This is a genomic window from uncultured Clostridium sp., assembly GCF_963527835.1.
In the GTDB taxonomy this organism is placed as follows: Bacteria; Bacillota; Clostridia; order Clostridiales; family Clostridiaceae; genus Clostridium.
On record NZ_CAURTC010000033.1, the window covers coordinates 1 to 45,259 of the forward strand.

General features: G+C 26.0%; 50 protein-coding genes, 2 pseudogenes and 1 riboswitch. Of the genes and pseudogenes, 15 read left to right on the forward strand and 37 right to left on the reverse strand.

The features are described 5' to 3' along the window. The first annotated feature begins 364 nt into the window (after positions 1-364). Positions 365-844, forward strand: coding sequence for a Cys-tRNA(Pro) deacylase (ybaK, locus tag RYM86_RS14130; RefSeq protein WP_315081275.1), 480 nt, complete (start codon positions 365-367; stop codon positions 842-844). A 359-nt stretch (positions 845-1,203) separates the two neighbouring features. On the opposite strand, the gene miaB is transcribed toward ybaK, so the two are convergent. The 17 genes from miaB to RYM86_RS14215 all read right to left on the reverse strand — a co-directional run bounded on the left by miaB (position 1,204) and on the right by RYM86_RS14215 (position 20,185). Continuing rightward, positions 1,204-2,574: a tRNA (N6-isopentenyl adenosine(37)-C2)-methylthiotransferase MiaB gene (gene miaB / locus RYM86_RS14135; RefSeq protein ID WP_315081276.1), complete on the reverse strand. Its 1,371-nt coding sequence runs from the start codon at positions 2,572-2,574 to the stop codon at positions 1,204-1,206. A gap of 535 nt (positions 2,575-3,109) precedes the next feature. Next, on the reverse strand, positions 3,110-3,349 hold the full coding sequence (locus RYM86_RS14140; RefSeq protein ID WP_315081340.1) for a winged helix-turn-helix transcriptional regulator: 240 nt from the start codon (positions 3,347-3,349) through the stop codon (positions 3,110-3,112). A 267-nt stretch (positions 3,350-3,616) separates the two neighbouring features. Continuing rightward, positions 3,617-3,907 carry a hypothetical protein gene (locus RYM86_RS14145; RefSeq protein ID WP_315081277.1) on the reverse strand — a complete coding sequence of 97 codons (291 nt, stop codon included), beginning with the start codon at positions 3,905-3,907 and terminating at the stop codon, positions 3,617-3,619. Positions 3,908-3,951: 44 nt separating this feature from the next. Continuing rightward, positions 3,952-4,809, reverse strand: a complete 858-nt coding sequence (locus tag RYM86_RS14150) for a GNAT family N-acetyltransferase (RefSeq protein WP_315081278.1) — start codon at positions 4,807-4,809, stop codon at positions 3,952-3,954. A gap of 145 nt (positions 4,810-4,954) precedes the next feature. Beyond that, positions 4,955-6,859 carry a bifunctional 4-hydroxy-3-methylbut-2-enyl diphosphate reductase/30S ribosomal protein S1 gene (locus RYM86_RS14155; protein ID WP_315081279.1) on the reverse strand — a complete coding sequence of 635 codons (1,905 nt, stop codon included), beginning with the start codon at positions 6,857-6,859 and terminating at the stop codon, positions 4,955-4,957. Between the two features lie 29 nt (positions 6,860-6,888). After that, positions 6,889-7,539, reverse strand: coding sequence for a (d)CMP kinase (cmk, locus tag RYM86_RS14160; protein ID WP_315081280.1), 651 nt, complete (start codon positions 7,537-7,539; stop codon positions 6,889-6,891). Between the two features lie 97 nt (positions 7,540-7,636). Next, positions 7,637-8,857 (reverse strand): NAD(P)/FAD-dependent oxidoreductase, encoded by a 1,221-nt coding sequence (locus RYM86_RS14165; protein ID WP_315081282.1) that lies wholly within the window; start codon positions 8,855-8,857, stop codon positions 7,637-7,639. Positions 8,858-8,998: 141 nt separating this feature from the next. Beyond that, a complete protein-coding gene (locus RYM86_RS14170; RefSeq protein WP_315081283.1) occupies positions 8,999-9,226 on the reverse strand; it encodes a DUF1653 domain-containing protein in 228 nt (75 codons plus the stop codon). A gap of 66 nt (positions 9,227-9,292) precedes the next feature. Further along, positions 9,293-9,937 (reverse strand): pentapeptide repeat-containing protein, encoded by a 645-nt coding sequence (locus RYM86_RS14175; protein WP_315081284.1) that lies wholly within the window; start codon positions 9,935-9,937, stop codon positions 9,293-9,295. A 222-nt stretch (positions 9,938-10,159) separates the two neighbouring features. Continuing rightward, positions 10,160-11,350 carry a putative hydroxymethylpyrimidine transporter CytX gene (gene cytX / locus RYM86_RS14180; protein WP_315081285.1) on the reverse strand — a complete coding sequence of 397 codons (1,191 nt, stop codon included), beginning with the start codon at positions 11,348-11,350 and terminating at the stop codon, positions 10,160-10,162. Positions 11,351-11,408: 58 nt separating this feature from the next. Further along, a riboswitch (TPP riboswitch) is annotated at positions 11,409-11,518 on the reverse strand. Positions 11,519-11,546: 28 nt separating this feature from the next. Further along, the gene (locus tag RYM86_RS14185; protein WP_315081287.1) at positions 11,547-12,908 is read right to left on the reverse strand and encodes a DUF3829 domain-containing protein; all 1,362 of its coding nucleotides are present in this window, start codon (positions 12,906-12,908) and stop codon (positions 11,547-11,549) included. A 145-nt stretch (positions 12,909-13,053) separates the two neighbouring features. After that, on the reverse strand, positions 13,054-14,250 hold the full coding sequence (locus RYM86_RS14190; RefSeq protein WP_315081288.1) for an Mbeg1-like protein: 1,197 nt from the start codon (positions 14,248-14,250) through the stop codon (positions 13,054-13,056). Positions 14,251-14,493: 243 nt separating this feature from the next. Beyond that, on the reverse strand, positions 14,494-15,549 hold the full coding sequence (locus RYM86_RS14195; protein WP_315081289.1) for an NAD(P)-dependent alcohol dehydrogenase: 1,056 nt from the start codon (positions 15,547-15,549) through the stop codon (positions 14,494-14,496). A gap of 356 nt (positions 15,550-15,905) precedes the next feature. Further along, on the reverse strand, positions 15,906-17,804 hold the full coding sequence (locus RYM86_RS14200) for a sigma 54-interacting transcriptional regulator (protein ID WP_315081290.1): 1,899 nt from the start codon (positions 17,802-17,804) through the stop codon (positions 15,906-15,908). A 531-nt stretch (positions 17,805-18,335) separates the two neighbouring features. After that, positions 18,336-18,539, reverse strand: a complete 204-nt coding sequence (locus tag RYM86_RS14205; protein WP_315081291.1) for a heavy metal transporter — start codon at positions 18,537-18,539, stop codon at positions 18,336-18,338. Between the two features lie 297 nt (positions 18,540-18,836). After that, on the reverse strand, positions 18,837-19,442 hold the full coding sequence (locus tag RYM86_RS14210; RefSeq protein ID WP_315081293.1) for a CoA pyrophosphatase: 606 nt from the start codon (positions 19,440-19,442) through the stop codon (positions 18,837-18,839). A 251-nt stretch (positions 19,443-19,693) separates the two neighbouring features. Beyond that, positions 19,694-20,185 (reverse strand): L,D-transpeptidase, encoded by a 492-nt coding sequence (locus tag RYM86_RS14215; RefSeq protein WP_315081295.1) that lies wholly within the window; start codon positions 20,183-20,185, stop codon positions 19,694-19,696. 154 nt (positions 20,186-20,339) lie between these two features. Between RYM86_RS14215 and ytaF the strand changes: the two genes are divergently transcribed. Then, positions 20,340-20,945, forward strand: a complete 606-nt coding sequence (gene ytaF, locus RYM86_RS14220; protein ID WP_315081296.1) for a sporulation membrane protein YtaF — start codon at positions 20,340-20,342, stop codon at positions 20,943-20,945. 146 nt (positions 20,946-21,091) lie between these two features. On the opposite strand, the gene RYM86_RS14225 is transcribed toward ytaF, so the two are convergent. Then, complete coding sequence (locus tag RYM86_RS14225) at positions 21,092-21,877, reverse strand: PHP-associated domain-containing protein (protein ID WP_315081298.1); 786 nt, start codon at positions 21,875-21,877, stop codon at positions 21,092-21,094. Between the two features lie 172 nt (positions 21,878-22,049). Between RYM86_RS14225 and RYM86_RS14230 the strand changes: the two genes are divergently transcribed. Further along, on the forward strand, positions 22,050-22,583 hold the full coding sequence (locus RYM86_RS14230; RefSeq protein WP_315081300.1) for an SdrD B-like domain-containing protein: 534 nt from the start codon (positions 22,050-22,052) through the stop codon (positions 22,581-22,583). 74 nt (positions 22,584-22,657) lie between these two features. Here RYM86_RS14230 and RYM86_RS14235 read toward each other — a convergent pair whose 3' ends face one another. After that, positions 22,658-23,293, reverse strand: coding sequence for a DUF488 domain-containing protein (locus tag RYM86_RS14235; protein ID WP_315081302.1), 636 nt, complete (start codon positions 23,291-23,293; stop codon positions 22,658-22,660). Between the two features lie 464 nt (positions 23,294-23,757). On the opposite strand from RYM86_RS14235, the gene RYM86_RS14240 reads away from it, so the two are divergent. Continuing rightward, the gene (locus tag RYM86_RS14240) at positions 23,758-24,369 is read left to right on the forward strand and encodes a DUF5105 domain-containing protein (RefSeq protein WP_315081303.1); all 612 of its coding nucleotides are present in this window, start codon (positions 23,758-23,760) and stop codon (positions 24,367-24,369) included. A gap of 89 nt (positions 24,370-24,458) precedes the next feature. Here RYM86_RS14240 and RYM86_RS14245 read toward each other — a convergent pair whose 3' ends face one another. Together RYM86_RS14245 and fliB are read right to left on the reverse strand one after the other, a co-directional pair. After that, positions 24,459-26,105, reverse strand: coding sequence for a family 14 glycosylhydrolase (locus RYM86_RS14245; RefSeq protein ID WP_315081306.1), 1,647 nt, complete (start codon positions 26,103-26,105; stop codon positions 24,459-24,461). 584 nt (positions 26,106-26,689) lie between these two features. Then, positions 26,690-27,832: a flagellin lysine-N-methylase gene (fliB, locus tag RYM86_RS14250; RefSeq protein WP_315081308.1), complete on the reverse strand. Its 1,143-nt coding sequence runs from the start codon at positions 27,830-27,832 to the stop codon at positions 26,690-26,692. 290 nt (positions 27,833-28,122) lie between these two features. Here fliB and RYM86_RS14255 point away from each other — a divergent pair, with 290 nt between their 5' ends. Next, positions 28,123-28,299: a hypothetical protein gene (locus tag RYM86_RS14255; protein WP_315081310.1), complete on the forward strand. Its 177-nt coding sequence runs from the start codon at positions 28,123-28,125 to the stop codon at positions 28,297-28,299. Between the two features lie 159 nt (positions 28,300-28,458). On the opposite strand, the pseudogene RYM86_RS14260 reads toward RYM86_RS14255, so the two are convergent. The 5 genes and pseudogenes from RYM86_RS14260 to RYM86_RS14275 form a co-directional block, all read right to left on the reverse strand. Then, positions 28,459-28,632 (reverse strand): annotated as a pseudogene (locus RYM86_RS14260) (GntR family transcriptional regulator); the annotation flags it as partial. A gap of 45 nt (positions 28,633-28,677) precedes the next feature. Then, a complete protein-coding gene (locus tag RYM86_RS14265; RefSeq protein WP_315081312.1) occupies positions 28,678-28,998 on the reverse strand; it encodes a DUF5661 family protein in 321 nt (106 codons plus the stop codon). Positions 28,999-29,059: 61 nt separating this feature from the next. Beyond that, entirely contained in the window at positions 29,060-29,446 is a 387-nt protein-coding gene (locus RYM86_RS14270) for a zinc ribbon domain-containing protein (protein ID WP_315081314.1), read from the reverse strand. 78 nt (positions 29,447-29,524) lie between these two features. Next, positions 29,525-29,623, reverse strand: a pseudogene (locus tag RYM86_RS18525) (hypothetical protein); the annotation flags it as partial. Positions 29,624-29,990: 367 nt separating this feature from the next. Then, complete coding sequence (locus tag RYM86_RS14275) at positions 29,991-30,470, reverse strand: iron dependent repressor, metal binding and dimerization domain protein (protein WP_315081316.1); 480 nt, start codon at positions 30,468-30,470, stop codon at positions 29,991-29,993. Between the two features lie 152 nt (positions 30,471-30,622). Here RYM86_RS14275 and RYM86_RS14280 point away from each other — a divergent pair, with 152 nt between their 5' ends. The 3 genes from RYM86_RS14280 to RYM86_RS14290 all read left to right on the forward strand — a co-directional run bounded on the left by RYM86_RS14280 (position 30,623) and on the right by RYM86_RS14290 (position 33,320). Further along, a complete protein-coding gene (locus tag RYM86_RS14280) occupies positions 30,623-30,874 on the forward strand; it encodes a FeoA family protein (protein WP_315081317.1) in 252 nt (83 codons plus the stop codon). A gap of 62 nt (positions 30,875-30,936) precedes the next feature. Next, positions 30,937-32,895, forward strand: coding sequence for a ferrous iron transport protein B (feoB, locus tag RYM86_RS14285; RefSeq protein ID WP_315081319.1), 1,959 nt, complete (start codon positions 30,937-30,939; stop codon positions 32,893-32,895). 5 nt (positions 32,896-32,900) lie between these two features. Further along, positions 32,901-33,320, forward strand: coding sequence for a helix-turn-helix transcriptional regulator (locus RYM86_RS14290; protein ID WP_315081320.1), 420 nt, complete (start codon positions 32,901-32,903; stop codon positions 33,318-33,320). Positions 33,321-33,362: 42 nt separating this feature from the next. Here the strand turns inward: RYM86_RS14290 and RYM86_RS14295 are convergent, their stop codons facing one another. Then, the gene (locus RYM86_RS14295) at positions 33,363-33,530 is read right to left on the reverse strand and encodes a hypothetical protein (protein ID WP_315081321.1); all 168 of its coding nucleotides are present in this window, start codon (positions 33,528-33,530) and stop codon (positions 33,363-33,365) included. A 446-nt stretch (positions 33,531-33,976) separates the two neighbouring features. Between RYM86_RS14295 and RYM86_RS14300 the strand changes: the two genes are divergently transcribed. The 6 genes from RYM86_RS14300 (at position 33,977) to RYM86_RS14325 (ending at position 36,137) form a co-directional block, all read left to right on the forward strand. Beyond that, positions 33,977-34,183 (forward strand): helix-turn-helix transcriptional regulator, encoded by a 207-nt coding sequence (locus RYM86_RS14300; protein WP_315081323.1) that lies wholly within the window; start codon positions 33,977-33,979, stop codon positions 34,181-34,183. 119 nt (positions 34,184-34,302) lie between these two features. Further along, positions 34,303-34,455: a ribbon-helix-helix domain-containing protein gene (locus RYM86_RS14305; protein WP_315080017.1), complete on the forward strand. Its 153-nt coding sequence runs from the start codon at positions 34,303-34,305 to the stop codon at positions 34,453-34,455. Between the two features lie 24 nt (positions 34,456-34,479). Next, positions 34,480-34,686: a helix-turn-helix transcriptional regulator gene (locus RYM86_RS14310; RefSeq protein WP_315081324.1), complete on the forward strand. Its 207-nt coding sequence runs from the start codon at positions 34,480-34,482 to the stop codon at positions 34,684-34,686. A 28-nt stretch (positions 34,687-34,714) separates the two neighbouring features. Further along, positions 34,715-34,846, forward strand: a complete 132-nt coding sequence (locus RYM86_RS14315) for a hypothetical protein (RefSeq protein WP_260527791.1) — start codon at positions 34,715-34,717, stop codon at positions 34,844-34,846. Positions 34,847-34,964: 118 nt separating this feature from the next. Then, a complete protein-coding gene (locus tag RYM86_RS14320) occupies positions 34,965-35,096 on the forward strand; it encodes a hypothetical protein (protein ID WP_315081325.1) in 132 nt (43 codons plus the stop codon). A gap of 300 nt (positions 35,097-35,396) precedes the next feature. Beyond that, complete coding sequence (locus RYM86_RS14325) at positions 35,397-36,137, forward strand: OB-fold protein (RefSeq protein ID WP_315081326.1); 741 nt, start codon at positions 35,397-35,399, stop codon at positions 36,135-36,137. 38 nt (positions 36,138-36,175) lie between these two features. Here RYM86_RS14325 and RYM86_RS14330 read toward each other — a convergent pair whose 3' ends face one another. From RYM86_RS14330 to RYM86_RS14340, 3 genes are all read right to left on the reverse strand, one after another. After that, positions 36,176-37,252 (reverse strand): ComEC/Rec2 family competence protein, encoded by a 1,077-nt coding sequence (locus RYM86_RS14330; RefSeq protein WP_315081327.1) that lies wholly within the window; start codon positions 37,250-37,252, stop codon positions 36,176-36,178. Positions 37,253-37,406: 154 nt separating this feature from the next. Then, a complete protein-coding gene (locus RYM86_RS14335; RefSeq protein WP_315081328.1) occupies positions 37,407-38,207 on the reverse strand; it encodes an N-acetylmuramoyl-L-alanine amidase family protein in 801 nt (266 codons plus the stop codon). Between the two features lie 154 nt (positions 38,208-38,361). Continuing rightward, positions 38,362-38,580: a helix-turn-helix transcriptional regulator gene (locus RYM86_RS14340; RefSeq protein WP_315081329.1), complete on the reverse strand. Its 219-nt coding sequence runs from the start codon at positions 38,578-38,580 to the stop codon at positions 38,362-38,364. 199 nt (positions 38,581-38,779) lie between these two features. Here RYM86_RS14340 and RYM86_RS14345 point away from each other — a divergent pair, with 199 nt between their 5' ends. After that, positions 38,780-39,184 carry a hypothetical protein gene (locus RYM86_RS14345; RefSeq protein WP_315081330.1) on the forward strand — a complete coding sequence of 135 codons (405 nt, stop codon included), beginning with the start codon at positions 38,780-38,782 and terminating at the stop codon, positions 39,182-39,184. Between the two features lie 243 nt (positions 39,185-39,427). Here the strand turns inward: RYM86_RS14345 and RYM86_RS14350 are convergent, their stop codons facing one another. From RYM86_RS14350 to RYM86_RS14380, 7 genes are all read right to left on the reverse strand, one after another. Further along, positions 39,428-39,922, reverse strand: coding sequence for a hypothetical protein (locus RYM86_RS14350; RefSeq protein WP_315081331.1), 495 nt, complete (start codon positions 39,920-39,922; stop codon positions 39,428-39,430). A 23-nt stretch (positions 39,923-39,945) separates the two neighbouring features. Further along, positions 39,946-40,938, reverse strand: coding sequence for a hypothetical protein (locus RYM86_RS14355; RefSeq protein WP_315081332.1), 993 nt, complete (start codon positions 40,936-40,938; stop codon positions 39,946-39,948). A 269-nt stretch (positions 40,939-41,207) separates the two neighbouring features. Beyond that, a complete protein-coding gene (locus RYM86_RS14360; protein WP_315081334.1) occupies positions 41,208-42,008 on the reverse strand; it encodes a glycoside hydrolase family protein in 801 nt (266 codons plus the stop codon). 58 nt (positions 42,009-42,066) lie between these two features. Continuing rightward, the gene (locus tag RYM86_RS14365) at positions 42,067-42,327 is read right to left on the reverse strand and encodes a phage holin family protein (RefSeq protein WP_035793076.1); all 261 of its coding nucleotides are present in this window, start codon (positions 42,325-42,327) and stop codon (positions 42,067-42,069) included. A gap of 12 nt (positions 42,328-42,339) precedes the next feature. Next, a complete protein-coding gene (locus tag RYM86_RS14370) occupies positions 42,340-42,576 on the reverse strand; it encodes a hemolysin XhlA family protein (protein ID WP_315081336.1) in 237 nt (78 codons plus the stop codon). Positions 42,577-42,647: 71 nt separating this feature from the next. Next, on the reverse strand, positions 42,648-43,691 hold the full coding sequence (locus RYM86_RS14375; protein ID WP_315081337.1) for an Ig-like domain-containing protein: 1,044 nt from the start codon (positions 43,689-43,691) through the stop codon (positions 42,648-42,650). A 45-nt stretch (positions 43,692-43,736) separates the two neighbouring features. Further along, on the reverse strand, positions 43,737-44,978 hold the full coding sequence (locus RYM86_RS14380) for an Ig-like domain-containing protein (protein ID WP_315081338.1): 1,242 nt from the start codon (positions 44,976-44,978) through the stop codon (positions 43,737-43,739). Positions 44,979-45,259: the final 281 nt, after the last annotated feature.

Sequence of the window (45,259 nt, forward strand, 5' to 3'; positions counted from 1 at the left end):
TTTATAAAAAAATCATATCATATTGAATAAATTAATTTAACGACTGAATAGTTACAATTTTTGTTTGTTTTACTTAAAATATAAATTTTTACATATATTATCGCATTGCGTTTGTATAAAAATTTGAATTTAAATTCCTGTTCACTCTAGCAATTCTACTTTTTATTATTTTTCAAATTTTGTTTTTAAAACAGATGTAAAATGAAAAATTGGACAAAAATACATTATAATATATAATTAATATATATTTATCTACAATTTTTCACATGAAATTAACAAGTAGATAAATTTTAAAAATCGTTAGACTATATCTATAGATTTTTTATTCAGTAATATTTTATTTATATAACAGGAGGAAAAAATTATGGCAAAAGAAAATAAAACTAATGCTATGAGAATTTTAGATAGTAATAAAATAAATTACACTACTTATAGCTATCAAAATAAAGATGGAAAAATAGATGGCGTAGCTGTTGCCCATAAAATAAATAAGAATGAAAATGAAGTTTTTAAAACTTTGGTCACTCAGGGACACTCCAAAGAATTTTATGTATATGTTGTTCCAGTTGCACAAGAACTAGATATGAAAAAAGCTGCAAAAGCCGCGTCTGAAAAAAGCATTGAAATGATACATGTTAAAGACATAAATAAAATCACAGGATATATAAGAGGTGGATGCTCTCCTATTGGAATGAAGAAAGCATTTAAAACTTTTGTTCATAACACCGCTTTGAATTGTGAAACAATAGTATTTAGTGGTGGTAAAATTGGATCTCAAATCGAAATAAATCCAAGGCAATTAGAAAATATACTAGATTGTACATTTGTAGATTTAATCAAATAGATTACATTAGTAGAAATAATAAATAAGTTAATTATATTTTGATAATTATCTGTATTTAAGGCTGGTCATATTTATTTGATGTAAACAAACTTAGAAAGTGCCATTTTTGTGTATGCAGAACATATGTTCTATATACGCAAAAATGGCACTTTCATAAAAAAATTACTATCAAAATATATTTTTTACATCTCTATATTTTGATCTTATGTAGAAAAATCCCAATAAGCAATTATATACTTTTTTTATTGTTTCCTGAATGATTATAACATCCATTAAATTATTGTATTCCAAATAATAAACTGCATTAAGATTATTATTTATTAATCCTAATACAGTTTGTCTAATAATCCTATACTCTCCTACTCTACAACTTCTCCTACTAAAGAAAATGATTTAGCTTCAATTATTTTCACCTTAACAAGTTTTCCTATCATTTCTTTACAGCCATCAAAGTTTACAAGCTTAGCATTTCTTGTTCTACCAGTTAATTTATTTTCATTATTCTTACTAGTTCCTTCAACTAAAACTTCATATATCTTTCCTTCAGCAGCTTTATTTCCAACAACAATTCCTTCATTAACGGCTGCCACAAGCCTATTAAATCTATCATGTTTAACATCATCAGGAATTTGATTTTCCATTTTATCTGCTGGCGTGTGATTTCTTCTTGAATATATGAAAGTAAACGCAGCATCATATCTGACTTCTTTTACTAGGTTAATTGTTTCCTCAAAATCTTCTTCAGTTTCTCCAGGGAATCCAACTATTATATCTGTTGAAAATGTTACGTCTGGAATTTCTTCTCTTATTTTTTTAGCTAATTCTAAATATTGTTCTTTATTATAATGTCTATTCATTTTTTGTAATATTTCATTACTACCACTTTGTACAGGTAAATGTATTTGTTCACAAAGCTTATCACAATCTCTTATAGCATAAACTACATCTAAAGTTAAATCTTTAGGATGAGATGTCATAAATCTTAATCTTTCAAGTCCATCTATTTCATTAATTCTTCTTAAAAGTTGTGCAAAGTTAATTTCTTCTTCAAGACCTTTACCATAAGAATTTACGTTTTGCCCAAGTAAAGTAATTTCCTTATATCCATTAGAAACTAATTCTTTTATTTCCTTTTCTATGTCTTCTGGTTTTCTACTTCTTTCTCTTCCTCTAACATAAGGAACTACACAATATGTACAAAAATTATTACATCCATACATTATAGTAACAAAAGCTTTTACATCACTTTTTCTGTCTATTGGAACACCTTCTACAATTTCAGTTTCTTTATCAAAAATCTCTTTAACTTGAACTCCTTCAACTTGAACTCTATGCAAATATTCTGGGAACTTGTATGCATTATGAGTTCCAAATATTATGTCAACGTAAGGGAATCTGCTTAAAATTTCATCTGCCATCCCCTTTTGTTGCATCATACAACCGCATAAAGCTATTATTAAATTAGGATTCTTCTCTTTTTGCTTTTTTAGTCTGCCAAGATTTCCAAAAACTTTATTTTCTGCATTTTCTCTTACACAGCAAGTGTTAAAAATTACAATTGAAGCTTCATCTCTATTTTCTGTTTCTTCATATCCTTGAGACTTAAGCATTCCTGAAAGCTTCTCAGAATCTTCTTCATTCATTTGACAACCCCATGTTTCAATAAAGAAGTGTTTGTTTCCATCTTTCTCAACTATATTATTAAGCTGTTTATCATCAAATTTTATCATTAATATTAAACCTCCACTTTAAGTAAATTCATTTAATAATATTAAATAATCATATTCATCAATAGATATAATTCTTAATACTAAGACCTACAACTAAATATTATCACCATAATATTATATCAATCATAACAATGTATAGGCAACATCAAAATTGATTTTTCTGTTATCTATTAATAGTACGATATTAAAAAGACTATAATACTCTAGGTCTTTTATTATACACCATTTATTGTTTCTCTGTTTCTAATATAGATTTTACGATAATATAATTTAACTTATTTAATGATTGTCCTATTTCTCCAAACTCATTGTTGCTATTTATATTTATTGGTTCAGATAAATTATATTTATTTAAAATTATCCATCAACTATTAACATAAAAATAAAGAAGTGTATTCACTTCTTTATTGCTAAAACATAAGAATATATGACCTTTTAAATTTAAAAGTTTTCATACCTTTTTAATATCTGATTCCAAACCTCTATTTCATTTATATGTTTTACCATTTAAATTTTCTCTAAAATGTTACTTATGTTAACCACATGTGAGATTTCTATCTCCCCATGAAATCATTTGTTCTATAGTTGGTAATAATTTAATACCTTCATCTGTTAAGAAATAATAGGATCCTATAGTATTTCCTATAGCATTCTTTTGATTTTTAATTATATTAGTTTCTTGTAACAAGTCTAATTGCTGAATTAATACTTTCTTACTACATTTATTATCTAAATGACGTAATATTTCACTAAATCGCTTACTTCCATCTTTAATAAACTACATTATACTTGGTACCCATCTTCTTCCTAAAATATTGGATAATGCCTCTACTGGACATCCATATTCTACTTCATCAACCATGAATTTATTGGTACTCATTATCCACCTCCATATTAGTTTTATTTGTATTTAAACATCTATATAAAAATTCATTAGTATACTTCTAATTTTAAAGAATCTTAATTATATCTCTATGTTATAACAAATAATTATATTAATTAAAAGGCCATGATACAATTATGAGTCTATATAAACACAGGTCTATTGAAAATTACCGCTTAACCCTTCCATAGTATAAAAATTTCCACAATACATTGTTGTTATATCTATATCTATATCAGTATTTGAAATTGGAATAAAAGTATTTTTTTCTAATCCCTCTTCAGTGATAATATAAACTTTCAATGTTATATTATCTATATAGCAATCATATTTAGTCATTTGCTTATGTTCGTATTTAACTGCATTAATAAAATCTAATTTACTTTTAAAATCACTTTTTCTTCCATAGACTATTTTCTTATCATGATTCCAACTTAATTTGTTATCCATTTAAATCATCCCCCATAAATTCTAAAACTGTTTGTATTTCAAATTTATAACCTATTGCTCCAAGTAGTTATTTTTCCATATTCCTCAAACCCAATTTTTTTATATAAATTCAAAGCTTTATAATTATTTACATCAACATTTATTGTAACATGTGAAACATGTCTCTTATAACATAAGTATATTAAATATTTTATAAGTATTTCGCCATAACCTTTTTTTCTATAATCATCCAATATTCCTACATTAACGATTGTATAAAGATCTTTCTTCGAAATAACTTGTCCATATCCTATTGCAACATTTCCAATCATTATAAAAACACATAAATCATTTATATAATAGTCTTCCTCTTCTTCTAGCTTTATATCATAAGGAACTAGCGGAATTCTATCATTATCTCTAAACACAGAATTTTGAATAAAGCACCTTAAACTCTCATCTTCTCTTTGAGTGAAAATTTTAAAGTTTATGTTTTTCTTAAAATCAAACTTACAATTAGATGTCCTCATTTTCATTAACGATGTAGCCCTTATTGGACTAAAATTTAATTTAGTCATTATATCATAAGTTATGTTACTGTCTACTACATCAAAATTTAAAGTTTTATTTTTAAACGTATTAATTAATTCTTTTGAAACAAAGTCAATATAATAATCACTTACATATAAAGATAAAATTTTTATAACTTCTGCTAATGGATATTGCATCCATAAATAACCTATATATTTGTTTTCATATTTAAATAGCTTAATTTCTTTTCTTTTCATATACTTAACAACAAATGATTGTTCATTATACAATTCAAAAAAATCTTTGTTATTAATATACTTATCATTAGCTTCTTCTTGTAGTGTTTTAAAATATTTTAGATTTTTTAATGATAACTTTTCTATTATAAACATAAAACTCCTCACTTCTAATAAATAAAGTATAGTATTAAAAAAATACTTAGTCAATTAAGTACAGTTAACAGAAGTTAATTTTTTCAAAGTAAAAAGAACCCCTATATAAATTATATTGGGGTTCTTCTTATTTATACATGTTTTATTAAATATCTTTTATACTTAAGCTTACTCTTTTATTTTCTTCATCAACTTCTAATATTTTTGCCTTAACCTCTTCACCAACACTAAGTACTTCTGATGGGTGTGCTATTCTATTAAATGAAATTTTTGAAATATGGACTAATCCATCAACTCCAGGTTCTAATTCCACAAATGCACCAAAATCATTTATTCTTACAACTTTACCTAAAACTATTGAACCTTCTGGATACTTTTCTTTTACATTTTCCCATGGTTTTGGAAGTAACTCTTTTCTACTTAAAGATAATTTCTTATTTTCTTTGTCTAGAGCTATAATCTTAACTTCAATCATTTCACCTTTTTTCAATATATCTTCTATATTCTTAACATGATTCCATGAAATTTGAGATAAATGTAATAACCCATCTATTCCATTAACATCTAAGAATGCACCGAAATTAGTAAATCTCTTAACTTCAGCTTTAATTACATCCCCAATATTTAAACTTCCCCAAATTTTCTCTTCTTCTGTTTCCTTAAGAACTTCTAATAAAACTCTTCTAGATGCAATAACTTTTTTATGTTCTTCAGCAGAATAATCAATTAATTTAACTTCTAATACTTGATTAATACATTTAGATTTATCTTTAGTAAATCTAACATCTATTTGAGAAGCTGGAATAAATATTCTTATTCCTTTATAATAAGCAACTAGTCCATTTTCTGAAGCCTCTTTAATTTTAACTTCAAAAGTTTTACCTTCATTAAACAATATATCAAGTTCTTTATATGCCTCTTCTTTTTCGTATTCAAGTCTTGATAAAACAACATATCCATCAGAATTTTGTAATTTTATAACTTTAGATTTTATGCTATCACCTATATTAAGACTTTCTACCACACTCTCAATATCTTCCTTTGAAGTTAATTCATTAAAAGGAATAACCCCATCTATTTTATATCCTACAAGTGAAACTATAATAGTGTCTCTTGTTTTTGAAAGTATTTCTCCTTCTACCTCATCACCAATCACAAATCTTCTATCAAGTTGATTCATTAATGATAATTGATCATCGTTTTTAATATTTTCTGTATTACTCATAATTCCAATTACCTCCTTAATAATCCAATCTGGTGTAGATGCACCAGCTGTAATTCCTATTTTATTTATATTATTTATAAAATCTTTAGGTAACTCATTAACATTTTCTATGTGTATAGTATTATCACAATTTTGTTTAGCAATTTGATATAGCTTAGTTGTATTAGAGCTATTTTTCCCACCAATTACTACCATAGTTTCTACTTCTTTTGATAATTTATTAGTACTTCTTTGTCTTACATCTGTAGCTGCACATATGGTGTTAAAAGCTAACACTTCTTTAGCCTTTGCGGAAACGTTTTTGATTAAAGTTTCCCAATTAGCTGCTTTTTCTGTTGTTTGAGATACTACACATACTTTAGCAGGTATATCCCCATCAAGTTCTCCATTTTTAGAAATTATAGCTTCATTGTTACACCAACCATTTATCCCTATTACTTCTGGGTGATTAGCGTCACCAAGTATTACTATATTATATCCTAATTTGTAATATTTATTTACCTTTTTTTGTATCTTGGTTACAAAAGGGCAAGTGGCATCTTTGACCTTCAATTCATTTTTTTGTAAAAGATTTAGTACTTCTTCTGATACTCCATGAGATCTTATAACAATAACATCATCTTTGTTCAAAGTAGCTATATTTTCTAATTCTATAGAATATATGTTATTTTTCTCTAAAAATTTTACAACATCATTATTATGTATCAATGGACCTAGAGTATATATTTTCTTTTCTTCTTGATTTTGTATTTTTATAGCTTCATCAACTGCTCTCTTTACTCCAAAGCAAAAACCAGCATTTTGTGCTAAAATAACTTCTTTCATTTGCTTTTCTCCTAAAGTTTTAAATATTTTTAATTGACTCTTATATAAGAATTAATTTTTTCTGTAACTGCAGATATATTTAACCCAGTAGTATCTATTTCAATAGCATCATCAGCTTTTCTTAAAGGATCTATCTCTCTATGAGTATCTTTATAATCTCTATCTATAATATCTTTTAATATATTGTCATATAAACATTCAATATCCCTATCCTTAAGTTCTTTAAATCTTCTATTTGCTCTTTCCTCTGGTGTAGCTGTTAAGAAAAACTTAAATTTAGCATCTTTAAGTACAACTGTACCAATATCTCTTCCATCCATTATAACATCAAATTTATTTGACATATCTCTTTGAAGTTTAACCAATTTACTTCTCACTTCAGATATAGATGCATAAGAAGATACTATATTACTTATTTCTGGAACAGTTATTTTATCTTGAATATTTTCATTATTTAAAATCAAATCATCATTTTCAAAATGCATTTCCATAGTATCTATTAATGAACATATCTTTTCTATATTACTTTCAGATATATTATTTTCTTTACATTTTAATGCTACAGCTCTATACATAGCGCCAGTATTTATATACATAAGATTAAACTCTTTACCTACTAATTTTGCTATTGTACTTTTTCCAGCACCTGCTGGGCCATCTATCGCTACTGCTATTTTCAAAACTTATTCCTCTTTTCTAAAAATCTTAAATTAGTTTAAAAACCTTTAATAAGATTATATAATTTTTTATTACCTCAAACAAGAAAATATTTAGTTTTTATTCAATATGACTTCCAGCAATTACTCCAGTTGCAAATGCAATTTGTACATTATAACCACCAGTAAAAGCATCTACATCCATAACTTCACCACAAAAAGAAAGATTATCTATAATCTTAGATCTCATAGTAGATGGATCAATTTCTTTAACATCTATTCCGCCTTTTGTTACAATTCCTTCAGCAAGAGGTCTTAGCCCATTCAAATCAAATGAAAAGTCTTTAAGAAGGTTAACTAAATTTCTTCTTTCTTCTTTGGTGATTTCATTAACTTTCTTTTCTTCAGGTATATTAGACATTTCTATTATCATTGGAATTAGTTTTTGTGGTAATAATTCATTTAATGAATTTTTAAAATCTTTATTTAAATATTTATTAAAATCCCTTTGTATTCTTTTATCTAATTCACCTAAGTTTAATGATGGTTTAAGATCTATATGTAATTTATAATTTTTGTTATTCTCTATAAATCTACTTCCGCTTAAAATAAGGGGACCTGATACACCAAAATGTGTAAATAACATTTCACCAAAATTTTTATATACAACTTTTTTATCATTTTCTTTTATTATAACTTCTACATTCTTTAATGATAATCCCATAAGATCTTTAGTTTTGGCATCTTTTACAACCATAGGTACAAGTGCCGGCTTTAATGGAATTATCTTGTGTCCTAATTTTTTAGAAAATTCTTGTCCGTCACCTCTTGAACCAGTAAGAGGATAAGAAGCTCCTCCAGTTGCTATAATATAATGATCTGCTTTTAAAATTTCATCAGTATTTATTTCAATGCCAGTTATGTTATTATCCTTATATTTAATATCAGTAACCTTTGAATTTAATTTTATTTCTACGTCTGTTCTACTTAGTGCATTTGATAAGCCTCTGATTATATCAGATGATTTGTCTGACTCAGGAAATACCCTATCTCCTCTTTCTACTTTTAACTTAATTCCTTCATCAGAAAAGAAGTTCATAGTATCTTCATTAGTAAATGTATATAATGCACTATATAAAAAATGCGGGTTACCAGGTATGTAATCAAAAAATTCTGAGATATCCTTTGCATTAGTAACATTACATCTACCTTTACCAGTAATAAATAATTTTTTACCTAATCTTTCATTACCATCTAATAATGTTACTTTATGTTCTTTTGCAGCTGTTATTGCAGCCATCATTCCAGCTGGGCCTGCTCCAATAACAATAACTTTGCTCATTAAAAAAATCAGCTCCTTAATTAAATAATATTTATAAGTATCTTATAATAGTATTAATATTGATACTTTAATTAAAATTTGTATAACTTTAATTATACAATATATCCTCAATTTAATATATAGCTATAATTAACTACTGTTTTAATCATGTATATATTCAAATCTATATTCTTGCTTTATATCTGGGTATTTTTCTTTATCAACTTTACTCATAAACATGTCATAAGGTCTAATAAAAGTCTTAAAATCATCATATAATGCTTTGTATACAACAAATTCCTCACGTGTCTCACTATGTATTGCTATATCTATAACTTTATATTCTTTTCCTTTAAAGTGTCTGTATATTCCAGTTTTAAATTCTCTCATTGTGATTCTCCTTATAAATATTAAATATAATGAAAATATTTTTTAATATACATATATTTTATAATTCTACTTAATAATAATCCCAAGTATCTTAGATAATTCCAAAGCTTGCATAGGTGATACTATAACATCTTTCAATTCTTTTCCTGTTAATACAATTGAAGAGATATCACTATTAGTAAAATCTACACCTTTTAGATATGTGTTAGCAAATTCACTGCACATTAAGTTACAACTATTAAACGCTACTTTATTAAAATTACACTCTAAGAAGATTCCATTCTCCATATTACATTGATCAAAATTTGTTAATTTCATCTTTGAATATGAGAAATTAGAATACTTACCTAGACATTCCTTAAAAAGCACATTTTGCATATTAGATCCGCCAAAATTACTTCCTGTTAATTTACAATTTTTAAATTCAACTCTGTGTATACTTCCTTCAGAAAAGTCTATATTAGATAGATCACAATTTTCAAATACAACATCTAATAAGCTTATATTTCTGAAATAACATTCATTAAATATAACATTTACAAATCTACATCCGCTTATTTCTACTCTTTCTTCATTTATATAATCTAATTTACAATCTTTAATCAAATTATTTGAAAGATATTTTTCATTAATTAGTTCATCTTCAATGTTTACATCCTCTTCTAGAGCACTTAATAACTTAGGTTTTAATACCTTATTTAAAATAGACATATTTATCCCTCATTTTTCTATAAACTGTTGTTTTTATACTTATATTATCATATTTCTAACACAATTATAAAACTTTAAATAAATTAAAATTATACTTCGAAATACATAGGATAATATTTTAAATATGAAAATAGATTTCGTTAAGACTATGAAAAAACAAATAAGTAAAATGCTTTTCACTCTACCTTATTTGTTTTTAACATATATAAGTATTTATATATGTTACTTATATAACTTTTCTTTTAATATATGTACAATTACACAAATAAAACTTATTATTATCATAACTGGTAATGTATTTCCTACTATTATATTTATTTTCATAAATATTCTGTAGATAATAAAACCAATTATCCATATAATTAAATTCAACACATTAAGTTTTGAATTTAACTCTCTATTTTTTAGTATAAAGTAATCTGTTACAACTATTGCTATCATAGGTGCAAATACAGAACCTATTAGATATAAAAAGTTTTCAAATTGTTCTATTGGTGTAAACATAGCAATTAACATTCCAATTACACAAACAATAACAGATAAATATTTTGTGCTAATTTTTTTACTTATATTTGTGCAACTAATACCTGCTGAATAAACATCTAAAAATGTGGTTGTTACCGTTGACATTAAAACAATTATCATAGCTATAATTCCAAGTCCTGCTTGCATAAGAATTTGTGCAATATCAGAAGTTCCTGCATATAAGCTTCCATCTAGACCTATTATATACATCCACACACTACCAATAAAATAACTTGAAACACTTACAGGTGTTATTACTTTACTATCTTTTATATTTCTAGTGTAATCAGCTATAAGTGGTAGCCATGAAAGTGGCATTGCAACTGATAATTCAACTGCCATTCCAAAGCTTAAACTATTATCATTTAAGTTACTTAATTTAAGACTTGCCCCTTTAAAAATAACTATACCAAGAATAATAGTTAAAATAAAAAGTCCACCAACAGCAATAATATTTAATTTGCCAAGATTTTCAAACCCTATTAATATCCATATAATAATTAGTATTCCTATTAATATACACCATAACGCTTTATTTTCAAATCCAAATAAACTGTTAGATACTACATTTAATACATTTGTTCCACCAATAATCATTATAGCTGTCCATCCAACTAACTGTAAAATATTTAATGAAGAAAAAACATATGATCCATATTTTCCAAAAGATATTCTAGATGATTCCATTGAAGATAAACCACTCTTAGTTCCTATAAGTCCTGCAAAATATAAAAGTATACATCCTATAACATGTCCTAAAATTATTGCTAAAATACCTTTTTTCAGGCCAAGTGGGGCTATTAAACCACCTGTTAGTATTTCTGCAATGGATACAGATGCTCCAAACCATAGTAAGCTATTGTTTAATAAAGTTTTTTTCTTGTTCATAACAAATTCCTCCTAAAAATAAAATATGGGATATACCAATAAAGATATATCCCATTAAAAACATTTAATGTGTATTCCCTACGTTGGCATTATCCAAATCAGGTTAAGGGTCAAAGTTGCATTTAACTTCCTCTCAGCATACATGCGTAAGCTCCCCTATTATTAAGTTTTATATGTTAAAATTAATATTATCTATTTAATTTATAGAACTGTTGTATTCTGATATCATACGATCTAAGTAATAACTTAAATCTTCGACTGGTGACGGTTCAGATTCAGCATATACAATTCCTGGAGTATATACAATCCCAGCACTTAAATCTTGTTTTTCTACAACTTCAACTATTCTATTAGCACTTTCAATAAAGCAACTTGAATTCTTTTGTAAAGCTTCTAAATGAATAGAACCATTTTTATCTTTTGAATACACCTTATACTGTTCATAAGTTTTATTTAATGTATCTAATAAAGTTTTATACTTTGTAATATCACTAGATAATATATTGGTATCATCAATCTTATTATCTGACATATAATTTATAATAGCATCTCCATCAATTAGTAATTTCAAAGTATAATATTCAAAATCTTGTCCATTTTTCTTATATGTATCTAAGTTCTTACCCATGATTTCAATTGCTATAGGATTTAGTTTTTCTGAAAACTGCATATATCTATAATACCACATTTCTATTTCATCCATATATCTATCATGAATTTCTTGTGCTCTTGATAAATTATCATTTTTGTATTCTTCCTCATTGTAATATGCATAAACTTCATTAATTATATTATACATATTTCGTGTTTCATCAATTAGTGTTATAGCACTTTCATCAGCATCTGTTTTTGGCTTTTGTATAGCTTCTTCTTTTAGTATATCTAAATCATTGAAGAAACTATCTATTACTGGTGTGATTCCTGAAATACTATTACTTGGAATTATAATTTTATCACCATTTCCAAACTGCTCAACATAAGGAGTCACTGATGCATCAAATCTCCACAATATATTATTGTTTAATTTTACATATTCTTGATATTTTTCTTCTTCTGCCACTGTATTTTCTCCATCACTACACAAAGCCATGATAGGAATAGTTATTGTAAAAAGTAAAGTTAAAAATATAAAACATTTCTTTTTAGCATTGTCTTTTTTCTTCTTTAAATCATTGGGATCGTTTGTATGTATTAGTCCTAATTGAATTTGTTCCTTGTATTGAGAATTCAATTCCATATATAATTCTATAGATTCGGGATTTTCGTTTCCCATTTCTATTGCAAATTTAAGATCTTCTCTGATTTTTTTATCAAAATCTATTATTCCAAATTTATCTGCCCTCCTTGCAAGAAGCATCCCAAAGCCAAAACAAAAAAGTGATATAATCCCAAATAATATAATATCTGAAACTTTTAAATTATTTGAAGAAGTTTCAATAAAAAATGATCCTAATATTCCAATAATAAATACTGCTCCTACTGCCTTAAGCATTGCCCCTAATACTGAAAGCACATTAGCTCGTACACTTCCCTTATAAATTTTGTATCGTATTCGCATAAAACATTCCCCTTTCTTTTTAACGCAAAGTCGCTTCACATTATATCATAACAAATTTGTATTAAATAGAAAAAATAAACAATGTTAATTAAATAATAAGAAATACTCCATATTATGGAATAAATAATATAGAGTATCTTTTTGTTTAATTAGCATTTTGAAAATCTTCTATTAAATTATTAGTCGCATTATCAATAATAATAGCTATTCTTTTGCCTTCTATTCCTAAATTTTTAAGTTTTAAAATTATATTTTCTTGATAAATTTTAAATTTTAATAATGTTTCATTTAATATTAACTTAGAATCATTTTCTTCACTTCTGATAAAATCATTCCAAAATACAAGAGGTATACTTAAGCTTTGAAGAAGATTGTATGCTAAATTTATTTCTGCTTTTAAATTATAGTGCTTTGTATAGCCTAACAACATTAATATTCCTTTTGCAATTTGTAATATACTACTTTCTAAATCTTTATCACATAAAATAAGCTCAATAATGTCAGTTAAACTATTTATAGCAAAACTTTTATGAGGTTCTGGTAATTTAGATATTAGTGATGTAGAAAATTTATATATTATTTTCACAAACGAACATGGAGTTGTCTCTTTTCTTAAAGTACCATTACCATCCAACATTATATTAGCTTTATGATAGTACAATGGATTTTTTTGAAAAGAGGTTTCTATATATTTTTTCTTCTCATTTATTGAATTAAGAAGACAATTCACATAATCATATTTAGCATTAATAGATATTATTTTATCTTTATTTTTATTTATTTCTTTAGAGTATCTATTAATAAATTCATTTGAAAAGCCTTGTCCATCAAAAGATACACATCTATTTATTTTATTAGATAAAAGTGTAACATATTTAGCTTTATTCCCGCCTTTAGAATGACCTGTTACTGTGATATTTGTATATTTTAGATTATTTATATATTTTAAAGCACTTATTTGTTCTGGTGTATCAGACATATAGGCACCTTCACCATTGTCTCCCCACTCTTCTATTGTCTTAGTTCCTCTAAATACAACATAAGCATTATCGTGCTTATCAATAAAGCAAGCAGTTTTTACACCATTATTATCAACTTCTACATTATCAATCTTTAAGTTATTTAATTTATCATTTTCTTGTATTTGTTTTAAAACTAATATCCATTCTTTTTTCTTTACTACTTCTCCACATTCACCATTAATCATAATAGCTTTCTTCAAATTATTTCTATACAACATGGATTTAACAAGTTTGCCAGCAGTATTGTCATTAAATACATTCAGTTTAAGATATATTAAATTAGATAGTAGTAATAATTCACTATTATTTAATTCAGACATGTTTATCCTCCATAAAAAGTGATTAAAAAATATTATCATAATTTCAATATATTAACTATTAGCACAAATAACACAATAAATTAAGTAATAATTCTCCCCCATCTATACTTGACACGCAAAAAGAGCAAACATTAACAAAATGTTTGCTCTTTCTTAGTAACTGATTTTTAAGTTGTCCGCCAACTGGGTACGCCTTAAATCATACATTACCTCCAGGATTTTTTCTAAAACCAAGTAACATATTTATAATATAACTACTGCTTTAATAAAGTCTTTTGGCTTATCCTTCATTAATAAAAGAGCATCTTCTATATGTTCAAAACCATTATATACATGTGTAACTAATTTACTTAAATCAACACGATTATATATTACTAAATCTCTTAACATTTCTGCTCTAAGACGTCCGCCTGGGCAAAGACCTCCTTTTATAGTCTTATGAGCCATTCCACATCCCCAATCAACACGTGGTATTGGTAAAGTATCTCCACTTCCATGATAGTTAACATTTGAAACCACTCCACCAGGTTTAAGCATAGATATCGCTTGTCCTAATGTTTCAGGACCACCGCCTGCCATAATGACACGATCAACACCTTTTCCATTGGTTAAATTCATGATTTGTTTAACTATATCACCATTTTTGTAGTTTACAATATCTGTTGCTCCATAAAATTTAGCAGTTTCAACGCAAATTGGTCTACTTCCTACGCCAATAATCCTACCAGCTCCACGTAATTTAGCACCTGCTATACCCATTAATCCCACTGCTCCAATTCCTATGACTACAACACTAGATCCCATTTTTATATCAGCTAATTCTGCACCATGAAAACCAGTAGTCATCATATCTGTTATCATAACAGCACTTTCTAAAGATATTTCTGATGGTAAAAGTGCTAAATTCATATCTGCATCATTTACATGAAAATATTCTGCAAAAACTCCATCTTTAAAATTTGAAAATTTCCATCCAGCAAGCATACCATTTGAATGTTGTTGAAAACCAGCCTGAACTTCTAAAGATCTCCAATCTGGAGTTGTGCAAGGAACTATGACCCTATCTCCAACTTTGAATTCCTTAACTTCACTTCCAATTTCAACAATTTCCCCTACAGCTTCATGACCTAAAATCATATTATGTCTATTTCCAAGTGCACCTTCAAAAACAGTATGAATATCTGATGTACATGGTGACACAGCTAACGGACGTACAATTGCATCATATGGACTTGCAACTGGCCTTTCCTTTTCAATCCATCCAACTTTATTAATACCCAACATTGCAAAACCTTTCATAACTAAATCCCTCCTAGTTCAATTTTCACTAAAATGTGGTTTAAAAATATATTTATAATTTATTTTAGGTTTTATCATAATATATTATTAGCAATGATCGTGCCAATTTTAATTTTAAAAATTTTTTAATCATAAGTTTTCTATAAAAACTTATATATCATGCCATTATTCTAATAAATATCTTTTAAACTTAAAGTTTATGCTGTATTTTATAAAATTTAAAATAAAAAAGTGTTGCAAAATACAACATTTTTTAAATAAATACTGTTGTATTTTGCAACACTGTTGTTTTTTTATACAATATAAAAATATATATTACAATTTGCTTTTCAGTAAAATTAATATATACATTAATTTTACCTAAATTCAATATTATATTTTTTGATTTTTGCATATAATGTGCTCCTATTTATACCTAAAACTTTGCAGGATTTGGTAATATTCCCCTCACAATTATTTAAGCAAACTCTTATTGCTCTTTCTTCTAATTCTTCTAATGAGCACATATCACATTGTAAATCTATATTGCTACAATTAGCCTTTTTTTTAACTAATTTTTTATTTTCAAAACTGAAAGAAGTATTTCCGTCCATATTTATGATATTCTCAATACAATTTTCTAATTCTCTAATATTTCCTGGCCAATCATAATTTAATAGATTTTGATATAGAGTTTTCTCAATTATTGGAATACACTTTCCTAATTTAATAGACTTTATTTGCAAAAAATGTTCTATAAGAATTTCTATATCACCAACTCGTTCTCTTAATGATGGAACATATATTGGAATCACACGTAATCTATAATATAAATCTTCTCTAAAAGTTCCTTTTTCTACTTCATTTTCTAAGTTTTTATTAGTTGCAGCAATAATTCTTACATTTACATTAATACATTTATTTCCTCCTATTCTAGTAATACATCCTTCTTGCAATACCCGTAAAAGACTTATCTGCATATCTAATGGCATTTCTCCTATTTCATCTAAAAATAGTGTTCCTCCATTTGCAAGTTCAAATTTCCCTGCGCATCCTCCTCTTTTAGCGCCAGTAAAAGCCCCTTCTTCATATCCAAATAACTCACTTTCTATTAAACTTTTAGGTATTGCTCCACAATTTATTGCAACAAAACTACAGTCTCTTCTATCACTATTATTGTGAATGGATTGGGCTATAAGTTCTTTTCCTGTTCCACTTTCTCCTTGAATGAGTACTGTAGAAGGACTATTAGCTATATTTTTCGATTCTTTTTTTAACTTTAGGATTTGCTCGCTTTTGCCAATTATATCATTAAACGTGTATTTGGCTGTTCTACCTGTATACTTATTAACTAAATTGTATACATTTTTCATATCTTTAAATATACATACAATACCACTTATATTCTTTTCTTTATCTTTTATTGGATATACATTTAAATTAAACCTTTTCTTTTTATTCGAATATATAATTTCTATATCTTCATATGTTCTTCCACTTTTAAGATGATCAAATATTTCTTCCCAATTATCTAAAACTGAATCTACATTCTTATTTATAACATCTTTTTCTTTTATATTTAACATATCACATGCACTGTTGTTTATAGCTTTCACTATACCTTCTATGTCTACAGCAAAAATCCCTAAATTTAACGAATTCATAACTCTATTTAAATATTGATGTGCTTTAAACAACTCTTTTTGAGTCTTTTCAACCTTTAAATGATTTTCAATTGATTTTACAGCTGCCACTACAAGTCCTAAAGTATGAGGGTGAGCTAGTTGACGTCGTCCAGTTAAATTTAAACAACCAATTATATCTTTTTTTTCATTATGAATAACAGCAGAAGAACATGTCCAAATATGAAAAGCTTTTATAAAATGTTCTTCGCCCAAAATTTGAATTGAGGAATTTTCATAAAGGGCAGTTCCTATACCATTAGTTCCCGCACTTCTTTCACTCATATCTGTTCCTTCTACAATTCCAACTTTAATCTGATCTATTATTATATCTTCATCACCTATAATAGTAAGAACAACTCCATTTTTATCTGTAAGATATAATGAAAATCCTGATCCTCTTAAAAAATCATAAAGTATTTCCATAAATGGTCTAGCTATATTTATTAACTCACAGTTTTTTCTTATCAATATATCAAGTTCTTTATTCTTAAGCATTCTTGAAGGATGATGAATATTGTTTCCCACACCATATTTAATACATCTTTTATGTGATTTATTTAATATTTCTTGGTATGTATTTTCTTCAAACATTTAATCTTACCTCCACACTATTGATTTGTAATATATTATCTATTTTGATAAATTTTAGCTTACATACATATTGTAACTCAATAATAATATTTCATCCAATAAATAACATATCCACTTTTAAAAATTAAATTTAATCTTAGTAAAACTTATTTTAAATAGATATATAAATAAAAGTTGTTTTAATGTAAAAATTTCAATAATGTTTATGAATGCCATTAATCAAAATATAAAATAACTAAAAAATATTCTAATTCTCTATGTAGCAAAAAGAGCAAACATTTTATCAATGTTTGCTCTTTCCTAGTAACTGATTTTTAAGTTGTCCGCCAACTGGGTACGCCGTACGTCGTACATTGCTTCAGGAATTTTTACGTTGCCCATCACAACTGCATACCTATTTCTGATATGCTCCTCTGCCGGATTTAAGTGTCAGTTCACTTAAGATAAATTGTTTAACCTTTATCTTAGATTCATTATATAACACATTGTAATTGATTACAATAGTAAATTAAAAATTTTTTTAATTTACTATTATTCTATATTGTGTCCTGTATGATAAATACAACTTTTAATTTGTGATGATGTTGCTGGACTATTATATATTATTTCAACACTTTCTCTTGCTGCATCAATACACACTTGATTTACACCCTCTATTTTTATTAATGCATTCTTAACTTGTGTTTTCATGTTAGAGTTTGATAAACCTTGAATAATATAATGTTCTCTTTCCATACTAATTTCTCCTTATATAAAGATTGTTATGGCTATTTTTAAAGCCATAATTTTTCATTGTGTCTAATATTTTTGCATTTGTGAGAAAAACATCTAAGACAAATACAAAAATCTATAAAAATAGTATATACATTAAGTATGAATTATATCCTTCTTTCATATATAATTTAATTATATACTTATCTATTCTATAATTCTGTAAAATAAAAGGACTAAGTAATTTTACTTAATCCTTTGTTTTAATCAATATTTATTAGATTTTTCATGGTTTAGTTGTATTTTTTTATATTTGGGAAATTAGGACAGTTTATCTAAAAAACTTTTTAAAATATTTGCTGTAATTCCCCATATAACATAGTCTTTGTATTTATAAAAAAGTGAAATATATTTACCTTCTTTAAATTTGTAGTCTTTTCCATTAAAAATTAAATTGTATGGGAAATCATCTGATCTAGTCACAGTTAATTTACCAGTTGACTTTAATGGATTATATAAAAGTAAGTATTTAAGTGGTACGTAAAATACTTGATCTACTTCACTTTCATTTATAGACAATTCATTAATATTATTTACTATTCCCAGAAAACTGTGAATTATCATTCCGTCATGCCTTACAGTAATGTCTAATTCATTTATTATTTTAATGTCTTTAATTCCTAATTCCTCATAAAATTCTCTCATTCCTGCTTCTTTTGGTGTTTCATTATTATCTATTCTTCCACCTGGAAAACATATGTCTCCTGGCTGAGCATTTAATTTTTTAGATCTTACTTCAAATAAGATATGTACTTCTCCATCTATTTCTACTAGAGGTATTATTACAGAAGCTCTCTTATCTTTTTCCCATCCATTTATATAAGGACTTAAATTTTCAATTCTATTTGTTATTTTATTTATATTCATATTTATTCTCCATTTTTAATATTAATTTTTAAAAAATAATTATACTTTAATTATATGCAATTAATTATAATTACATAAATTTAAAACAAAAATCATTTTATGTTAAGATTAATTTTAAACTTAGTATAAAATTAATATATTTATATCTATCTTATATCTATATATTTTCGTTATCAATAAAAAATAAAAGCATGGATAAATCTAAATTTATTAAAATCCATGCTTTTGAAATAAATTAGATGAAATTATATTTAACTTATTACAACTTTAGTTTCTTCGGGAATATTATCCCAGATCCACTTTGCATTTATTTTATTTAATCTAATACAACCATCAGATAAAGCCTTTCCTAATCTTCCATCTCTAATTGATCCATCTAAATTATATATTATAGAGTGAAATAAATAGTTTCCCTTAAATTGTGTATAGTACCAACACTTATAGCCCTTATTAACTCCAAAATATAAACCTTTCACTCCAATTGTAAAATTTCCGGTAGGTGTAGGTGTTTCTTTTTTACCAATTGTACATAGATAACTATGAACTATTTTCCATTTTCCTTTACTTCCATTAAATATATTTACTTTGAAATTTTTTAAATCAACCCATATAAAATATTGAGTTTTACTTAAAAAATCATTTAAATTAACATACTCAGTAACAATGGTTTCATAATTTGCTCCTGCACCATCAATAAAATTAATCCTATTGTATCTTAAAAGTTTATTAAAAAAATCCTTCATTACAATTATCCTTAACAATTATTCTTAATATAGTATATGAATAATTAAAAAAATGTATAAAGCCTAAAAAATATCACTAAAAATTACATCATTAACACTTTTTATTTTTTTTAATACAATATATTATAATTTAATATCTTTAAGGAGAAAAAGTATGCAGCAATTTTTGTCTGCTTTAATGCTATCTGCATCATCTAATCTTGACACATTAACTGTGGCTATTTCTTATGGAATGTATAAAATAAAAATCCCATTTATAAGTAATTTATTAATAGCTATTATAACAACAGTTGGAACCTTCTTATCTATGGAATTTGGTAGCTTATTAGAAAACTTGATACCCTCATACCTTACTGATATGATAGGAGGATTAATATTAGTTTTAATTGGTGCTTGGTTTTTAAAAGACGCTTTACGTGATATTATGAAAAATAAAAAACAATCTAACAATTCTGAAGACGTACTTTTAAATGATAATCTTTGGGCTGATAAAGATAATTCAGGAGATATTAGCATAAAAGAAACTTTTTCTTTAGCATTGGCTCTTACTATAAATAATTTAGGTGTTGGAATAGCTGCAAGTATAACAGGAGTAAGTATTTTTTACTCAACTTTATTTACATTTATTATAACTATATTAAGTGTATCATGTGGTACATGGATAGGCAAAAGTATGTTTGGAAAACTATTTGGAAAGTATGCATCTATAATATCAAGTATACTTTTAATTATTTTAGGTACTTATGAATCATTTATATAATAATAAAAGCTTATTACAAATATACTAGTTTTGTAATAAGCTTTATTAGTTTTTCATATCAAATTTTTGCATATATAATTATTAATGTAAACACATAAAAAATTGATATCTTATATTAATCTTAACTATTTTTTTATTATTTTTATTTACATCTTTACATCTTTACAGCTTTGTTTTGATAGTTTTATCTGTTTTTTTAAATAATTTTTTGTTATTTTAGAAGTGTGCACTTTTAATTTCAAAGCTTTAGATATCTCTATTTTATATTTTTTATTTTTAATACATTCCTTTAATTCCTTTATTGTATGGCATTCACTTTCAAAACATGTTTTTACAGTACCAAGTTGTACTGGATAATGACTATCACTTCCTGTTACATACGGTATATTTAAAGTTTTTGATAAATTTGCTACTTCATTCTCTACAATCTCAAGACCTCTTTTATAAATATCCTTGGTATTTAAATCTAGTGCATCCAATCTTTCTAAATACTTTTTAGGTTGTAAGTATAATTTGTGATTTTCTCTATACGGATGGCTTCCTATAATTAAGCAATCATATTTTTCACCTAAATCTAGCAATTTACCAAAAGGAATAAAATTAATTTTTTTAACATACGGTTCAAGATCTTTTCTAATCTTTAATATAGAATCCCTATTTCCTGATACTATAACATGACCACCATATCTTATATCTACTTCCATACCAATAAAAACAGAAAAACCATTGACAATATATCTATCGCCCTCATATTCGTAATTGTTTTCCAAATACGAATATGATGCTAATAAATCTACTGCATTAAAGTGTTCACACAAAATAAAACCATCTAAACCATTTTCTTTTGCATATTCTATTCCTAATAAAAATAATTCAGGATCAAAATTAAGTTTTTTACTAAGAATACCATGTACATGGAAATCTATATTCATGATTTATCTCCTTAATTTAGTACTTAAATACAGTTGTTAAAAATTCATACTATAATACATGAATATGTATTAAATTAATTATTGTCACAACACATTTAATAAAAACATAAAATAACTAGAGAAGGTTTATATCCTTAACTCTGTAATATAAAAGGGAGGAGAACTTGAGATTATGAATAAATATAATTTTGACGATGAATTAGATTGTGAGTTCATTGAATGTTATGATCCTGATTATAATGCTACTAATCAATTAAATGAATCTTATTGTAATAATTGCAATGTAGATCATTACTCAGAAAATTATAATATTAATTACAAGTTAGATAACTATACTAATGAGAAGTTCGCTAAAAAAAATTCTGGCTATTCAATATGTGGAACTGTCTATATAAAAAATTATTATAATGCTTCTCCAGCAGAAAATTTATCTTGTTGCATGATAGAACTATATACTTGTGATAATGTATTCTTAAAAAGGGTTATAACTGATTCATGCGGAAAGTATTGCTTCAATGATCTTTCATCAGGAAAGTATAAAATCAGAGTTATTACAAACGATAATTATGAACTAGCTGAAGATACCTGTAACTCTAAATTTGATCTATCTACAGGTTTGTCTAATGTTCTAAATATTCACAACAATTCTATTAATAATTTAAATATATTACTAATACCTGTTTTTGATTGTTCTGATTATTGTTAAATTAATTTAAATATAGTGATTTTTTATTGCTATAAAATTATAGGCTGACGTTTAATAAGATAGTCAGCCTATAATTAAAAAATATTTTTTATTGGTTTATTTAATCCTTCAACTCTAAATCCAATTTCTTTATTAGCAAGCCTATAGCTTTCTCTCAGCATATCCTCTTCACTAGATTCATTTCCCAATAAGCTATCCATTGTAAGTTGAGCCCTATTACTAAAATATTTATCTAAAATATTTTTTTCCATATCTTCTTGTGTTCCTATAGAATAATCATCTAGTATATGTTTAACATTAAATCCGTTATCTCTTAAAGCTCTTCCAACAAGTATACTCCTATGGCATCTTATTGGATCTTGCATAGCTCCAAGTAATGCTATTTTATAACCTTTGTTTATTCCATTTTTTAATCTATCCATGCCTTTTAAAAAAGATGATTCATTTACTACTCTTTCAAAATCTGAGTATCCTTCTCCTGTGTAAGATATTCTTATGCCTCGGTTAGCAGCAAATTCTTCTGCCATATAAATATATATAAATCCAGCTTGAGTTAAAGTTCTTTGTATTGTTTCTTTATTAAATTGAACATTATACTTAGAGTATGGCGTTCCTCTTATGTCAACAACAGTATCAATATCATAATGCTTTAGCATATCAATTAATTTTTCTACAGAGTAGTTAGAATGCCCTATTGTGTATATTTCCATATTACTCCTCCTTTATTTTTAAGCAGTTTAACTTTCATAATTTTTAATTGTTCCCCATCTAAATCTAAATCCAAATTTTAGTGAAAATATAATCATTGCAATCTCCTATAATCATATTTTACTATACATTAATTATTTTATTCAAATTATTAAAGCATAACTATATTTACTTAAATCTAATAGAATAATTAATTTCTACTTTTTAATAAATTTAAAAGCTATTTTTCTAATAAATAACTTATATTAACTCCTAATATAGTGTAACATTTTATTCTAAAATATACTAAATATATATTAAAAGTAAAGTTATGTAATATATGTACGATAATAACTAAGTAGAATTTGTTAAAATATTATAAAAGACTCTCTTTATTTTTTATATAACTTAACAGATCATTTAATTACATAGGAGGATTAATAATGAAAAATTTCAAAAACTAATCACAGTACTTTTATCTACTTTAATGCTTGCAACTATGATAACAGGATGCAGTAAAAAGGTTGCTCCACCAGAGGATTTTGCTAAAGCGTTTTACGAATCATCAATGTACTTAAATACAGATACTCTAGTATCTTTAGGTATGAGTGATGATGAAGCTAATACTTTAAAAGCAGAGTGCGAAGAAGCACTTAAAGATGAAATTAAAAACAATTTAAAATCAAATGGTCTTCAATGTACAGATGAGCAAGTGAATTTACTTTATGATGCTCAATTAACTACACAAAAGAAAGCAACTTGTACTATAGAAACAATAACAAGTGATGAGAAAACTGCAGTCGTTAAAATAAAAACAACTCATATAAATATACAAGGTATTGGTGAATCTTCTGCCAACGATGCTATCAAAGAAATACAAAACATGAATATTACCGATACTAATGTAGCATTAGCTAAGGCATTAGAACTTTATATCGCAAAATTTACAGAGGGTTGTAATAATACTGAAGCATCAAGTGATACTCTAGAAAATACATTTACTTTTAAGAAGATGAAGGATGATAAAAATATAGAAGCATGGGTTCCTGATAATCCAGTTACCTTTGGAAATCAATTAGCAACTATGATATGCCAATAATTAAAAAAATTAGGATGTATCAAAATATTTTGATACATCCTTTAATCATTAGATAAATACTTTATAATTAAAGTATTTATTATTTTATTCTAATTATTCCAACTAAAGTTACATTCTCCTCCATTTGTTGGAACAGTATAATAATGATTATTTCCATTTTCCCAAATTACTTTTCCATTGCTATCCTTCTTTATAGCTTTAAATTCATAATTATGACCTTCAGCAAGATTTACAGTTACTGTTGCTTTTCCATCTTTATAATCAAATTGTGATGGATATAATCCAGTAGTCCAATCAGCCATTTCCCATCCATCTCCTGTTAAATATAAATTTTCTCCATTTCTTAAGTTAACATTATCTACTGTAAATGTTACAGGAACAGGTTTTTTTACAACAATATTTGCAAAAGAATCAAGTTCAGATGCTGCTGTACCATAATCATTAAAAAGATTTCCAAATCTTAAAAGAGTAAATCCTGAAAAATCATAATTATATAACATTTCAGCGCAATTTTCATATGATTGATTATTATCTTTAATATCTAATGCATTTTCTCCAAAGATTTTCATACCTTTTTCTTTAGCTAAATTTGCAACATTTATAATCAGGCTTTTTGGTGCTGAATAAAATGGATCTTTATATGCATCTGAATCATTCATCTCAAGGCATGTAAAAGTTAAATCAAGATTTGATTCTTTAAATTCATCAAGTAGAGAGCTATAATCATAATATCCTGCACAATATTCTGTAGAATGTGGCATGCTTGGACTATTAATAAGCCAATGTACACCAGATACTTTAGCTCCTATTCTAACATTAAAAATTGGATCAAAATTTTCATGTGCAATTGAAGCTATTTTATCCAAATGTTTTTCAAGAACTCCTTGATACCATTTTAAAAAATCTTTTCCATAAGTTGTCTTATAACCATTCTCAAAAAAATTATCTCCATCAGTAGGAGGATTTATTTCTTCAAAACTTGTTAAATTTGTATTCCAAGCATCATTAACAGAAGAAATAGTTGTATACTTATTTTTTATTGAATTTTGAAAATCTGATACAGCTGCATCACTATAACATTGCAAATATCCACGTTCTGGATATTCCCATTTTAATGCTATATTATAAGATGGAAATCTTAATTCACCAGATGCTCCACCAGAAAGATAAATTTTAGCTATAATATCTTTATAGTCACTAAAGTTTGATGCAAATGAAGCATAAAGTTCATCATATTGCTTTTCAATTCCAGACCACCAAGGACTAAGAGCTTCTTTATCCCAACGTCCTATTTCATCTTTAAATTGCATATTATCAGCTGTATCTTGTGACCATAACCATGAAGGTAACGGTCTATTCGCTGAATCGTTTACATTACTACCACATTCATGCGTAGATATAATAGGAACCCATTTTAATCCTGATTCACGAACAATATTTGCATATGTTTTGTAATAATTCCAATCAAATTGATTATCTCCTTGACTTTCAACATCACCCCACCATACATCTGTAGTAAGAGCGTATACTCCTTTGTTTTTAAGAATTACTAACTGTTCCTTAAACTTGTCCCAATCATTTATTCTATCTAATGGAGCCATTACATAGGCTTTATAGTTATTATTAATAGATGATGCATATGCACAAGTGTTAGAAGATAAAAATAACGTAAACGCTATCATTACTGCTAATATAAATCCTAAATATTTTTTGAAATTTTTATTCATACATTTCATTTATTATTTCCCCCCTTAATCCTATTTAACCTTTAAAATTAGTGTTTAAATATTGCACCTCCTCCCCTTATTATCTATTGATACAACTTATATTAATTAAATATGTTGATCTCATAATTAAACAAAATAATTAGTGTTTTTCTTTTTTAATGAATAATTTTTTTAAAATTATTCATTAATCAGCATATAGTCTATTATTAAAAATTAGTGCTTATTTTGCATTAATTTTTAATATCCATCAAAGCCTTATGCAAACGTTTGCTTAAATTCCTAAAAAATATATTCACACTAGTCTTAAATATCATATTATTTATTTTTTCTATATTTTACTATAAATTAATAATATACAAAAATATAGAAAATTTCAAGAGAAATTTTTTATCACTTTTTCTTATATTTCGGGATTTTTTTACTTTACCCTTTTTACTAGAAGCTTATTTTTTAAATAACTAATTATTTTTTCATCATTTTCTAAATCATAAATAGTATTTAATCTTATTGCTAATTCTTTATTGTATATAATGCATGGATTTGCCTATAACAATCATCGCAAAGCCATGCTATAGGCATATTAACTTATATTTTTAACTTTCTAATAGTTCTTTAAATACCTTATTATGTTCTATATCTTTACTTAAAGCTTGAATAACTCTTATAATGTCTTTTTCCGTTATCTTATTATCAGAATTTAGCGAAATACCAATTATGTATGATTGTATTATTCTATAGCTATTATTTAATATATTAATACTTTGTAATAAATTTTGTCCTTTGTTAAAAGGAATTAAATCTTTAAAAATCTGATTTACTATGTAATTTTCAAAAATATAATTGTACTCTTTTATATCATTAACAAGATCAGTATCATTTTCTAAATATTTAGATATATCTTTCACCTTTAAAATACCATTTTTATATTCAGTTACGCACTCTTTAAGTTTAAAACTTCTTATATTATTTATAAGTTGTTCATCAGCTAACATGGTAAAAAACTTATTGTTTTCCTTAAATTCTGTTCCCTTTAAACAATCATAATTTATAGATTCATTATTAAACTCCTCTAAAAGTTCTTCTAATGCATCATAATCATTTAAAATAGTGAACCTTTGTAATTCTGTATAAAATTTAGTAAGTATATTTAATCTTTCATCTATTGAAAAACTTCTTAATTGCATAATATTTATAGAGATTACTCTTATATCCCAAAAATATTGAAGAAGACTTTCTGTTCCATCAAATGATTGACTATCAACTATTCTCCTTATTTCAATGCTATCTTCATCTAGATCCTCTTCTACCTCAATAAACTCCATTTTGTCTTTATTTAAAAATGCCTTAAAACATATTTCTTCGCATGAAGGCAATCCACTTTTCTCATATACTTCATCTACAATATTAAATACTCTAGGATATCTTTTGCAAGTTATACAAAGATTTTCTTCACCAATTCCTCCATGTATATCACAAAGCATGTTTGAATTTAAAAAAGGGCATCTATTCCCATCTTTAAGTATCATAAATCCATGATTAAAAGTATCGTGTTCATTATTGTTTTCACTAAACTTTCCTTGTACTAACTCTTTAAACTCACATTTACTGTTAATGTATTTATTGTATGTATCTTCATCTATATTTATATCCCATCCTGCACAACATGTATCAGTACACTTAGGTCCTATACATTTAAATTTTTCCATGTATTTAGGTATAAAAGTATTTATTTTCATAATTAACTCCAATCTCTTTAACTTAAAACTTTCAGCGATTTATATTATAACATATACTAGGATATATATATTATTTTGTGAAAAATTATTAACTTACAACATAAATGAAAATATATTTTATTAATCAACCAAAAATAAAATACCTTGTTAAATATAATTAAGATCTTTTAAATTATTAACTGGGACTTTGCAAGTATTATTTTCACACAAATAATATGTAAATTTATTAAAAGAATTAATAAATTTAATGTGCACATAATATTAATATTATTATAATTAGGAGGTAACTTATGAAAAAGAAAAATTTAAAAACTTGTTTAAATGAAGCTCAATCAAAACTTGATTATGCTGAAACATGTATTACAGAAGCTCATTCACTTGTAAACAAAGAAAATAGAAATGAAATTGAGGATGTCATGAAAAGATTAGAAAATGCATCAAACTCTATTTCTAATATTAAAAATTAATAAATATTTTAATTAGTCTTACATTTTTTTCGTATCAATAAATGTAAAATGTACATAATAATATTCTTAGTTAAATAATCTCACATTTTTAAATTATAAACTAATTCATAAAAATAAAGTACCCTTTCCAACAACAGTTTCTATAAAATTTTCCTTTTATAATTCTTCGTAAGCCCTTTTAGTTGTAATTATGCTTACTTTAAGTTCTTTAGCGAGTGCTCTTATTGAAGGAAGAGGTTCTCCTGCTTTTATTGTTCCAATAAGTATTTGTTTTTTAATCTGGTTTTGTATCTGTTCATATATAATAGAGTCAATAAAAAATAAAAAAATCATCTATAACACTTCTATTAGTATTACAGATGATTTTTTTAGATTTACTTATAAAATTTTACTCCAATAAGTTTTTGCGTTCTCTTCTAGTTTTTTTAATCGTGTATAATAATCAGGTATTTCCATTAAATGAGCTAATGCTATTTTCCCAGTTAAAATAGGATCATTATTTGTAACATTAGCATTAGGAAACCTTGTTCCATGTTCTAGTTCCACATTTATTCCCATTGTAAACTGTTCTAAATTAAATTTTTCCTTTGAAAAATCAATGTTTAAAGCATCAGCTATTTGTTTTGCTTCCTCAATAGTAAATGAGATCTTATTAGTTTCTCCTCTATATTTTAATATAGTCCAATGATTATGTTTCATATAACACCAAGCCTTATAATTACTTACAACCATATATTATGAAATTAATTTTATAGTGTTACTAAATTTCTTTTCCGCAATGAGGACAATATTTGAAATTTTTTTCTAAATGTTCATTGCAGTATGGACATTTTTCTATTTGATAATCATTTATAGTGCCTTGATTGCTCTTCTTTTGCAAATCCCAATAAGTTATTGATATATCTTCATTTCTTTCAATTGCCTTACCTTTTTCTTTTGAAATATGATAGATAGTATTGCAATCATCGCATACTAAATAATAACTTTCATTCCATTTAAAAAGAGGAATAAAGAAAAAATGAAAAAAATCAAAGTTTTTAATTACCTTTGCAGTAACATTTTTATTACACTTTTCACAACTTATACTTTCTAGTTTCTTTATTTCTTTATCTTTATTTTCTATACCAAATACACCTATAAAAAACATGTTTTTCACAACCTTTATTTAAATATATATTAGTTATTTCCTAAAAACTAATTTAACAAATTCATAATAATTTTTTATTTATTTTACATCATTAGGTAAATCAATCAATCTTTCTTTTTCATTTAAATAATATCCATCAATAGTAATATTTGAAGCCATTGTTCCATCCTCATTTAAGTAATACGTCTAATATTATTTCTCCTACAATAGATGGTTTATCAACTTTCATTGTTATATCTCCCTAAATATTATAAAATTTCTATAATTATATAATATCAAAAGTATAAAATTAATGTATATATATATTTAATAAATAATACAAATTATATATATTTTTATGGTAAATATGATATATTAAGTTTATTCAAAATAGGATTTTTGAAGACTATTGATTTAATATTAAATACACTTTTTATTATTTCTTCTGTATTCCCTAGATAGTTAGGTTATAAATCTACTGATTTTTAAACATTTGCAATAAAAATCTATCAGCTAAGTATATTTTTTATTACAAAGGTATTTTTAAATTGATGCTAAATATTATTTATTTAATCTCTTTATTATATTTTTTAAATTCATTATATTTCTTTAATATATCAATATTACTTTCTAAAAACATATTCAGCATTTTTATATTCTCTACAGTTTCACCACTTATAACGTGCTCTATTAATTCAGTTTCTATAAGTACTTCATCTCTTCCACCTAAATATTTTAAAAATTTTTCTATTATTATATGTCTATCTAAAAGATATTTACCTAAAGTTATGCCATTTTCAGTAAGTTCAATAACTCCATACTTTTCATAATTTATAAGTGCTAAATCTCCTAGTTTTTTCATCATCTTAGATGCTGATGAATCCCTAACATTTAACATTTGAGCTATTTTATTTAATCTGATTGATTTTTCTTCAAGACTGCATCTGTATATCATCTCTAAGTAATCTTCCATAGCAGGAGTTAATAATTTTCTAGTGGAATTTATATTTTCATAGCCTCTTACTGTGTGAAAATTTTCTTTCATTTTATCACCACCAATATTTATTTATATATTTTTACTTTATGTGTATCATTTTTAAATTATTTCTCATATCTTAGTTTAGAGAAAGATTTTTAGTCTTAAGAAACACTATTTCTCTAAACTAAAAACATTATATAAAAGGAGATATACAAGTTATGAATGATAATTCTTTAAGTAATATAATTTCACTTAACAAACTACCTTTAGGGAATAAATGCAAAGTAAATAAATTGGATGCTGATGGGAACATTAGGCGAAGATTTTTAGATCTTGGTTTAATAAACGGTACTGAAGTTGAATCCTTGGGACAAAGTCCATCTGGAGATCCAATTGCATATTTAATAAGAGGAGCTGTTATAGCTATTAGATCTGAAGATGCTTCTAAAATTTTAGTGGAAACACTTTAATTTCTCTCTAATCCATTAATTTTATAGATAAAATTTTAAGTAATGTATAAAGGAGCTTTTTAATGGGATTAACTAACCAGTCTACTGGTACTAATGCTTTAGATAAAAATTTAAATATTGTTAGAACCTCTAAAGATGATAAAGTAATCGCACTTGCTGGTAATCCTAATGTTGGTAAAAGTACAGTTTTTAATAATTTAACTGGATTAAATCAGCATACAGGTAACTGGCCTGGAAAAACAGTAACTAATGCCACTGGGAAGTATATTCATAAGAAAAAAGATTTTATTTTAGTTGATATTCCTGGCACATATTCTCTTATGGCCAATTCAGTTGAAGAAGAGGTGGCTAGAGATTTTATATGTTTTGGAAATCCTGATGCTACTATAGTTATTGTTGATGCTACATGCCTTGAAAGAAACTTAAATCTAGTACTGCAAACACTTGAGATAACTGAAAATGTTTTAGTATGTGTTAATTTAATGAATGAAGCTAAACGAAAAGGTATAGTAATAAATTTAGAAAAACTTTCGTCCTTGTTGGGTGTTCCAGTAGTAGGCACAAGTGCAAACATTGGCAAAGGACTTCAAGAATTAAAAGATGAAATTTATAATTTATCTTTTAATAGTGTAGATAAAAACACTATTAGTATTAAATATAGTTCATTTATAGAAGAGGCTATATTATTAATTGAAAAAGTACTTCCAGATAAATTAAAAGATAAAATAAATACTAGATGGCTTTCTTTAAAGCTATTAGAGGGTGATTTAACATTATTGTCTTCAATAGATAACTATATTGGATTTAATTTACTAGATGATACTGGTATTTCGAAGGCTATTTATAATGCTAAAGAATATTTGAAAATTAATGGATTAGATGAAAATATGCTTAGAGATGAAATTGTAACAACATTAGTACGTATTGCTGAAAAAGTAAGTAAAGATGTAGTGGCTTTTAGCCTTGAAAAATATAATGATTTTGATAGAAAAATAGATAAAGTTTTAACTTCTAAAAAATTTGGTATTCCTATAATGATATTGCTTTTAGCAGTAATATTTTGGATAACTATAACCGGAGCTAATGTACCATCTGAAATGCTTGCTGCTGGATTGTTTTGGATTCAAGATAAGCTTTCAGCTTTCCTATTTTCTTTAGGGGCTCCTGTATGGTTAGAAGGTGTATTAATTCAAGGCGTGTACAGAACTCTTGCTTGGGTTGTTTCTGTAATGCTTCCTCCTATGGCGATATTTTTCCCACTATTTACCTTGCTCGAAGATTTAGGTTACTTACCTAGAATTGCTTATAATTTAGATAATTTCTTTAAAAAATCATGTGCTTGTGGAAAACAAGCTCTTACAATGTGTATGGGATTTGGTTGTAATGCAGCAGGAATAATTGGTTGTAGAATAATAGATTCTCCAAGGGAAAGATTAATTGCTATTATTACAAATAACTTTGTACCATGTAATGGACGATTTCCTACTCTAATTGCTATTATTACAATGTTTTTTGCTGGAATGTTTATAGGTCCATTTCAATCCATAGCTTCTACACTAATCTTAACATGTGTAATACTTTTAGGTGTATTTATGACACTTACAATTTCTAAAATATTATCAAAAACCATTTTAAAGGGAATTCCTTCTTCATTTACTTTAGAATTGCCTCCTTATCGTAAACCTCAAATTGGTAAAATTGTAATTAGATCAATTTTTGATAGAACTCTATTTGTTCTTGGAAGAGCTATAGTTGTTGCAGCTCCAGCAGGGTTAGTTATATGGTTAATGGCAAACTTAAATGTAAATGGAATTAGTATATTGACTTATTGTGCAAATTTTCTTAATCCATTTGCTCATCTTATAGGATTAGATGGATATATATTAATGGCTTTTATACTAGGTTTTCCTGCAAATGAAATTGTAATTCCAATAATCATTATGAGTTATATGTCTACAGGAAGCATACTTGAATTAAGTAGTACAGCACAGCTTCACAACTTACTTATTGAAAATGGATGAGCATGATGTTCGAAATTGCGATAAATTGGAATGAACTACAATATGATTATTTACCTTGTAATAGCTTTCCTGAAAGATTGAAAAAAGCTAGGCTATTAAAGGGATTAAGTAAAGCTAATTTGGCTAGGCTTTCTCATGTTAGTCGAGAAACAATAGTTGCTTTAGAAACTGGAGAAAGAGAAAGTGTTAAGAAGAGTACACTTTTAAGGCTTTTAAAAGTATTAGATGGAAATGTATTATGTGACGATTATTGTTATTACATTTTAGATCAAGAGAATAATATAAAAGAACTATTCTCTAATTATGAAATTAATAATCTTTCGAAATTTCTTAAAACTCGTGTATCTGTTATGGAACATTGGACTGATACTACATATCAAGTTTCTAGATGGCAATATGAATTAATTAAAAAATTACAAGACTAGGAGTATATCCTAGTCTTTTTAATATAAAAATATAATTGCTTATTAATTGTTACTATCTAATTGTTCTATCATGTTTTTAACAGCTATAAATTTGCAAAAACAAAATTTCATATCATCTGATAAATTATTAAATAGCTTATCACATAATTTATCCTCTTCCTCTTGTAATATATCTAAAATATACTCATTATCTGTTTCGTAAAGTTTCATATTTATCTCAACCTCTCTAGTTATTTTAAATAAGTTGATATATCAACAATATTGGCGCCTTTAAGTTCATTATACAATAAAAAAAGTTTAGTGCTATTAAACTTTCGACAACTTACTATTGTGACATTTTTTTTAAATTAATATTTTATATGTAAAATGTAAATTTTGCTGATATTTATAGAATAATTGTCAAATCAATTATTTTTTCTATTAATTTTTCTAATTGTATAAAAATATTTTTCTCAACAAACACTATTTTTATCGTAAAAAACTTTATTTTTTTCACCATATAACTTAAATTCTTCTGAATTTTTCAAATAAATTACATTTTTGAAAATTTTGAAAGTATAATTCAAATTTTAAAAGGAATTTAAATCCCTTTGTAGAATTATGTATACTAATTATTAGAATGATAGTTGGCATATTATTTTTGACGAGGTGATTCTATGTTAAGACAAAAGAGAAAAGATAAAAAATTTACTCAAGAAGAATTAGCACTATTACTAAATGTTAGCAAAAGCACAGTATGCCAATTAGAAAAACATCCTGAGCTTTGCAACCCTAATATAAAATTAATTTTAAAGTTATCTAAGCAATTAGATATTGAACACTTTCAAATATATTTGTATTTTGTTGAGAAAATAAACTCCTAATTATGTATTAAATATAAGAATTTTAAAAAAATTTACGCATCAAAAGTGTAGCACTGTTTATCACTTTTGATACGTAGTGCATCACTTTTTATATACTTACAATATAGGGGTGATGCACTATGATAAAAAAAGAAAATACAAGAATTACTTCTGTAATTCCTAAAAAAGTATATGAAAAATTAGAGAAAGAAGCTGAATATGAAGATAGAAGCATTAGTAAAATGGTTGCAAAAATTATAAAAGATCATTATAAGATAAAAAGTGATGATTGAATATTATTTTAAAAGGAAGCTAACATGTTAAAAAAGAAAAGAATAAAAATGAATTTAAGCATTGAAGAATTATCTGAAAAACTTAATATTAAAGAAGACTATTTAAAAAAATTAGAAAATTGTCCTAATATGTGTGATCCGGATATACGTCTTATTATTAAATTATCTGAAACTCTTAAATTAAATCCTGTAAAAGTATTTACATTTTTTATAAACAATAGAGAAAAATAATATAAAACAATTAGAGAGGATTTTGTTTATGTATTTTGAATGGGAATATGAAGTTACTCCAGAAGTTTCGAAGCTAGTTACAGAATCACTATTAAGGTTATATGACAAGTATAAAGATGATGAAAGAATATTTCCTAAAGAAAAAGACCAAGATAAATAATTCTTGGTCTTAAAACCCTGTAACAAAAATAATAATACTTTATTTCAATCCATAAGTAATCATCAATTATCAATAGAAAATCAGAAAAGTATTATTAATTGAAGGGAGGGATTTAAAAATGTTGAAAAAGAAAAAGAATTGTAAAAATGGAATAACAGTAAAAATAGTTAATCCAGAAGCAATACCAGCAGCAGAGGAGAAAATTAGGAAAATGATAATAGACATAATTAATAAAAACTATTCTAAATAATTATCTTGATATAAAAGTTAATTTGCATTTGTACTAATGTTACATTAACAAAAAATAAATAATATTCAATTAATGTTTATTATAAAGAAAGCTAAAAAAATTATGTGATAGCTTTCTAAGTAAATTTATGTAATTATTTTTCGTATTCATATTTCCCTACTTTTTAATCACAAAACCGCCTCTAAAATGATTTTACCATATGATGTTAGTTATTTCTATGAAGTGATAATATTAGTTATAATTGACATAAATATACTTAAATGAAATAATTAATATAATATATTTACAGGGAGATAAGCTATGAAAAACATAAAATATAATAAAAAATCAGACTTGATAATTACTCTTATTCTTGCAACTATAATTATTGGAAGTGGATTATTTTTTTCAAATAAGCAAAGAATTAAAGAAAAGTATGAAAGCTATGCTATTTGTGCATGGGTAAATGAAATAAGTACAAGCATCAATGATTCTGATTCTTGGAAATATGACGATTATGATATATCTACAATAGGAGATACAATTAAAGTTTCAGGAACTCTATTAGGGAAAACCCAAAATGAATCTAATGTAAATTTAGACTTTAAAAGAAAAGATGGAAATAATGAAGATCCGATAAGTAATGTTGAAATAATTGAAAATGATACTTATACAGATTTTAAAAATCACATAAATACATTTGTTAAAAATAATACAGTACAACAAGTTGCTCAAAAAACTGATGTTGAAATTAAAATTAATGCTAAAGAATTATATAAATCTTATGATGCTAATGAAGTTAATGCTGATAATTTATATAGTGGAAAGATTGGAGTAGTTACAGGTAAAATAAGAAAAATCAGTGTAACTTCAGGAAAACCTTGTATTTCTTTGAGTGATGGTAAAGAAGGTTCAATACTTGGTGTTAATTGTTACTTTAATAATAATAATCAATCAGAACAAATAGCTAATTTGAAAAAAGGAAATACTATTACTATTAAAGGGAAAATACGTGGAAAAAGCGTTGCAGATGTGTGTTTAGATAATTGTGAAGTGCAATAAAAACAAAGCAGTAAGTATTTTTACCTACTGCTTTGTTTTTAATTACATTTAGAACATGGTTTTAATCCTTTTGATTGAGCATCTTCTAATGACATTTCAGTTGGTGCTTTCATATTACTGCAATCTTTACTTGTATGATATACTTTTGCAGTTTTATTAGCTACCCAAACACTATTGCTTTTTCTCTTAGTATCTGAAGTGTTATTATTAGTTGTATTTCCTGTACTTGATCCACTTGTATTTACATTAAAATTTATATTATTTCCATCTGAAGTAGATATTATAGTTCCACTTACATCTGTTCTTAAAATTTCTATGCCTTTTTTATTTAATTTGTCAATTGTCTCTTGGTGAGGGTGACCATAGTCATTTCCTTTACCACAAGAAACAATAGCATATCGTGGATTAACCTTATCTAAGAAAGCTTGAGAAGTTGAAGAATGACTTCCATGATGACCTAGTTTTAATACATCAGCTGATATATCTAATTGTTTAGCTAATATTTCACCTTCGCTTAATGCCTCTGCATCCCCCATGAACACATATGAAGTATTACCATACCTAAGTTTACATGCTATTGAATAGTTATTCATGTCTTGATAAGTAACTGAATTTGGAGCTAAAAATTGTAATGTTGCATTACCTACATTTAAAGTATCTCCAGGTGTTGGAGCTGTAATTTTTAATCCTTTACTTTGCAGAGCTTTTACCATATTTTCAAATGTCTTTGTTGTGTGATTGACCTTTGGAGCATAAAATTCTCCAATTTCAAAATTATTTATTATTGTAGTCATCCCGCCAATATGGTCTGAATGTGGATGTGTAGCCATAACATAATCTAGCTTTTTAATTCCTAATTGTTTTAGATAATTATAAGCCATACTATCATTGTTTCCGGCATCTATTAGTATATTTTTTCCATCTACTTGAATTAACTCTGAATCAGCTTGACCTACATTAATATAGTGGATTTTCATTTCCCCTAAAGAAGTTTCTTGTGTTTTAGTAGTTGTTGCATTAGTTGAATCTATAGCATTAGCTTGTTTACATCCTAGTGTAAATGTTGATAATAGCAATGCTAAAGATAAACTAAGTAACTTTTTAGTAGTTTTCATTCATTCATCCCCTTCTAAATTTAAAATTTATAATCTAATTGTATATTATCACTAATATTTGTCAATATTCTAAATAAGACATTCAAATTACCAAAAAATAGAGGCGATATAGATTTTTCTATATTACCTCTATTTTATTATGTTTAATTATATTTTACCAACACTTACTACAAGCTTCATGATTTTGTTTAGCTTTATCAACTGTAGTTTTAGTTGCTCTATTAGGATTCATTCTACCACAATTAGGTATAGAATGATATTTTTCTCCAGTAGCAGATAAGTACGCTGTTTCCCCTTGCTCATCTCCTGTTTCCACTACCTTATTAGAATTAGAAGTATTAGCTTGCTCTACTTGTTTAACAATTTTTTTCTCTTGCATAACTCCATTTGATGCTATTTCATATCCATCAAATGTTGTATTAATTGCCATAGATCCATTAGAATTTAAATAATACCACTTTCCATTACTTTCTTTCCAACCAGTTTGCATTACTCCCGAATCATCTAAGTAGTAATCTTCTTCTTGGTCTTTTATCCAACCCTTTTGCATAATTCCTAGAGTATTAAAATAATAATATTTATTATTGTCTTTTACCCAACCAGTTTTTTTATTGGAATTATTATCATAATAATGCCAATATCCGTTTTCTTCTTTCCAACCTGATTTTTTAGTTTCTTTAGGTTCTTCAGCTTTTATTTGTGTGCTTTCATCTGTCTTTTTAACTGTATCCGTTTGAGTTGTACTATTTGCAACATTAGCAGTTGTTGTTGATTTTTGAGAGCTACCACTATTAAATACTCCCACTAAAACAAAAAGTATGGCTGTTAATGTACCAATATATTTTAGAACATCTTTTTTAGTTCTATCTTTTGGTTCTTTCCAAAAGACTATTTTTTCTGGTTTAATAAGTCCTACAATAAAACAAATAAAACTTATTAAAAATAATAAATACATAATTATCCCCCTTTTTTACATTTAATAACGTTTATTTAACAAATTCTATTATATATTACCATCACTGATAATACATGTAAATAAATATAAAGCAACAAATAGAACTAATTATATCTGCTACCTTATCTCTATTTATTAAACGATAAAAAAGAGCTTAATTTTTCAGTTGCTCTTCTTCAAAATCTATTATATCTTCCATTTTAATACCTAATTTTTTTGATATTTTATACAATATTTCTAAATTAGGCTGTTTTTTATTAGATTCATATCTACTATATTGCTGGTTATTGATTCCCAAGTAATCTGAGAAATCTTTTGCATATTTATATCCATTTTTTAATCTTATATCCAAAAGCTTATTCTTTATTGCCACTAACACCACCTCAGAATAATTTTACCATATAATGTTAATAATTTCTATGAGGTGATAATATTGCGAAAGAGTTTTATTAGAATAGATTTATGTATTTGCTTATTTTTAGTAAGTATTTTTATTTTATGTCTGTCCATAATTTGACAAAATATTTTTTAAATGTAATAATTTGATAAAGAAATATCGAGAGGTGATAAATATGAGAAAGAAATTAATTAAGATTTTTAGCATGGTATTTATAAGTTGTATGTTATTTTCAACTAATGCTTTTGCTGGAACTTGGTTGCAACATCAAGGCAATGAAGGATGGGTAAATGGTGTTTACTATGGAGGATGGAACTATCTAAATGATGATGGCACTTGTGTTAATGGTTGGAAATATATAAATAATAATTGGTATTATTTTGATGAAAGTGATGGTTGTGCTTATACTGGAATTAATACAATAAATGGTAAGGATTATTATTTTGACTCAATAAATTGTGATATGAAACATGATCAGTATGTTAGAATTGGAAATGGTCGATATTCTGCTATGGCATGGGCTTGTAGTGATGGACATATAGATTATAGTAATACTACTTTTCAAGACTCTGTAAAATAAAAACAAAGCAGTAAGTAAGATTAATTTCTTTACCTACTGCTTTTATTAATGTATATTATCACTAGTTTTTGTTGATACTTTTAATATAAGAAAAAGATCTCCTTAAATCCCTGTTATCTTTTTCTTTGTAATTTCTTCTAAAACTTGTATTACTATAAAATAAGGGCAGTACATAGAACTTAATCTACATACTGCCCTTAAAGTGTTTTCTAATTTAAACAGTGGTATGATATTCACTTGTTATTATTTAGTTATATTCTTAATTAAATCTTCTACTTCCTTGTCTGCTTCATCTTCTTTTCTTCTATTTTTTCTATCCATATTTATACTATTTACTACTATTTTTAAGTTTTTAAGTGTGAAAAATAAGTAATATATAGATATACCTATAAACATAACTTCAAATCCATATAAAGAATTTATTACTATTTTATTTAATATATACTTTTCAGCAACTAAAATATTTAATAATGAAATAACTATAGAGCATAGACTACAACTTATGCCATTTTCTATACTTAAATATACATTTTTTAAAGTTCCAGCTTCTTCAAATAATTGAACTATGCTTTCGTTTAAAAAACCTAAAAGTATAGATAAGGAGGTAAATAAAAATCCTATAAAAACTGAATTAATTGTAATTAAATTAAAATGATTACTTTTAACAAAATCAATCTGCATAAATTGAGAGCTAATGCAAGTAATACCTAACATTATACCTATTTTAACAAATTTCATTTTTAATCTACCTCCTTTTAATATTATTTTAATATATATTTTAATATATCAGTCTTATTATTTTCATATTTTAATTTTATTTTATTATATACTTGTGTTTCTATTTCTTCTAAATTTAATGCAATTTCTAAATTATCTTCTTTTTTATGATATGTTATATCAGTATTATAAGTTACTTCCTCTTTGTTAAAGGTAAATTTTTGACTTCCTCCATCACCCATACTTCCTTCAAAAAACAAATTTTCCTTTATTTCCTTAAAGCATCCCTTAAATGAATCAACTATTAACTCTATTCTTTGTTTATTTTTAGTAATTGGTATTCTTGGCTTTCCTTTTATTATTACTCCAATTTCCAACCCACCAATTTCTTTTAGTGCTTCAATCTGTTTTGCATCTAATTTCATTTCTTTTAATTTTTCCGCACTAGGGATACTATAAGTATATCCTATTTTTCCTAATCTATTACCTGTAGTTTTAAAAGTTTCTATCATTTTTGATGTCATTATCTTTTTATAATAAAAACTCACTTTTTTATCCTTTAACTCTTTTATTTCATCTAAATTATTATTAATTATTGTTACTAACATTTTTATAGTAGGAGCATATTGCCCATACATTTCCATTATTATTCCGTTTTCTATATCAACTAAAATGTATGTACATACTTCCAATTCATATATTTTTTGTTGTTGCTCATCTAAAACTCCTTCACCTAATAAAGTAGTTTTATCTCTTTTAAGCATATCTTGCATATCTTTTTGCTTACCTATTCTAAATAACCTATACTTTTCATTGATATCTTCATTATTAATTTTTTTTAATAATTCAAGTGAAAACCTATCTCCTTTTTCAGAATTATGATTTAAAAATGTATTTCCATTATCTAATTCTGTTACATTTTTATTAACTTTAGGATTGAAAATACAATCTAATACATTACCAATTTTATTTTTTTTACATTTTATATTATCTTTCCTTATATCGCATTCATAACACCTTAATATCTTTCTACTCATACTTCTCCTCCATTATTTTATTTATGTTTAAGATAAGTTATGCTATAATAGAGGTATATTAAATGTACTCTATCATAACTAAGAACTCATGTAGCTACCAATCAATAATGAGTTCTTTTTTTATTTGTCACATTTACATAATACTACAAATTGTACAAGTTTTCCATAAAAAGAAAAAGGGTAGCAAATAAGATTTCTCCTATCTACTACCCTTTGTTTTCTAATTTTATGTGTAATTTAGCCACACATATTATAACATATTTAATTAATTAATGATTTGAATTATATATTTCATATAAAGCCATATTAACTCTAGCTCTACATCTTTTATTTAATCCTTCACTATATTGACCATTGGCTTTATTCCATTGCATTACATATGTTTCTATATCATTTTTATTACCACTTATTAATGCTCTCCAGGTGTTTCCACCTATTAAACTTCCAGTCCCTGCATTATAAGCTATGTCTACCATGCAATCAAAGCGATTTTGTGGTATTTGAGTGTTTCCTAAAGCAGATTTAATTCTATTGGCACATTTATTTACTTCATCTTTTAGCCAGCATGTAGCCTGTTCTTTAGTACATGTAGATTCAATGCCTTTAGGAAAAGCAGATGGATTAGCTGCTTTAGTTGTTCCATAGCCAATAGTAAGATATGTATCTGTATTCCCATATCCATCATAATAAGCTTTAGAATAAAAAGACTCCCAACCTTTAATAAATTCTATTAAAGAGTTACTAACTAAAGGGCTTTCTTCTATCCATGCACCTGTACAATCAAAGCTATATTCTTTACCATCAATTATTTTAGTACAGTTACCATACATTTGCCCTTTATATCCTGTAGAATTAGGTTCTAAGTAATACCGTTTATCCTTATCTTTAAGCCATCCTGTTTTCATAGCTCCATTAGAATCTAAATAATACCAGCGACCATCTTTATCTTTTATCCATCCAATTTGCATTATACCTTCATCATTTAGATAATACCAATTGTCACCATCTTGGTACCATCCTCTTATGGCTTTTCCATCTGGACCTTGTACACACCATTTCCAATTAGACATTATATATTTCCTCCTTTTAATACATAAAGAAAAAAGGTAGCGATAAATGCTACCTAAATTACTCTTGTTTATTTAATTGCTTGCCTGTTTGATTTAGTCCTACAGCTACTCCCCAACATAATACACCTTGTAAGAAACTTGTTGCACTAGGAGCACTTATAACCATAGAAAATACTATTGCAAACACCATTAATGCTACAGTAATATATTTATCTTTAACACTTTCTATATTCTTAAGAAACACTCCAATAACATAAGTTGCTACAATAACTATTGCTAATTCTCCTGGTATAAATTGCATTAAATTTGTTAAATCCATTTTACATTCCTCCTATTTATTAAATATTCCTGTTTGTATTGTATAAATAAAAAAACCAACTAAAGTACTTATTCCAAGTGCAATTAACCACTTAAGTACTCCTGTTAGTTGTTTTAAATTATCACATAAATTTTTTAACTCTGTTCTAAAACTTGCATTATCCTGCTCCAGTTTATCTAGTCTATCCCCATGATTATTAAGTCTTCTGTCATGTGTTGCTAGCTTATCTTTTACTAATTCATCATTCATATAACACCTTCCTAATTTTTTATATAACAAAAGACACCTATATTACATAAGTGCCTTTAATAAACTTTATATTATTCTCTTATTTCAAATCCAACAACTTTATCATGTACTAAATATTCTGTATTTCCCTTTGCATTTGTTATTTTGAATATTGGACTTTCTGTTTCATCTAAATCTCTAGAAATAAACCATTTCTTAAATTTTTCAATTTGACTTTTATCTGCTCTTTTAATATTTCCATCTACCATTTCTATGTATAGACTTCCATTTTCTATAGATGGTTCTTCTGGTTCAATAATGTCTTCTTTAGTAACTGTAACTATGCAATCAGCAGTTAAGTCTGTGCCATCTATTTTAGCTGTTACTGTGCACGTTCCTTCTTTAACTCCTATTACTTTTCCATTTTGGTCTACTGTAGCAATTGTTTCATCTGATGATGACCATTCCACATCTACAGATGATGGTGTAGTTGTTGCTGTTATTGTTTTTGAATTTCCTTCTTTTAAAGTTAATGATGATTTATCTAATAATATAGTTGAAATATTTTCATTATAATCTTTTAATATTCCATTCTCATCTATATCTACTGCATCAAATACAGCCTGTCCTGTACCAACATATTTATATTCAAAATAATGTTCACTGTTATCTAGATTATTTATATCACACATTAATACTTGTGTACTACGTATTGTATTATATATTGAATGTGAATCAACTTTTACTCCATCTATATAAACATCTATTAATTTATTATGCGCTAAATTACAATGATTTATTATTCTTATCTTATTGCCAGTAAAATTAAATCTTACAGAAGCTCCATTAGGATCATCAGTATAACTAACATATCCATCTGATGAGTCTTTGCTATCATATGATGACCACCCTGTTCCAAGATAACTAATGTTTTTATCTATATCCTCATATCTTTTCCAACCATCTTCTGGTTGCAATAATTGATCCCCAACTGTAGCACTATTTTCTGCGGTATTATTTAAATTACTAGTTCCTATTTCAAAACTATCATCTGCAAAAGCATTTATAGTATATGCTCCCATAATGCTTAATACCATCACAAACATTATAATTATTTTCTTAAATTGTTTATTCATTTATTATTTCTCCCCTCTACTATCTTTTGTTGCTCATTTATCATTCTATTCCACTACAAGAACTGGTATTTTTATTGTAACTGTTCCTAATGGAGGAATATCTCCAACATTAACTATAATACTTTTAGATGTTGAACTTGAATCAATTGTCCCTTGAGTTGTTGTTACTCCACTAGGTATAAATTGAATATGATTGGGAGCACTATCATTAATAACTACTGATTTAGCAGTTTTATCACTTGTGTTAGTAACTTCTATTGTATACGTAAAATTATCTCCTACATACACAGAATCTACATCTGCTGTTTTTACAACTTTTAATTGTGCCTCTGTAACTCTCTTAAATATTATAGATACTTGACCACTAGCATTATTAGTATTATCACCTTTGGCATAAGCAGTGTTAATTATATACTCTTGTTCTGGATCCGTTGGTTCAGGTTCTTTATCTTCTTTTGTTACTGTAACTATACAATTAGTTTTTATATCTGTTCCTTTAATTTGTGCTGTTATTGTTGCTTGTCCTTCTTTTATAGCTTTAACATTTCCATTAGAATCTACTGTTGCAATTGTTTCATCTGATGATGACCAAGTTACATCTACTGCTGATGGTGTAGTTGTTGCTGTTAATTTTTCTGAAGCACCTTCTTTTAAACTTAATGATGATTTATTTAATGATATAGATTGGTTCACATCTTCTTCGTTCACACTAAGTAAATGACCATTTTCATCAATATCTATGGCGTCAAAATAATAATATTTTTCATTACCTATTAAATTTGTTATTGTTACTTCATGAGTTCCTAAAGATAAATCAGTTTTTTCATATTGTAATATTTGCCAAGCAATCCCACCATAAAATTTACTACAATCAAGCACTTCAGAATTGCCATCAATTGTAATTTCAACATTATTAGATGCATTTTTATAATTAATACCAATAACTCTTAATTTTGTTCCATAAAATTTAAAATTTAATGAAGAATTCTTACCCCCCCATGCATCTGTTCCTTTATAAGGACCATTAGTTAATGTTGCTCTTTGTGTCATATCTTTATATAAAATATTCTCATCAACATTGTCATATCTTTTCCATCCAATTTCAGGATTTTCAAGTTTATCTTCAATTCTAGCACTATTTTCACTCGTGTTATTTAAATTTTCAACTCCAATTACTCCATCATCAGTTGCTGCATTAGCTATTATTACACTTTGAATTGCTCCAACTCCAATAATGGTTAGTACCATTACAAACATTACAAGTATCTTTTTAAAATAATTTTTCATTATATTATTTCTCCCTTATTTCCATTATTGAACGCGTTCATAAATTATTTTAACTTTATATATAGTAAAAACCAACAATAATCGTAATACAAATTCCTTTATATCTAAGAAATTCAGTAAATTTTTACTATTTAGAATATAGTTTCTTTTAACTCTTTGTCTTACAGGCAATAAAAAAACACCCTAATGGTGCTGATCTATTGCCTTAACATTATTTATCCTATAATCCTATTGCGAACTAAACTGTTTCTATTGTCACTCCTATTTCAACTAAAACTTCT

What these genes read in the sequence shown, in the direction of transcription:
- ybaK (WP_315081275.1), top strand. Translation starts at nt 365, where the DNA reads ATGGCAAAAGAAAATAAAACTAATGCTATGAGAATTTTAGATAGTAAT.
- miaB (WP_315081276.1), bottom strand. Translation starts at nt 2,574, where the DNA reads ATGATAAAATTTGATGATAAACAGCTTAATAATATAGTTGAGAAAGAT.
- RYM86_RS14145 (WP_315081277.1), bottom strand. Translation starts at nt 3,907, where the DNA reads ATGGATAACAAATTAAGTTGGAATCATGATAAGAAAATAGTCTATGGA.
- RYM86_RS14150 (WP_315081278.1), bottom strand. Translation starts at nt 4,809, where the DNA reads ATGTTTATAATAGAAAAGTTATCATTAAAAAATCTAAAATATTTTAAA.
- RYM86_RS14155 (WP_315081279.1), bottom strand. Translation starts at nt 6,859, where the DNA reads ATGAAAGAAGTTATTTTAGCACAAAATGCTGGTTTTTGCTTTGGAGTA.
- RYM86_RS14165 (WP_315081282.1), bottom strand. Translation starts at nt 8,857, where the DNA reads ATGAGCAAAGTTATTGTTATTGGAGCAGGCCCAGCTGGAATGATGGCT.
- RYM86_RS14170 (WP_315081283.1), bottom strand. Translation starts at nt 9,226, where the DNA reads ATGAGAGAATTTAAAACTGGAATATACAGACACTTTAAAGGAAAAGAA.
- RYM86_RS14175 (WP_315081284.1), bottom strand. Translation starts at nt 9,937, where the DNA reads ATGTCTATTTTAAATAAGGTATTAAAACCTAAGTTATTAAGTGCTCTA.
- cytX (WP_315081285.1), bottom strand. Translation starts at nt 11,350, where the DNA reads ATGAACAAGAAAAAAACTTTATTAAACAATAGCTTACTATGGTTTGGA.
- RYM86_RS14185 (WP_315081287.1), bottom strand. Translation starts at nt 12,908, where the DNA reads ATGCGAATACGATACAAAATTTATAAGGGAAGTGTACGAGCTAATGTG.
- RYM86_RS14190 (WP_315081288.1), bottom strand. Translation starts at nt 14,250, where the DNA reads ATGTCTGAATTAAATAATAGTGAATTATTACTACTATCTAATTTAATA.
- RYM86_RS14195 (WP_315081289.1), bottom strand. Translation starts at nt 15,549, where the DNA reads ATGAAAGGTTTTGCAATGTTGGGTATTAATAAAGTTGGATGGATTGAA.
- RYM86_RS14200 (WP_315081290.1), bottom strand. Translation starts at nt 17,804, where the DNA reads ATGTTTGAAGAAAATACATACCAAGAAATATTAAATAAATCACATAAA.
- RYM86_RS14205 (WP_315081291.1), bottom strand. Translation starts at nt 18,539, where the DNA reads ATGGAAAGAGAACATTATATTATTCAAGGTTTATCAAACTCTAACATG.
- RYM86_RS14210 (WP_315081293.1), bottom strand. Translation starts at nt 19,442, where the DNA reads ATGAATATAAATAAAATAACAAATAGAATTGAAAATTTAAGTCCTTAT.
- RYM86_RS14215 (WP_315081295.1), bottom strand. Translation starts at nt 20,185, where the DNA reads ATGAAGGATTTTTTTAATAAACTTTTAAGATACAATAGGATTAATTTT.
- ytaF (WP_315081296.1), top strand. Translation starts at nt 20,340, where the DNA reads ATGCAGCAATTTTTGTCTGCTTTAATGCTATCTGCATCATCTAATCTT.
- RYM86_RS14225 (WP_315081298.1), bottom strand. Translation starts at nt 21,877, where the DNA reads ATGAATATAGATTTCCATGTACATGGTATTCTTAGTAAAAAACTTAAT.
- RYM86_RS14230 (WP_315081300.1), top strand. Translation starts at nt 22,050, where the DNA reads ATGAATAAATATAATTTTGACGATGAATTAGATTGTGAGTTCATTGAA.
- RYM86_RS14235 (WP_315081302.1), bottom strand. Translation starts at nt 23,293, where the DNA reads ATGGAAATATACACAATAGGGCATTCTAACTACTCTGTAGAAAAATTA.
- RYM86_RS14240 (WP_315081303.1), top strand. Translation starts at nt 23,758, where the DNA reads ATGCTTGCAACTATGATAACAGGATGCAGTAAAAAGGTTGCTCCACCA.
- RYM86_RS14245 (WP_315081306.1), bottom strand. Translation starts at nt 26,105, where the DNA reads ATGAAATGTATGAATAAAAATTTCAAAAAATATTTAGGATTTATATTA.
- fliB (WP_315081308.1), bottom strand. Translation starts at nt 27,832, where the DNA reads ATGAAAATAAATACTTTTATACCTAAATACATGGAAAAATTTAAATGT.
- RYM86_RS14255 (WP_315081310.1), top strand. Translation starts at nt 28,123, where the DNA reads ATGAAAAAGAAAAATTTAAAAACTTGTTTAAATGAAGCTCAATCAAAA.
- RYM86_RS14265 (WP_315081312.1), bottom strand. Translation starts at nt 28,998, where the DNA reads ATGAAACATAATCATTGGACTATATTAAAATATAGAGGAGAAACTAAT.
- RYM86_RS14270 (WP_315081314.1), bottom strand. Translation starts at nt 29,446, where the DNA reads ATGTTTTTTATAGGTGTATTTGGTATAGAAAATAAAGATAAAGAAATA.
- RYM86_RS14275 (WP_315081316.1), bottom strand. Translation starts at nt 30,470, where the DNA reads ATGAAAGAAAATTTTCACACAGTAAGAGGCTATGAAAATATAAATTCC.
- RYM86_RS14280 (WP_315081317.1), top strand. Translation starts at nt 30,623, where the DNA reads ATGAATGATAATTCTTTAAGTAATATAATTTCACTTAACAAACTACCT.
- feoB (WP_315081319.1), top strand. Translation starts at nt 30,937, where the DNA reads ATGGGATTAACTAACCAGTCTACTGGTACTAATGCTTTAGATAAAAAT.
- RYM86_RS14290 (WP_315081320.1), top strand. Translation starts at nt 32,901, where the DNA reads ATGTTCGAAATTGCGATAAATTGGAATGAACTACAATATGATTATTTA.
- RYM86_RS14295 (WP_315081321.1), bottom strand. Translation starts at nt 33,530, where the DNA reads ATGAAACTTTACGAAACAGATAATGAGTATATTTTAGATATATTACAA.
- RYM86_RS14300 (WP_315081323.1), top strand. Translation starts at nt 33,977, where the DNA reads ATGTTAAGACAAAAGAGAAAAGATAAAAAATTTACTCAAGAAGAATTA.
- RYM86_RS14305 (WP_315080017.1), top strand. Translation starts at nt 34,303, where the DNA reads ATGATAAAAAAAGAAAATACAAGAATTACTTCTGTAATTCCTAAAAAA.
- RYM86_RS14310 (WP_315081324.1), top strand. Translation starts at nt 34,480, where the DNA reads ATGTTAAAAAAGAAAAGAATAAAAATGAATTTAAGCATTGAAGAATTA.
- RYM86_RS14315 (WP_260527791.1), top strand. Translation starts at nt 34,715, where the DNA reads ATGTATTTTGAATGGGAATATGAAGTTACTCCAGAAGTTTCGAAGCTA.
- RYM86_RS14320 (WP_315081325.1), top strand. Translation starts at nt 34,965, where the DNA reads ATGTTGAAAAAGAAAAAGAATTGTAAAAATGGAATAACAGTAAAAATA.
- RYM86_RS14325 (WP_315081326.1), top strand. Translation starts at nt 35,397, where the DNA reads ATGAAAAACATAAAATATAATAAAAAATCAGACTTGATAATTACTCTT.
- RYM86_RS14330 (WP_315081327.1), bottom strand. Translation starts at nt 37,252, where the DNA reads ATGAAAACTACTAAAAAGTTACTTAGTTTATCTTTAGCATTGCTATTA.
- RYM86_RS14335 (WP_315081328.1), bottom strand. Translation starts at nt 38,207, where the DNA reads ATGTATTTATTATTTTTAATAAGTTTTATTTGTTTTATTGTAGGACTT.
- RYM86_RS14345 (WP_315081330.1), top strand. Translation starts at nt 38,780, where the DNA reads ATGAGAAAGAAATTAATTAAGATTTTTAGCATGGTATTTATAAGTTGT.
- RYM86_RS14350 (WP_315081331.1), bottom strand. Translation starts at nt 39,922, where the DNA reads ATGAAATTTGTTAAAATAGGTATAATGTTAGGTATTACTTGCATTAGC.
- RYM86_RS14355 (WP_315081332.1), bottom strand. Translation starts at nt 40,938, where the DNA reads ATGAGTAGAAAGATATTAAGGTGTTATGAATGCGATATAAGGAAAGAT.
- RYM86_RS14360 (WP_315081334.1), bottom strand. Translation starts at nt 42,008, where the DNA reads ATGTCTAATTGGAAATGGTGTGTACAAGGTCCAGATGGAAAAGCCATA.
- RYM86_RS14365 (WP_035793076.1), bottom strand. Translation starts at nt 42,327, where the DNA reads ATGGATTTAACAAATTTAATGCAATTTATACCAGGAGAATTAGCAATA.
- RYM86_RS14370 (WP_315081336.1), bottom strand. Translation starts at nt 42,576, where the DNA reads ATGAATGATGAATTAGTAAAAGATAAGCTAGCAACACATGACAGAAGA.
- RYM86_RS14375 (WP_315081337.1), bottom strand. Translation starts at nt 43,691, where the DNA reads ATGAATAAACAATTTAAGAAAATAATTATAATGTTTGTGATGGTATTA.
- RYM86_RS14380 (WP_315081338.1), bottom strand. Translation starts at nt 44,978, where the DNA reads ATGAAAAATTATTTTAAAAAGATACTTGTAATGTTTGTAATGGTACTA.